This is a genomic window from Pseudogemmobacter sp. TB195, assembly GCF_058313095.1.
In genome coordinates this window covers 57,672-115,342 of record NZ_JBZEGG010000008.1, presented here as the reverse complement: position 1 = coordinate 115,342, position 57,671 = coordinate 57,672, and the positions used below count along the sequence as shown (strand labels likewise).

The 57,671-nt window shown below is 62.5% G+C and carries 44 protein-coding genes (2 of these 44 cut by a window edge); 26 read left to right on the top strand and 18 right to left on the bottom strand.

Annotated elements, in window-relative coordinates; all coding sequences use genetic code 11:
* The 12 genes from AC4FS3_RS10150 to AC4FS3_RS10095 all read left to right on the top strand — a co-directional run.
* A protein-coding gene (locus AC4FS3_RS10150; RefSeq protein ID WP_491020469.1) for an FAD-binding oxidoreductase crosses the window boundary here: on the top strand, nt 1-245 show its end. It extends 1,159 nt beyond the left edge of the window; only the last 245 of its 1,404 coding nucleotides appear in the window; its start codon lies off the left edge, out of view; the stop codon is at nt 243-245.
* A 3-nt stretch (nt 246-248) separates the two neighbouring features.
* Entirely contained in the window at nt 249-1,847 is a 1,599-nt protein-coding gene (locus AC4FS3_RS10145; protein WP_491020468.1) for a GMC family oxidoreductase, read from the top strand.
* 608 nt (nt 1,848-2,455) lie between these two features.
* Entirely contained in the window at nt 2,456-3,442 is a 987-nt protein-coding gene (gene galE / locus AC4FS3_RS10140) for a UDP-glucose 4-epimerase GalE (protein WP_491020537.1), read from the top strand.
* Nucleotides 3,443-4,103: 661 nt separating this feature from the next.
* On the top strand, nt 4,104-5,465 hold the full coding sequence (locus AC4FS3_RS10135) for a malonyl-CoA decarboxylase (protein ID WP_491020467.1): 1,362 nt from the start codon (nt 4,104-4,106) through the stop codon (nt 5,463-5,465).
* 25 nt (nt 5,466-5,490) lie between these two features.
* Nucleotides 5,491-7,059, top strand: a complete 1,569-nt coding sequence (locus AC4FS3_RS10130) for a malonate--CoA ligase (protein WP_491020466.1) — start codon at nt 5,491-5,493, stop codon at nt 7,057-7,059.
* Nucleotides 7,056-8,465, top strand: coding sequence for a M20 family metallopeptidase (locus tag AC4FS3_RS10125; protein ID WP_491020465.1), 1,410 nt, complete (start codon nt 7,056-7,058; stop codon nt 8,463-8,465). The genes AC4FS3_RS10130 and AC4FS3_RS10125 overlap by 4 nt, the downstream gene beginning before the upstream one ends.
* 43 nt (nt 8,466-8,508) lie before the next feature.
* Entirely contained in the window at nt 8,509-9,282 is a 774-nt protein-coding gene (locus AC4FS3_RS10120) for an ABC transporter ATP-binding protein (RefSeq protein WP_283180160.1), read from the top strand.
* A gap of 10 nt (nt 9,283-9,292) precedes the next feature.
* Nucleotides 9,293-10,018 (top strand): ABC transporter permease, encoded by a 726-nt coding sequence (locus AC4FS3_RS10115; RefSeq protein WP_491020464.1) that lies wholly within the window; start codon nt 9,293-9,295, stop codon nt 10,016-10,018.
* Entirely contained in the window at nt 10,015-10,818 is an 804-nt protein-coding gene (locus AC4FS3_RS10110; RefSeq protein ID WP_491020463.1) for an ABC transporter permease, read from the top strand. Before AC4FS3_RS10115 ends, AC4FS3_RS10110 begins: the two co-directional genes overlap by 4 nt.
* A gap of 82 nt (nt 10,819-10,900) precedes the next feature.
* Nucleotides 10,901-11,671 carry a transporter substrate-binding domain-containing protein gene (locus AC4FS3_RS10105; RefSeq protein WP_283180157.1) on the top strand — a complete coding sequence of 257 codons (771 nt, stop codon included), beginning with the start codon at nt 10,901-10,903 and terminating at the stop codon, nt 11,669-11,671.
* Nucleotides 11,672-11,805: 134 nt separating this feature from the next.
* Nucleotides 11,806-11,952, top strand: coding sequence for a hypothetical protein (locus AC4FS3_RS10100; protein ID WP_491020462.1), 147 nt, complete (start codon nt 11,806-11,808; stop codon nt 11,950-11,952).
* A 46-nt stretch (nt 11,953-11,998) separates the two neighbouring features.
* A protein-coding gene (locus AC4FS3_RS10095; RefSeq protein ID WP_491020461.1) for an IS5 family transposase occupies nt 11,999-12,792 on the top strand; the annotation gives its coding sequence in 2 pieces (ribosomal slippage) (nt 11,999-12,356 and nt 12,356-12,792; 795 coding nt in all).
* 89 nt (nt 12,793-12,881) lie between these two features.
* Here the strand turns inward: AC4FS3_RS10095 and AC4FS3_RS10090 are convergent.
* Nucleotides 12,882-14,954 carry a sensor histidine kinase gene (locus AC4FS3_RS10090; RefSeq protein WP_491020460.1) on the bottom strand — a complete coding sequence of 691 codons (2,073 nt, stop codon included), beginning with the start codon at nt 14,952-14,954 and terminating at the stop codon, nt 12,882-12,884.
* 100 nt (nt 14,955-15,054) lie between these two features.
* Here AC4FS3_RS10090 and AC4FS3_RS10085 point away from each other — a divergent pair, with 100 nt between their 5' ends.
* On the top strand, nt 15,055-15,837 hold the full coding sequence (locus tag AC4FS3_RS10085) for a response regulator transcription factor (protein WP_491020459.1): 783 nt from the start codon (nt 15,055-15,057) through the stop codon (nt 15,835-15,837).
* Between the two features lie 294 nt (nt 15,838-16,131).
* Here the strand turns inward: AC4FS3_RS10085 and AC4FS3_RS10080 are convergent, their stop codons facing one another.
* From AC4FS3_RS10080 to AC4FS3_RS10040, 9 genes are all read right to left on the bottom strand, one after another.
* On the bottom strand, nt 16,132-16,350 hold the full coding sequence (locus AC4FS3_RS10080; protein WP_491020458.1) for a hypothetical protein: 219 nt from the start codon (nt 16,348-16,350) through the stop codon (nt 16,132-16,134).
* Nucleotides 16,351-16,612: 262 nt separating this feature from the next.
* Nucleotides 16,613-17,713 carry a BamA/TamA family outer membrane protein gene (locus tag AC4FS3_RS10075; protein WP_491020457.1) on the bottom strand — a complete coding sequence of 367 codons (1,101 nt, stop codon included), beginning with the start codon at nt 17,711-17,713 and terminating at the stop codon, nt 16,613-16,615.
* Nucleotides 17,710-18,558 carry an efflux RND transporter periplasmic adaptor subunit gene (locus AC4FS3_RS10070; RefSeq protein ID WP_491020456.1) on the bottom strand — a complete coding sequence of 283 codons (849 nt, stop codon included), beginning with the start codon at nt 18,556-18,558 and terminating at the stop codon, nt 17,710-17,712. Before AC4FS3_RS10070 ends, AC4FS3_RS10075 begins: the two co-directional genes overlap by 4 nt.
* Entirely contained in the window at nt 18,545-20,029 is a 1,485-nt protein-coding gene (locus AC4FS3_RS10065; protein ID WP_491020455.1) for a TolC family protein, read from the bottom strand. The genes AC4FS3_RS10070 and AC4FS3_RS10065 overlap by 14 nt, the downstream gene beginning before the upstream one ends.
* A gap of 28 nt (nt 20,030-20,057) precedes the next feature.
* On the bottom strand, nt 20,058-22,061 hold the full coding sequence (locus tag AC4FS3_RS10060) for a site-2 protease family protein (protein ID WP_491020454.1): 2,004 nt from the start codon (nt 22,059-22,061) through the stop codon (nt 20,058-20,060).
* Complete coding sequence (locus AC4FS3_RS10055) at nt 22,034-23,530, bottom strand: efflux RND transporter periplasmic adaptor subunit (protein WP_491020453.1); 1,497 nt, start codon at nt 23,528-23,530, stop codon at nt 22,034-22,036. Before AC4FS3_RS10055 ends, AC4FS3_RS10060 begins: the two co-directional genes overlap by 28 nt.
* 122 nt (nt 23,531-23,652) lie before the next feature.
* Entirely contained in the window at nt 23,653-23,961 is a 309-nt protein-coding gene (locus AC4FS3_RS10050) for a DUF3467 domain-containing protein (protein WP_143040590.1), read from the bottom strand.
* 19 nt (nt 23,962-23,980) lie between these two features.
* Nucleotides 23,981-34,879 carry a hypothetical protein gene (locus AC4FS3_RS10045; protein ID WP_491020452.1) on the bottom strand — a complete coding sequence of 3,633 codons (10,899 nt, stop codon included), beginning with the start codon at nt 34,877-34,879 and terminating at the stop codon, nt 23,981-23,983.
* Nucleotides 34,880-35,224: 345 nt separating this feature from the next.
* Nucleotides 35,225-37,516, bottom strand: a complete 2,292-nt coding sequence (locus AC4FS3_RS10040) for a putative Ig domain-containing protein (RefSeq protein ID WP_491020451.1) — start codon at nt 37,514-37,516, stop codon at nt 35,225-35,227.
* Nucleotides 37,517-37,973: 457 nt separating this feature from the next.
* Between AC4FS3_RS10040 and AC4FS3_RS10035 the strand changes: the two genes are divergently transcribed.
* The 4 genes from AC4FS3_RS10035 to AC4FS3_RS10020 all read left to right on the top strand — a co-directional run bounded on the left by AC4FS3_RS10035 (nt 37,974) and on the right by AC4FS3_RS10020 (nt 41,412).
* On the top strand, nt 37,974-38,906 hold the full coding sequence (locus AC4FS3_RS10035; protein WP_491020450.1) for an IS5 family transposase: 933 nt from the start codon (nt 37,974-37,976) through the stop codon (nt 38,904-38,906).
* Entirely contained in the window at nt 38,875-39,753 is an 879-nt protein-coding gene (locus AC4FS3_RS10030) for an Ldh family oxidoreductase (protein WP_491020449.1), read from the top strand. The genes AC4FS3_RS10035 and AC4FS3_RS10030 overlap by 32 nt, the downstream gene beginning before the upstream one ends.
* A gap of 30 nt (nt 39,754-39,783) precedes the next feature.
* Nucleotides 39,784-39,972 (top strand): tautomerase family protein, encoded by a 189-nt coding sequence (locus AC4FS3_RS10025; RefSeq protein WP_491020448.1) that lies wholly within the window; start codon nt 39,784-39,786, stop codon nt 39,970-39,972.
* A gap of 474 nt (nt 39,973-40,446) precedes the next feature.
* The gene (locus AC4FS3_RS10020) at nt 40,447-41,412 is read left to right on the top strand and encodes a GntR family transcriptional regulator (RefSeq protein WP_491020447.1); all 966 of its coding nucleotides are present in this window, start codon (nt 40,447-40,449) and stop codon (nt 41,410-41,412) included.
* 42 nt (nt 41,413-41,454) lie between these two features.
* On the opposite strand, the gene AC4FS3_RS10015 is transcribed toward AC4FS3_RS10020, so the two are convergent.
* The 8 genes from AC4FS3_RS10015 to AC4FS3_RS09980 all read right to left on the bottom strand — a co-directional run bounded on the left by AC4FS3_RS10015 (nt 41,455) and on the right by AC4FS3_RS09980 (nt 50,478).
* The gene (locus tag AC4FS3_RS10015; RefSeq protein WP_491020446.1) at nt 41,455-42,981 is read right to left on the bottom strand and encodes a UxaA family hydrolase; all 1,527 of its coding nucleotides are present in this window, start codon (nt 42,979-42,981) and stop codon (nt 41,455-41,457) included.
* 138 nt (nt 42,982-43,119) lie between these two features.
* Nucleotides 43,120-44,856: an FAD-binding protein gene (locus AC4FS3_RS10010; RefSeq protein ID WP_491020445.1), complete on the bottom strand. Its 1,737-nt coding sequence runs from the start codon at nt 44,854-44,856 to the stop codon at nt 43,120-43,122.
* Nucleotides 44,856-46,388, bottom strand: a complete 1,533-nt coding sequence (locus tag AC4FS3_RS10005) for a CoA-transferase (RefSeq protein WP_491020444.1) — start codon at nt 46,386-46,388, stop codon at nt 44,856-44,858. Before AC4FS3_RS10005 ends, AC4FS3_RS10010 begins: the two co-directional genes overlap by 1 nt.
* Nucleotides 46,389-46,400: 12 nt before the next feature.
* The gene (locus AC4FS3_RS10000) at nt 46,401-47,180 is read right to left on the bottom strand and encodes an IclR family transcriptional regulator (protein ID WP_491020443.1); all 780 of its coding nucleotides are present in this window, start codon (nt 47,178-47,180) and stop codon (nt 46,401-46,403) included.
* Complete coding sequence (locus AC4FS3_RS09995; RefSeq protein WP_491020442.1) at nt 47,177-47,632, bottom strand: MaoC family dehydratase; 456 nt, start codon at nt 47,630-47,632, stop codon at nt 47,177-47,179. Before AC4FS3_RS09995 ends, AC4FS3_RS10000 begins: the two co-directional genes overlap by 4 nt.
* A 1-nt stretch (nt 47,633) precedes the next feature.
* Nucleotides 47,634-48,926, bottom strand: coding sequence for a TRAP transporter large permease (locus tag AC4FS3_RS09990; protein WP_491020441.1), 1,293 nt, complete (start codon nt 48,924-48,926; stop codon nt 47,634-47,636).
* A complete protein-coding gene (locus AC4FS3_RS09985) occupies nt 48,923-49,429 on the bottom strand; it encodes a TRAP transporter small permease (protein WP_491020440.1) in 507 nt (168 codons plus the stop codon). The genes AC4FS3_RS09990 and AC4FS3_RS09985 overlap by 4 nt, the downstream gene beginning before the upstream one ends.
* Nucleotides 49,430-49,491: 62 nt before the next feature.
* Complete coding sequence (locus tag AC4FS3_RS09980) at nt 49,492-50,478, bottom strand: TRAP transporter substrate-binding protein (RefSeq protein WP_491020439.1); 987 nt, start codon at nt 50,476-50,478, stop codon at nt 49,492-49,494.
* A 500-nt stretch (nt 50,479-50,978) separates the two neighbouring features.
* Between AC4FS3_RS09980 and AC4FS3_RS09975 the strand changes: the two genes are divergently transcribed.
* From AC4FS3_RS09975 to AC4FS3_RS09935, 9 genes are all read left to right on the top strand, one after another.
* The gene (locus AC4FS3_RS09975; RefSeq protein ID WP_092903535.1) at nt 50,979-51,662 is read left to right on the top strand and encodes an amino acid ABC transporter permease; all 684 of its coding nucleotides are present in this window, start codon (nt 50,979-50,981) and stop codon (nt 51,660-51,662) included.
* A 13-nt stretch (nt 51,663-51,675) separates the two neighbouring features.
* Nucleotides 51,676-52,320 (top strand): amino acid ABC transporter permease, encoded by a 645-nt coding sequence (locus AC4FS3_RS09970; protein WP_491020438.1) that lies wholly within the window; start codon nt 51,676-51,678, stop codon nt 52,318-52,320.
* Nucleotides 52,304-53,038: an amino acid ABC transporter ATP-binding protein gene (locus AC4FS3_RS09965; RefSeq protein WP_491020437.1), complete on the top strand. Its 735-nt coding sequence runs from the start codon at nt 52,304-52,306 to the stop codon at nt 53,036-53,038. The genes AC4FS3_RS09970 and AC4FS3_RS09965 overlap by 17 nt, the downstream gene beginning before the upstream one ends.
* Before the next feature lie 32 nt (nt 53,039-53,070).
* Nucleotides 53,071-53,868 carry a transporter substrate-binding domain-containing protein gene (locus tag AC4FS3_RS09960; protein ID WP_491020436.1) on the top strand — a complete coding sequence of 266 codons (798 nt, stop codon included), beginning with the start codon at nt 53,071-53,073 and terminating at the stop codon, nt 53,866-53,868.
* Between the two features lie 95 nt (nt 53,869-53,963).
* Nucleotides 53,964-54,848, top strand: a complete 885-nt coding sequence (locus AC4FS3_RS09955) for an NAD(P)-dependent oxidoreductase (RefSeq protein ID WP_491020435.1) — start codon at nt 53,964-53,966, stop codon at nt 54,846-54,848.
* A gap of 126 nt (nt 54,849-54,974) precedes the next feature.
* On the top strand, nt 54,975-55,904 hold the full coding sequence (locus AC4FS3_RS09950) for a dihydrodipicolinate synthase family protein (RefSeq protein ID WP_491020434.1): 930 nt from the start codon (nt 54,975-54,977) through the stop codon (nt 55,902-55,904).
* A 129-nt stretch (nt 55,905-56,033) separates the two neighbouring features.
* Nucleotides 56,034-56,966 (top strand): LysR family transcriptional regulator, encoded by a 933-nt coding sequence (locus AC4FS3_RS09945; protein ID WP_491020433.1) that lies wholly within the window; start codon nt 56,034-56,036, stop codon nt 56,964-56,966.
* A gap of 71 nt (nt 56,967-57,037) precedes the next feature.
* Nucleotides 57,038-57,460: a MaoC family dehydratase gene (locus AC4FS3_RS09940; protein WP_491020432.1), complete on the top strand. Its 423-nt coding sequence runs from the start codon at nt 57,038-57,040 to the stop codon at nt 57,458-57,460.
* Nucleotides 57,461-57,555: 95 nt separating this feature from the next.
* On the top strand, nt 57,556-57,671 hold the start of the coding sequence (locus AC4FS3_RS09935) for an aldehyde dehydrogenase (NADP(+)) (RefSeq protein ID WP_491020431.1). It continues 1,396 nt past the right edge of the window; the window shows 116 of its 1,512 coding nt (coding positions 1-116); it begins with the start codon at nt 57,556-57,558; the stop codon falls past the right edge of the window.

Below are 57,671 nucleotides of genomic sequence, written 5' to 3'. Positions count from 1 at the left end.
GAAATCTGCATTTCAACATTCTCACCGACCGGCCTCGGGCCGCAGGCACCCTGAACCGCGCTGTGCATGATCTGGTGATTGCCTGCGGTGGTTCGGTGACGGCCGAACACGGTGTTGGCAGCTACCGCCTTACCGAGGTCGGGCGCCTGCTTCCGGCCGCGCAGCTGGCGTTGCAGCGCCGGATCAAAGCGGCGCTCGATCCGCTGAACCTCCTCAATCCCGGCAAACTCATTCCCGGAGCCTGATCCATGACAGAGCAATTCGACTATATCATTCTGGGTGGCGGCACGGCGGGCTGCGTGCTGGCGAACCGGCTGTCAGAGAATGGCCGCCACCGGGTGCTGCTGGTCGAAGGTGGCGGCGAGCCGAAAAGCATGTGGATCGATATCCCGGCGGGCTTTTCCAAATTGCTGGTCGATCCGGTTTACAACTGGCGTTTCACCTCGGAGCCCGAGCCGGCGACCTATGACCGCCAGATATCGATCCCGCGCGGCAAGGGCCTTGGTGGCTCGACCCTGATTAATGGAATGATCTGGGTCAGGGGCCAGGCGCGTGACTTCGACCAATGGGCGCAGAAAGGGGCAACAGGCTGGAGCTTCGCCGATGTGTTGCCCTGGTTTCGCAAAATCGAGGATTTCGCCGGAGATGAGGGCGAGACACGTCACAAGGGCGGTCCGGTTCCGGTGACAGAGGTGGGGTTGCGACCGGAACTTGCCGAGGCCTTCATCCGCGCGGCCCAGGAGGCCGGTTATCCGCGCAACCCGGATTACAATGACGGCAGCCAGGAAGGCTTCGGCTATTATCAGGTAAACCAGAAGAAGGGCCGCCGGATCTCTGCCGAAAAGGCCTATCTGGCCCCGGCCCGCAAGCGCCCCAATCTGCGGGTTGAAACCAATGCCCATATCCTGCGACTGGAAATCGAGGGCCGCAGGGTTACCGGCGCGACCTGGCGCAAGAACGGTCGTGACATCACCATGTCCGCAGGTCGTGAGGTTATTCTCTGCGCCGGCGCTGTGCAGACCCCACAGATCCTGGAACTCTCGGGCATCGGCAATCCGGATCTGCTGGCGCGATGCGGGATCGAAACGCGCCATGCGCTGCGCGGCGTTGGCGAGAATTATCAGGACCATTACTGCACGCGGATGAACTGGCGGGTGACAAAGCCGGTCACGCTGAACGAACAGACCCGTGGCCTGTCTCTGCCGCGCGCTGTGCTGCAATATTTCAGCACCCGCAAAGGGATCCTCACACTGGGCACCGGGATGGCGGCGGGCTTCGTCAAAACCCGCCCCGATCTGGAAGATGCCGACATTCAGTACTTCTTCATGCATGCAAGCTACGCCGATGCGGCAAAGCGGATCCTGGATCATCAGCCCGGTATGACGATCGGCGTCACCCAGCTGCGCCCGGAAAGCGTTGGTTCCATTCATATCCGTACCGCCGATCCATACGCGCAGCCGGCAATCGCTCCGAACTTCCTCTCGTCACCAGCGGATCTGATCGTCATGCGCCGCGGGATGCAGATCGCGCGTGACATTGTGGGGCAAAAGGCGCTTGCGCCCTATGTCGCGCATGAAATGAGCCCTGGCCCGGATTGCGCAAGCGAGGCCGATTGGGACGAGTTCACCCGCCGCAATGGCCAGACCATCTATCACAATGCCGGAACGGCAAAGATGGGCACCGACCCGATGGCTGTGGTTGACCCGTCGCTGAAGCTGCACGGGTTGGCAGGGTTGCGCATTGCCGACGCATCCGTGATGCCGACAGTGGTTGCCGGAAACACCCAGGCGGCCGTTTTCATGATCGCGGAAAAAGCCGCCGATCTGATCCTTGGATCTGCTGGCTGACTTAGACCCGGACATCTGTGCTTACGGCGCACAGGGCGCACGCTTTTATAGTGTGGCTGAACAGAGTTCCTCAGGTGTCTGAACTCAAGGCTCGATGGGGGGCGCTCCCTGGAGAGGAAGGCTGAACAGCTGGCCGGGATCGAGATCGCGCCCCAACAGGGTCTGACAGATCTGGAACGTTGAAATACGGCGCTGCCGAACTGTCGGCGGCCCCCTCCTGCTCTCGAAATCCGACCAGGGGACCGGGCACCGCCCCCGGGGCATGTTGCAAAGCCTGGTCATCGGCGAGTGTCTTCAGGTCAGGCGCATCGTCGTGAGACCGGGCGCCGCCCACAGGATCGAGAAACCCGGCAAGGGAGCGAGGATGACATCATCCGTTACGTGGAAGCCTATGCTGTCGGCCAGGGCGCAAGGGGCTGATATCGGACTGATTTTGCCCGAAGCGCTGGCCCGGCAATACCGGGCCGCCGCTTGCAGCGTACCCGGTACAGGCAGTCTGGATCTGAATTGACCAGCCTCGCATATCTGCTCCGCTTCCGGTCCGGACTTTCTGGCTTTTGCGTTCTCTGCGCGCTAGGCATCGGGCGGATGAGATTCGCAAAGGACATCTGATGGACCGCGTTCTTGTGACGGGTGGTGCCGGGTATATCGGGTCGCATGCCTGTAAGGCGCTGGCACGGGCCGGGTTTTTGCCGGTGGCTTTCGACAATCTCTCGACCGGCTGGGCCGAGGCGGTAAAATACGGGCCGCTGGCCAGGGGAGATCTCCTGGACCGCGCCTCGATCGATGCAGCGCTGGCCGAACACCGGCCCATTGCGGTGATGCATTTCGCGGCGCTGTCACTGGTGGGCGAGTCGATGAAGGATCCCGGCAAATACTGGCGGGTGAATGTTGAGGGCGCGCTGAACCTGATCGAGGCAACGGTGGCAGCCGGGATCGGCAATTTCGTCTTCTCCTCGACCTGCGCCACTTATGGCGATCAGGATGGGGTGGTGTTGACCGAGACCACGCCGCAATACCCGATCAATGCCTATGGCGGCTCGAAAAAGGCCATCGAGAATATCCTTGGCGATTTCGCGGCGGCCTATCCCCTGAACCATGTGATCTTCCGCTATTTCAATGTCGCGGGCGCCGATCCCGAAGGGCAGCTGGGCGAACAGCACCAGCCCGAGACACATCTGATCCCGCTCATGCTGGAGGCGGTGGCGGGCAAGCGCCCCGCGCTGACCGTCTTCGGCTCCGATTACGCCACCCGCGACGGCACCTGCGTGCGCGACTATGTCCATGTCTCGGATCTGGTCGATGCTCATGTGCTGGGGCTGAAATGGCTGCTGGACGGCAAGGGCACCCGGGCCTTCAACCTCGGCACCGGCAAAGGCTTTTCCGTGCGCGAGGTGATCGATGCCGCCCGCACCGTTACCAACAGAGAGGTGCCGATCATCCAGGGTGAGCGCCGCCCAGGCGATGCGGTGGCGCTGGTCTCGGGCTCGGCCCGGGCAGTTGAGGAACTGGGCTGGGAGCCGAAACGCTCGACCCTGCGGCAGATGATCGGTGATGCCTGGACATGGGCGCAGCAGCCGGAATACCGGGAATAGGAGGGGCGCTGCCCCCGTCCCTGTCCCGGGCTATCTGCGTGAGGTGCAAAGCCCCGTCTTTTCGGATCCGAATACCCCGCGGGAGGCGCCGGCCATCTGCCAGATGTGACGCGGCTGCGGCAGAAGCCACAGGACCCATGGCCCGAGATTCAGACCCGGTGGCCTGCGCGGCCTTGTGGTCGCGCCGACCATCGCCCGGACGGCGCAGGATCCGCAAAGGCCGTGGTCGATTGCGGCGCGGTGATGGTGGCCGGCAGCCAAATCCAGGCTGACGGGAACGGGCTGAAATTCTACAACACCACTTGCAAGGTCGCCAGGGCGGATGAGACCGCGATCCGGGCAGCGCCTGGTGCCGCGCGGATGCGCCCGTGTGCGATGAGTCTGACACGCTGCCGGGCAGACAGTTACTGGCTTTCGAGACCTGGGCGGTCGATGGCCATTCCCGCAAAAAAGCGCAGGGACAGGGGACAGTGGGAACCCCTGGTGCCATCGTCTCAACCGATGGCGATGCAAACTGTCTCTTCTTTTAGCCGTCGTTAATCCATCTTCAAGATTGTTATATACAACGCTTGTTATAATGCATATATCATGAAGGTGATCGCGGGCCTTTGCCGGCCTTGGGGTCAGCACTTTACCGGCGCATCAAACCGGAAACCATGTCATGTCCAGAACCGGATCTGCTTCATCCCGCCCTTCGCTGCTGGGCGATCTGTTTGAGAGCCTGAGCGAACGTGGCCGGCGCTTCATGGGCTGGCGCGCAGGGGTCCGGCGCGACAGGCTCCCGCCCCCTGATCTGACGGAGCTGGGCGCGCGCCTCCTGTCGCGGCGCGGAGAGGCCTCGGGCGTGGTGATTGCGCGTGCCCTGCTGGCAGCTTTTGAAGATGCGGGTCCTGAGGGGCGTCTGGCCTTCCTTCGGGCACTGGCCGATGATTTCGGCCCCGACCCAAAGGCGGTGCAGGCCGCGCTGGCCGCCCTGCAACAGGCTCCCGACGCAGCCGGGCCGATGGAGGCGCTGCACAGCGCCTCCGAGCCGCGCCGCCAGGAATTGCTGCGGCGCCTGAACCTTGCACCGGGCGGCACTGCGGCGCTGGTCAGGATGCGCGAGGAGCTCATCGGCCATCTGCGCGACCAGCCGGAGCTGCGGCGGGTCGATCAGGATTTCGCGCATCTCTTCGGCTCCTGGTTCAACCGGGGCTTCCTTGGCCTGCGCCGTATCGACTGGAACACCCCGGCCAGCATTCTGGAAAAGATCATCCGCTACGAGGCCGTGCATGCGATCCGCAACTGGGACGATCTGCGCAACCGCCTGCAGCCCGGCGACCGGCGCTGCTATGGGTTTTTTCACCCGCAGCTGACCGATGAGCCGCTGATTTTCGTCGAGGTCGCGCTGACCCGCGCCAGTCCCGACAATGTGGCAGAGCTTCTGGACCTCACGCGCCGGCCGATCCGCGCGGAAGAGGCCGATACCGCGGTCTTCTATTCCATTTCCAACACTCAGAAAGGGCTGGCGGGGGTTTCCTTCGGCAATTTCCTGATCAAACAGGTGGTCGAGGAATTGAAGGCCGAATGCCCGAATATTCGGACCTTCGTCACCCTGTCGCCGGTGCCGGGCTTTGCCGCCTGGCTTTATGCGCAGCGCAAGGACGAGACCTCCGACCTGATCACCCCGGAGCAACGTCTTGTTTTCACCGCTCTCGACCAGCCGGGCTGGCATGAGGATGGCGCCGAGATCCGCGCGCCGCTTCTGGCTGCCGCGGCCAGCTATTTCCTCAGCGCCCGCGACAAAGCAGGGCGTGTTATCGATCCTGTTGCGCGCTTCCATCTGGGCAACGGCGCCCGGCTGGAGCGGCTGAATTTTCTGGGCGATGTCTCGGAGAATGGATTGAAACAGTCGCATGGGCTGATGGTCAATTACCTCTATGACCTCAGCCAGATCGAAGTGAACCATGAGGGCTTTGCCGAGCGTGGTGACATCGTCGCCTCAGACGCGGTGAAGGCCGCGAAGCCCGTCCCCCGCCTCTGACAGCCCGCCTTTGCAGGAATATGCCATGTCCGCCAATCTTTTCGACATTCTGACCCGCTCCATCACAGATCCCGGGGCGACCGCCATCGAAACCCCGGGCGGCGAGCGGATCAGCTATACCGAACTGACCCGGCGCAGCGGGAAAATGGCGCATGCGCTGACCGGGCTTGGCGTGGTCCCCGGCGACCGGGTGGCGGTGCAGGTGGAAAAATCGCTTGAGGCGATCATCCTCTACCTTGCCACGCTGCGGGCGGGCGCGGTCTTCCTTCCGCTGAACACCGGCTATACCTCGGCCGAGATCGCCTATTTCATCGGCGATGCAGAGCCCGCGCTCTTTGTCTGCGATCCGGCCCGCGCCGGCGATCTGGCGGCGACCGCCGAAAAGGCCGGGGCGCGGATGCTGACGCTGGATGCAGAAGGCCAGGGCAGCCTGACCGAAGCGGCAAAGGCCGCGCCCGGTGATTTCGCCACCCTGCCGCGTGAGGCCGATGATCTGGCGGCGCTCCTTTACACCTCGGGGACGACGGGGCGGTCAAAGGGGGCGATGCTGACCCATGGCAACCTGGTCTCGAACGCGCTGAGCCTGCGCGAGGCATGGCACTTTACGGCAAGCGATCTGCTGATCCATGCGCTGCCGATCTTTCACACCCATGGCTTGTTCGTCGCGACCAATGTGACGCTTTTCTCGGGCGCATCGATGATCCTGCTGCCGAAATTTGACCCTGACCGCATCCTCGGTCTGATGGACCGCGCCACGGTGCTGATGGGGGTGCCGACCTTCTATACAAGGCTGCTGGCCGAGGCGCGGCTGAACACGGCAACCACCGCGCATATGCGCCTCTTCATCTCCGGCTCGGCGCCGCTGCTGGCGGAAACCCACCGCGAATGGCGCGCACGCACCGGCCACGCCATTCTGGAACGCTATGGCATGACCGAAACGAATATGAACACCTCGAACCCCTATGCCGGAGACAGGGTGGCAGGCACGGTTGGACTGCCGCTGCCGGGAACCGAGGTGATCGTAACCGATCCGGAGACCGGCGCGGAGCTGCCGCAGGGCGAGATCGGCATGATCGAGGTGCGCGGCGCCAATGTCTTCAGGGGCTACTGGCGGATGGCGGAGAAAACGGCGGCAGAGCTGCGTGCCAATGGCTTCTTCATCACGGGCGACCTGGGCCGCATCGATGACCGGGGCTATGTCCATATCGTCGGACGCGGCAAAGACCTGATCATCACCGGCGGCTACAATGTCTACCCCAAAGAAGTGGAAGCCGCGATCGACGAGATCCCTGGGGTGCTGGAATCCGCCGTCATCGGCGTGCCGCACCCGGATTTTGGCGAGGCGGTGACGGCAATCGTGGTGCCCACCGGCACTCCGGCCCTGACCGGAGACGCGATCATCGCCGCGCTGGCAACGCAGCTCGCACGTTTCAAACAGCCAAAACGGGTGATCTTCATCGCAGAGCTTCCGCGCAACACGATGGGAAAGGTGCAAAAAAACCTGCTGCGAGAGCAATATTCCGCGGTCGCACCCGATCCGGACGGATCCAGCGCCTCCGGGCAAACCCAGAGCCAACTCCATGAGGCACCATGACATTGCCCACCCGTAACGCCGCGCTGCGCAATGCCGTCGCATATTTCGACAACGGGGCTTTTCTCGCGGACCTTGCCGCCCTTGTGTCCCGCCCCAGTGAAAGCCAGAACCCCGCAGCCGCGCCCGAGCTGCTGGCCTATCTGACCCTGGATCTGCAGCCAAGGCTGCAGGCGCTTGGCTTCGGATCCGTCCTTCATGACAACCCCGAACAGGGCGGGCCGCCTTTTCTGCTGGCGAGTCGCATCGAAGATCCGGGCCTGCCGACAGTGCTGATCTATGGCCATGGGGATGTCGTTCATGGCCAGGCCGAAGACTGGCGTGAAGGGCTCTCTCCCTTCCGGTTGCAGCAGGAAGATGACCGGGTCTATGGCCGGGGAACGGCAGATAACAAGGGCCAGCATCTGGTCAACCTGACCGCGCTTCAGCAGGTGATCGCATCGCGCGGCCGGCTGGGCTTCAACGCGAAACTCCTGATAGAGATGGGGGAAGAGGCGGGCTCCCCCGGGTTGCAGGAGTTTTGCCGCAGCGAGGCCGCGCTTCTGGAGGCCGATGTGCTGATCGCCTCGGACGGACCACGCATTGACCCCGCCAGGCCGATGATTTTCACCGGATCGCGCAGTTCACTGACCTTCCGGCTGAGCGTTGATTTGCGCCAGGGCGCGCATCATTCGGGTAATTTTGGCGGGTTGATCGCAGATCCTGCGATCATTCTGGCCCATGCTCTGGCGGTGATTACTGACCAGCGGGGCCAGCTCCAGGTGCCGGAATGGCGTCCCGACACGCTGACCCCGCGCATTCGCGAGGTGCTGGCGGTTCTGCCCGTACCGGAGGCCGGCTTTGCCCTCGACCCCGACTGGGGAGAGGAAAGCCTGAGCCAGACAGAGCGGGTCTTTGGGTGGAACAGTTTTGCGGTGCTGGCGATGAAATCGGGGCGGCCCGAAGCGCCGGTGAATGCCATCGCAGGTGAAGCCCATGCCACCTGTCAGCTGCGCTATGTGGTCGGGACCGATCCGGAGGAAATCCTTCCGGCCCTGCGACGCCACCTGGATCAGGCGGGCTTCGGAATGGTGCAGATCACCATGACAGACACCGGCTATTTCCCCGCGACGCGGCTGGATCCTGATCACCCCTGGGTGCAGTTTACGGCGGGTTCGCTGGAGGAAAGCACCGGCCTTGCGCCGCATATCCTGCCCAATCTGGGCGGCTCGCTGCCCAATGATTGCTTTGCCGATATTCTGGGTCTGCCAACAATCTGGATCCCGCACAGCTATGCGGGCTGCAACCAGCACGCGCCGGATGAACATGCTCTGATGCCAGTACTGCGTCAGGGGCTGATCGGGATGACGGGTCTTTTCTGGGATATCGGAACGCCCGGGCTGTCCCCGCAGCCGAAAAACAGCGCGTGAAGGCTATGAGACAACCGACGACCACCACAGGAGAGGCGAGTTGATGGCGGAAAGAAAGGTGGCGGTTCAGCTGACCGGGCTGCGCAAGCGTTTTGGCGACCTGGAGGTGCTGAAAGGGGTTTCTCTGACGGCCCATTCCGGTGACGTGATTGCGATCATTGGCGGCTCGGGTTCGGGCAAATCGACCATGTTGCGCTGCATCAACTTTCTGGAAACCCCGACCGCGGGCGAGGTGCGGCTGCATGGCGAGCTGGTTGAAACCAGGTCTGACGGAAAGGGGGGCCTGCGCGCAGCTAACGCGGCGCAGCTTAACCGCCTGCGGGCGCGGCTCGGGATGGTGTTCCAAGCCTTCAACCTCTGGCCGCATCGCACCGTGCTTGAAAATGTGATCGAGGCGCCGGTCCAGGTGCTGGGCCAGAACCGTGATGCGGCGATTGCCAATGCCGAACGGCTGCTCGACCGCGTCGGATTGCTGGCCAAGCGCGACACCTTTCCCGAGATGCTCTCGGGCGGGCAAAAGCAACGCGCCGCGATTGCCCGCGCCCTGGCGGTTGACCCACATGCCATGTTGTTTGACGAGCCGACCTCTGCCCTGGATCCGGAACTGGTGGGCGAGGTGCTTTCGGTCATTGCTGATCTCGCCCGCGAAGGCCGGACCATGATCCTGGTGACCCATGAGATGCAGTTTGCCCGCAATGTTGCCAGCGAAATCATCTTCCTGCGCAATGGGGTGATCGAAGAGCAGGGCCATCCGGCGGAAGTTTTCGACGCGCCGAAATCCGAGGCACTGCGCGCCTTCCTCGCACCGAAATACTGAGGCGGGGCTGATGGATCTTCTGAATATCACCGATTGGAGCCTTCTCGCCTGGGACTCCCCCGGCTGGGGCGGCGCGCTGCTCTGGGGTGCGCTCAAGACCGTGCAGATCGCCCTGGGGGGGTATCTTTTGGGCCAGCTGATCGGCATTGGCGGCGCAATGGGCAAGGTTTACGGACCTCCCTGGCTGAAAGAATTGCTGGCTATCTACACAACGCTGATCAGGGCCGTGCCGGAGCTGATCCTGATCCTGATCCTCTTTTATGCGGGGACGGCGGGTCTGAACGCCCTGGCTGGCCACTTTGGCCTTGGCCCGATCAACGTCAATGGCGCCATGGCAGGCGTGATGGTGATCGCAACCGTGCAAGGCGCCTATAGCACCGAGGTGATCAGGGGAGCGATCCAGGCCATTCCGACCGGCTGTCACGAGGCCGCCTCAGCCTATGGCATGGCGAAATGGACGGCCTTCCGTCGCGTGACGCTGCCCCTTCTGGTGCCACGTGCCCTGCCAGGCCTTTCAAACCTTTGGGTCATTGCCACCAAAGAGACCGCACTCCTGTCGGTGGTCGGTTTTTCGGAACTTGCTCTGGTGGCCAAACAGGCGGCGGGCAGCACCAAACATTACATGACCTTCTTTCTTGCGGCCTCGGCCCTCTATCTGACGATAACGCTGATTTCGCGGGTCGTCTTCAATCAGCTTGAGGCGCGCTACAGCCGCGGCACGGTGAAACACAGATGAGCGAGCTTGCCTTTTCATCCAGACGCGGGTTGCGCGCCGCTTTGCCCCTTTACCGCGTCATCTATATCGCGATCGGGCTGGCCATTCTTTACGCGATTGTGACGGGACTCCAGTGGGACTGGCTGCCCCAATATCTGCCAAAGTTCTGGAACGGCTTTAAAATCACCATCGCGATCTGGGCCGCATCGGTTGTGTTCGGCTTCCTGCTGGCGCTGCCACTGGGGCTGGCGCAGGTGGTGTCGCGCGGGCCACTGCGCTGGCTTTCCGTCGCCTATTGCACGACGTTCCGGGGGACGCCGCTCCTGATGCAGCTCTGGCTGTTCTATTTCGGCGTTGGAGCGATGATCACCCAAATTCCGGGCATCCGTGAAACCATTTTCTGGCCCCATGTGCGCGAGGCCTGGCCTTTTGCGGTTCTGGCCCTGTCGCTGAACTACGCTGCCTATTCGGGCGAGATCATGCGCGGTGCTTTCGCCGGAGTCGGCCGCGGTGAAATCGAGGCGGGCCAGGCCTTCGGCATGTCAAAGGCCAGGATCTTTCGCCGTATCTGGCTGCCGCTGGCCCTGCGCCAGGCCCTGCCCACCCTCGCGGGCGAAACGGTTTTGCAGCTGAAGGCAATTCCCCTGATCGCCACAGTCACGGTGCCCGAGATGTATGCGATTGTTGTCCAGGCGCGCCACGACACTTTGCTGACCTATGAGCCTTTGTTGTTCATCGCCGGCATCTATCTGGTTCTGACCTTCCTGGTCGTGCAGGCGCTTGGCCTCGTCGAGAGGCGTTTCAACCTGGCGAAAAGGTAAGGGCGGGCATGTTCCTCTGCGCAATTTCAGGGGCTTAAACGGTTTTAACAAGAAACGAACGACCAACATGGAGAAAACACCAATGAAAAAAACGGCACTTACCCTTGCCGCGATGCTGGCCTTTGCCGCGCCGGCTATGGCCCAGCAGCTGAAAGTCGGGATGGATTCCGCCCCCTATAAACCCATGAGCTGGCAGGAAGCGGACGGCTCCTTTCATGGGTTTGAGGTTGAGTTGGTAACAGCGGTCTGTGCCGCTGCCGCACTGGATTGCGTCATTGAGCCGGTGGCCTGGAATGGCATCATTCCCGCGCTGGAAACCAAAAAGATCGATATGATCATCGCCTCGATGAGCATCACGCCGAAGCGGCTGGAAGTGGTTGACTTCTCAGACCCCTATTATTCCTCCAACGCGATCTATATCGGCCAGAAGGATATGAAGTTTGATCCGAATGATGCCGATATCATGAAAAGCACCCTGCTGGGCGTGCAGACTGGCAGCGCTCATGAGGAATATCTGAATCGCAAATTTGATGGCCAGGCTGAGATCAAGGTCTATCAGGCGCAGGATGAATTGCTGGCCGATCTGGTCGCCGGGCGTGTCGATGTCGTCCTCGCGGGCCGGATGGGCTCGCTCGCCTTTCTCGGCTCAGCTGATGGGGCCGGTTTCAAAGCTCTCGCAGTGGTTGAAGATGAGACCTATCCGCCGCTGAGCATCGGTGCTGCCTTCCGTAAAGGCGACGAGAATATCGAAAAATTCAACACCGGGCTCAAAGCCATTCTCGACAATGGCACCTATGATGAGATTGCCGACAAATATTTCGATTTCGACATCTACGGCAAACCGCGCGGCTGAACGACGGATGCAGGACAGAAAGGCAAAAGGCTCGCAGAAATGCGGGCTTTTTCATGGATGTGCTGCAACACTCACGGCTCCTGTGATCGGGTTGAAGGCTACCAGCCAAGGCACGCGACGAGGCGCGCAGCTGCATGTTCCATCCAAAGCAGAGTTCGGAAAGGCTGGAGGACGGGTCGTTGACCGTGCGGTTCCGCGCCGGAGGGCGGGAGGAGATGGAATGGTATCTCGACCGCTGGCGTGACCGGGTCGATGAGGTTGCCAGGGTCAGGACCCATTGAATATCGCCTTGTTCGATGATTCAGGAGGCGCCAGGAGGCCCTTCTGATGAGCAATCTTTTCTGGCTGACAGACGCGCAGATGGCGCGGCTTGAGCCGTTCTTTCCCAAGAGCCATGGTAAGCCGCGCGTCGATGATCGCCGTGTGCTGAGTGGCATAATCTTTATCAATCGCAATGGCTTGCGCTGGTGTGACGCAGCCCGTGAATACGGCCCGCCCAAGACCCTCTACAACCGATGGAATCGCTGGAGCCGGATGGGTGTGTTCACCCGTTTCATGACCGGCCTGGCCGCCGAGGCTGCTGACGAGAAGACGATTATGATCGAAGTGAGCAGGCGAACGCCATGCGTTCGAGTGAGCCTGCGCAAGTATCTGAAAGCGCATCGCAAGGCCTCCAGCCTGCGGTTAAAAAAGCTGGGCGCGGCAGGCTGATCGGGCGCACGAAGGGTGGGATGAACACGAAGCTTCATGCCTTCGCCGATGCTCAGGGCCGCCCGATCAGCATGTTCATCACCGCAGGCCCCGTCAGCGACTCTACCGGAGCCGCTGCCATGCTGCGCAGCCTGCCGCAGGCAGAGTGGATGCTGGCCGACCGGGGATACGATGCTGACTGGTTCAGAGATGCGTTAAAAGTCAAAGGGATAAAGGCATGCATCCCCGGCAGGAAGGGCAGAAAGAAAGCCATCGGGCACGACAAACGCCGCTATAAACGCCGCAACCGCATTGAGATCATGTTCGGCAGGCTCAAGGATTGGCGGCGGGTTGCGACAAGAGAAGCCAGGTGCCCCATCGTCTTTCCCTCGGCCATAGCACTCGCCGCAACCGTCCTCTTCTGGCTCTAAAGTCAATGAGTCTGGAGCCTGGATGGGAAGCCGGCCGAATACCTCATCTGAACACCTACATTGCGCAAGAAATTCCCCAAAGCTCCGGCTCAGACTGACGGCGCCTGTGGCAGGCGGAAGCTTAAGGTCGTGCCGGTTCCCACCTTACTCTCTGCCGTGACTGTGCCGGAGTGGGATGCGATGATCCGGTCGACCAGGAACAGTCCAAGGCCGGAGCCGTCGATATTTATCGTGCTGCGGCCACGATAGCCGTTTCCAAATATTCTGGGAATCTCGTCTTCGGGTATTCCGACGCCGTTGTCTTTGATGCTGATGACGATTTCATCGCCCTCCAGTCCAGCCGTCAGCGCTATTTCAGAGCTGCGTTCATCTGAGGCATATTTGGTGGAATTTTCAATCACGCTGACGAGGGCGATTTCGAACATTTCCAGATCGGCCATAATAAGGGCATCTTCTGTATCTGGCTCTATAATCAGTTCCAACTGCGCATTTGGCATCAGTTCCATTGCGCGGCCGGTACCGGCGGCGATCAGATTTCTGACAGAATGTGCTTCGAGCTCTGCCTGGAAAGACGCGCCCTGGACGCGACTTCGGACAAGGTTCACCTCAAGAATATCGACAAGCCGGGATATGGCGCGACGCACGCGGGTTATACGTTCTTTGTTGATATCATCCTCAGTGGGAAGCGAGATACCGATCGCGTCTACTGTTGCACGGATGACTGCCAGAGGGGTACGATACTGATGCGATACCGCCTCAAAAAAACTGATCTTCTGGCGCTGGCTTTCCAGTTCGGCCTGCAGAGCCTCCTCCGCCACTTGCTTTGCGGAGGCAAGCTCTTCTGTCCGTTCCTCGACCAGATCTGCCGCCTTCTTCTCGGCCGTTTTCGCGCTTTCCAGCTCGCGCTGTCGGATCATGCGGTTGCGGGATTCCATATCGCGCATCCGCACCGCCATTGCGCCGGTCAACAGCAGCATCTGGCCGAGAACGGCAATTCCATAGGCGTGCATAACGAAATTCGGCAGCAAAGGCGCGCCTAATCTTTGCATCAGCGCCATTGAAACGCCTATCCCGGTCAAAGAATAGGCGGTGGCCCGCATCTTGCCGGCAAAACCATCTTCGTTACGATAGTAGATTGCCACGCACATATTCAGGATGGCGATTGCCAAGGCAGCGAGCGATCCGATCGGACCAAAGACGAGGTTCATACCGAGCGCAGAGAATAAACCTCCGACCAGACCAAGCATCGCCGGAATGGCATAGGCGATGCGCAGAAAAATATTCTTCCGCATAATATCCATAATACTTATGCAGGACACCACGCTGATCGTCATCCCGATCCAGGCATTGAATCCGATGAAGAAATCATTGGCACGGCCGTCCCCCGGGAAGAGATAGACCCGGCTGATCCCGAGATTGCCGAAATATATCATCGAGACGCCGAATGTCGCCATCGCCAGCCAGAAATATTGCGGCTTGCGATCATAATAAAGAAATACGAACTGGATCATCACCATGATCGCCATGCCGCCAAACCACAGCCCGTAGATCAGGGCCGATGTGGTGACGAAAATGAGATGATTCTGCTCAGGGTGAAGTCGCAGATCGACCTGGGTGGAGGAATTGCGGTTTTCAATGCGGATCAGTACGACCGTCGCGCGATCCGGCTTCAGATCAAGTCGGACCGCATCCATCAGGCCGGAAATCCCGTCCTCCTGAAACGGCCGGTGATCGCCGCCTTTCCACAGCGCAAAATCGGTGGCGCGCAGGCCGCCGCGCTCTTCGGCAATGTAGAAATCCACCAGATCGAGATAGTTCGGCTGCAGGCTCAGCACCGCACGTTTGCGCTCTTTCGCAGTGATCTCCAGCCTGAGCCAGATCGCGTCGCTGGTATAGCCGAAGCTTGCGGTGGGCTTTGTCGGGACGAAGCTGTCCTGGCGCTCCAGCACGTCGGTCAGGCTCATCTGACCGGTGCTGTCGCGCAGCATGGCGACGCGGCCCTCCAGCGAGAGCGGCGCGCCCGGAACCATGTCGGCACCGGCGGTGCCTGCAGATACAAAGATTAAAAAGATCACCAGAACGGTGCCTAACCACCTACCGGCACAGGCCCGGAATGTGTTAACAGACCCAGACCATTCCATGTGCTTCAGTGCGGCTGCCATTCTGCGGCCAGGTGCTTTCCTTTTCCCCACGCCCCGAACCGCACGTTTCCCGCCCCGTCCCGCAGACGGGTCTGAGACATATGAATGAGGCCTGCTCCTGATGCCAAGAAACCCTGACTCTCCGCGGCAGAGGGTAGTTCTCGTAGAGGACAATGAGGATCTCCGGCGTGGCCTGGCAGAGTATCTGAGCCTCTGCAATTTCGTGGTGGATGAGGCGGCAACGGGGGCGGCCTTCTTCGCGGCCCTGCAGCAAAATCGTTATGACGTGGTCATTCTGGACGTCAACCTGCCTGATGTCAGCGGCTTTGATCTGGCGCGGTTCATGGCCGCAAAAGGCGATGCCGGCATTATCGTGCTGACTGCGCGGGGCAGCCGGCAGGACCGCGTCAGGGGCTATGAGACCGGGGCCGATCTTTATCTGACGAAGCCGGTCGACAGTGAGGAACTGGCGCTCGCGGCGTGGAATCTGGGGCTGCGGGTGCGCCGGATGCGCGGAGTGACGAGCCAGCCACAGGACAGGTCTGAGACGGTTCTTCCGCTGCCCGATACCGCCCCGGAGCCGGACTTGCCTGCGGCGAAGACCGGCGGCTGGGTACTGGACCGGGCGCGTCAGGCGCTGCATTGCCCAAATGGCGCGACGCTGGCGGTCTCCGGCAAGGAGTCACTCCTGCTGGAGCAGATGGCGGGCCAGGTCGGCAAGATTATCAGCCGCAACAGCCTGCAAAGCATCTATGAGGAAGATTTTGTGCCGGTCGAAAGCCGCAAACTTGATGTGGCGATCAGCCGGCTGCGGATCAAAATCAGATCGGCGGGCACGGAACTGCCGGTCCAGATCATTCGCGGCGGGGGTATTCGTCTGCTTGAACCTATCATCATCACCTGAGCCGGATTTCCGGTGTCATGCCCTCGCTTCTGGAAGGGCCTGACACAGGGATGCCTCAGACCACCAGAGACATCAGTAACCCCAGCAGGGCGGCCGTCACCAGAAGCCCGCTGCCGATCCAGACCCAGCCTCTGTTGCGCAACGGCGTCGGGGCCCAGCAGAGGCCGCAATGCACGGACAAAAAGCGGACTTTATGCCCGCAATGACATGTGAAAAATCGCCTGGTCATTCTTGTATCCATGATAAGGCCGCCGCCTGAAGCGCTTCCCCTGCTTCAGGCGAAGCCCGATTTCGTCAGCGTGATACAGCCAAAGGCGAAAAGCCCGGTCGCCGACGCGAGGGCGGCGGCGGCTTTGCCATGTTGCTGACATATTGCAGATCGCTTTTCAGCGTCGCCAATAGCAAAAACAAAGCGTCATCGCCCGGACCAGAAGCCGGGCCCGGAGTGCTGGCGTAATGCTCCAGCCAGTCCAGGATCCGCTCTGCCAGCTCTGACGATGATTCAGTTTTCATGATGGCTCTCCGCGTGCTCGGATCAGACCGTGCAGGCAGTGGCTGCATCTGTTCCTGTTTTCTGTCGGAACCCGACACCACTCACAAAAGCTGCAATGATTTATTTTATAGAGTTTCAGGGAAAACCGGGCAATTGTCATAAAGTAACATAATGAAACACCGGGCAACAGCGCGTGTTTGAAAGTGATGCGGGCGGGTAACAGTCGGACCGCCTCGGCAGTGCCGCCCGGAACCGGTGGCTCCGGGCGGCCGGATGCGCCGGTCAGAAGCTGGAGATCAGGTTCAGTGAGACCCGGTTCAGGCTATCATGTTCCCGGTGCGACAGCGGCGCGGCGAAGCTGACATTCACAATGCCAAGCCCCGTCTTCCAGTAAAGCGACAGGCCGGCGGCGCTGCGCAGGTCATAGCTGTCATCCACCGGGCCACCGGCACCGACCGGTGCACCGTCGAGCTTCCAGACACTGCCGGCATCGACAAAGGCCCCCATCATAAAGCGCTCGGAGATATCACGACGCAGCTCGACACTGGCGAGGACATAGCGGCTGCCGCCAAGTGCGGTGTCGGTCACATCCGCAAGGTAATCGCGCGGGCCGACGCCGCCGATACCAAAGCCGCGTGGTGCCTTGCCGCCGAGGAAGGCGCGGTCATGGATCGAGAGGCTCTGGCCGTCCCGGGCCTCGATGGCACCCCCGCCCAGTCGCAGACTCAGCGCCCAGTCGGGGGCCGGCCTGCGGGCGATCACCGCATTCATCTCCAGCGAGTCGAAATGCCGGTCGCCCGCGAAAGCATTGGTCCAGGTCAGGTCGAGCATCTGGCCATGACCGGGCAACTGGCGGTGGTCGATCTCACCGAAGCTCAGCGTCAGCTCGATCCCGGCAGTGTCGGAATGGCCCTGTTCGGCAAGGATCAGCGGCGAGGTGTCGATCTCGATATCGTCGATGGCATCTTCCTGCCAGAACACGCCGCCCTGCACCCGGACCCGAGGCGCAACCCGCGCCGAGAGCGCCAGCCCAAGGCGTGAGCGCGCGGTGGCATAGCCATCATCATCCCAGTTGCTGCGGCTGTGCAGCCCCGACAGGATCAGCCGCGTGTCAGTGCCCAGGCTTGTATTGCCCATCTCATGCACATAGCGCAGCCGCAGCCGGCCATCCTGGCCCTTCTCGCCTTCGCGATATTCGAGGCCCAGATCGATGCCGCTCTGAAGGATATTCTCCCCCTCCAGCCCGATGCTGACAATCGCGCCCCTGGTCGAGGACCAGGCCGCCCCGGCGGACACTTCTGCCCCGCCGCCGGTCTGCTGCGCCGCCGCCGGCGCGGCCAGCGCAAGAAGGGCCGCGAGAGATGAAAGGATGTGGCGGCTCATAGCTTCGCTCCTTCACCGCCGTGCGGCGGAGTGATGATCTGACAATCCAGCCCCGGCAGCAGATCCGGGGCCGTCAGCGTGAAAAAGACCGAGATGGTGCCCGAGGAAACATCGGCCATCGGCGCGGCATAATCGAAATCGAGCGGGCGTTCGGTGCCGCCGATCCGGGCGCGGAAGCTGGTCATGGCAAGAAACGCCGGCACCTCGGACGATGGTACCCAGGCCTCGACCCGGAGCGGATCGGTGACCGTGATCACCGCAATTGGCTGCTGGCTGTCGGGCGCCTCCCCGGCATCGATCAGCATCTCACCCACGGTGCCGGCAACCGGGCTGCGGATCACGGCTTTCTCGACGCCAACCCGTACCCGCGCGGCTTCCAGCCCGGCGAAACGCAGCTCCGCCTCGGCGCGCAGCAGCTCGCCTTTCGCCAGATCAAGGTCGAGGCGCGCAGTTTCCACCTCCGCCTCCGAGACCGCCCGGCTGCGCAGCGCCTTTTCCAGCCGCGCAAGGCGTGAGGTCAGCGCCGCGATCCGCGCCGTTGCACTGTCGCGCGCCGCAGTATCGCTGGCCCGCGCCTCGGCCAGTGCGAGTTCCGCCTCGGCCAGCTGGGAATCGAAGCGTGCAAGCACCTCGCCCTCAGCCACTTTCTGGCCGGGCCGCACCGCCACGCTGGCGATCACGCCCGAGACCGGCGCCGCCACCCTGACCTCGCGCAAGGCGCGAACCGCGCAGGAGACCGGCATTGACGCAAGGCCGGGTGCCAGGTCCTGTGCCTGCGCCGGGGCAAGACCCGGCAGCAGCGCGCAGACGATGCCGAGCGGCAGCAGAGGTTTAGCGCAGAACATTCTTATTCATCGCTCCGGTCAGGTGCTGCAGCTTCACCCAGGCGCGCAGATATTCGATGCGCTGCACTTCCAGTTCCATCTTCATCTCGCTGGACTGACGCTCACGCGCCGCCAGGATCAGCTCATTCGACTCGCCGGTCGCCACGCGGTCACGTTCGGTCTTCGCATTGGCATTGGCGTTGGAGGCCGCCTGCGCCAGCCGCCCGATCGAGGCCGAAAGCTGTTTCATCCGCTCCAGCACCATCACCGTCTCGGTATCGACCTGGCGACGCGAGGCGTGGAAATCGACGATGGCGGCGCGCAGATCGACATTGGCATCCAGCGTGCGCAGCCCGTCGCCGCGCGCGTTGAAGATCGGCAGCGTGACACGGACGCCGGTGGTGGTTTCCTCGGTTTCCGAACCGCCGCCAAAGCGGCTGCCCTCGCGCGTCTCGGTCTCCATCGTCATGAACAGATCGACCACCGGGCCGAAATCGGCGGCAATCGCCTGTTTGCGCGCCAGATCCGCCTGCACCACACCAATCGCGATGCTCAGAAGCTCCGGGTTGTTCTTGCGCGCAGCTTCTTTAGCGGCTTCGGCGGTGACATTGCGCTCGCTGCCCATGATCGAGCCCGGCACATCGACTTTCTGCACATCCGAAATCGCAGTGCCGGTCAGCCAGGACAGGCGGCTCAGCGCCTCGGCATAGCGGGTGGTCTCTATGGCGAGATCGCTTTCGGCGCGGGCCTGTTCGGTCAGGATCGCCCGGCGCGAGGTGTCATTGGCCAGACCCGCATCGGTCAGCACGCTTTCCGCACTCGACTGCCGCCGCAGGCTTTCGGCGCGCGCCTTCAGCTCGGTGATCTTGGCCTTGCTCTGGCTGGCGACCAGATAGGCGTCGAAGGTCTCGAACAGCACCTTTTGCGCGGTGGCGATATAGCGGACCTCGGCGGCGGTGCGGGCGGTGGAGCCCAGTTTGATGCCATAGATCCGGCTCATATCGATCAGCGGCTGGCGCATTTCGACATACAGAGTGGTCACCGGGTAATTCGCGGTGCCAAGCTCAAACACCTGGTTATCCGAAGACACCACCGTCGTATCGACGGTCGTGGAGGTGTAGTTCAGGCTCAGCTGCGGGAGATAGCCGAAGATCGCCCGCATCCGCTGCGCATCGGCGCGGTTGATGTCCTGGGCGGCACGACCAAGGTCAGAGTTATGCTCCAGCGCCGCCTCAAGCAGCGTGTTCAGCGGCACGGCACCCGCGTTCATGGTGGCGTCGCCGCCAAGCGCCTCATTCAGACCGGCGATGGAATTGGCGCGGGCCATAGCCTTGTCAAAGGCGCCCTCGGCCTTTTCGCGCTTTTTTCCATCGACGCCATTGGTGACCAGCCCGTCCAGCCGCTCCGGCGTGGCCTTGTTCGACATGCCATCGCAGGCCGCAAGCCCGAAGCCTGCCACCAGTGCCAGCAGCGAAATCGCTCCCTTGTTCATGATCTTACCCTCTGATCCTTTCGGGGGTCTACTGCCCGCCATTGTTCTCAAGCCGTTGTCGCCGCTCGGCAATTTCGGCATTCCTGAATTGTGTGATCTTGTCCGCGACCCAAAGCGCGCCGTGGCGCCAGACCGGGATCGTCTCGAACGAAAGCCGCAGTTGCGCCGCGCCCGCCTCAAGGCCCGACGCCATGACAGGTGCGGTCAGGCGCAGGGTGAAGCTGCGGCCATCCTGCTGGCCGGGCTGCCCCTCCTGGCGCGGTTCTTCGGCCAGATGCAGCATGGCCGGGTCCAGCGGCAGATAGTGGCCATCCAGACGTAGCGTCGCGCGGCTCAGGCCCCGCTCAAAATGCTGGACCAGCCGCTCGGGCACCGCGCCGACCATCACGACCTCTGCCGTATCGGGCAAAAGCCGTCCGATCACGGTGCCGGCGGGCAGGAACTCGCCCGGCCGCAGCCTGCGTGTCACGGTGAAGCGGCCGGCCAGGGTCGCGGTCAGGGTCAGTGCGGCGCGGTCGGCCTCGACCAGGTGATACTGCGCCTCGGCGGCGATCACCTGATCCTCGCCCCGCCGCAGTCCAGCAGCCCCGCTGGCGGTGCCGATCTGGCGGGCAAGCCCGGCCTCGGCCACGCCAAGTGCGGCGAGTGAAACCCGCGCCTCACTCGCCGGGTTTGAAAGCGTCAGCAGCACCGCGCCTGCCGCGACATGGCCATCCTCGGCCACGGTTTCACGCACGAAACCCGGCTGTTTCACGGTGACCGCATAGCGCCCCAATGCATCCGGCGCGACCTCAATCACCGCCACCGGGGCCACCGGGATGAACAGCGCGCCGGTCAGCAAAAGCCCCGCGCCCGCCGCCAGCATCCGGCGGTGCCGCCCGCCCGCCTGCGGTGCGACATTGGCCGGGGGCGGCGTGTTCAGCCGGTTCAGCGTTGGCGCCGCCAGCATCAGCCAGCCGCCCCACGCGCCGACCAGCAGGCCAAGCCCCAGATAACGCGGCAACAAATTCCACACGAGTGTCAGCAGGATCACCCAGCGATAGATCATCGAGGCGAGGCCATACCCCGCCAGCGCCAGCTCATGGCGCATGGGGAAGCGTTGCGGCGTCGCCGCCAGCCCCAGGCCCGACCGCCAGAGCCGCCGCAGCGCCGTGGTGGCATCGGTGCCAAGGTTCCGGTGGTTCAGGAGATCCGCCAGAATGAAATAGCCATCCATCCGCATCAGCGGATTGGCGTTGAACAGAAGCGAGCTGAACACCGAGAAGACGAAGGCGCGGCCCAGCACCTGGTGCAGTTCATCGCTCCAGACCAGGTGCCAGGCGATGAACAGCAAGAGGCCCACGCAAAGATCCGTGAGGATCCCCGCGCCCGAGATCAGGATGCGCTGGCGGCGGCTGGCGGTCAGATCCGCCTCGGAACAATCGACATAGGGAATCGGGTAAAGCCCGATCACATTCACCCCGGCCTTGCGCAAGCGTACACCGCAGGCGGTGGCAGCAAGGATATGGCCGAATTCATGGATCAGCTTCAGAAAGGGCGCGATAAGGCCGAAGGTCAGCAGCGCCTCGATCGAAAACACCTCGCGGAACTCGACCATGATCTTCCAGTCGTTCCGGCTGCCCAGCATCAGAACGATCAGCGCCAGCACGGCCAGCATCAGGATGCCCGGCAGGCCAAAGGCCAGCCGCGACAGGTGGAGAAGGCGTGGTTGCAGCGGTGCGGCCTCGAATAAAGGCAGCTGCATCTGCATCGGGTTGAAGGGTTTGCGCTGGAACCGCGCGCCCTCGCGCATCTGTCTGAGCCAGGACAAGGCGGTGAAGCCGTGCTTTGCCTCCTCCTGCCCGAGCCCTTCGCGCGCCGCCGCATCGCCGAGCGCAGCATTGGCAAAACGGCGATAGCCTGCCGCTGCCGCCCGGCTCAGGCGCAGGATCTGACCGCTGACACGGTCCACCAGCAGATAGCTGAACCCCCGCCCCTCGGCCGAGAGATGCAACTCCACCTGCTTCACAAGCGCAGGCCGAGGTAGGTCCATAGCGTGGTCCTTGCATATTCGGTCAGGTAATGGGTCAGGCCCAGGATGCGGGGTGTGGTCTCTCCTTCAAGGCGGGCATAGCCGGTCAGGCCGGCAAGCAGGCGGTCATCGCCCGGGTCAATGCGGGCGATCAGTTCCAGATGATCGGTGCCGGTCTGGCTGTTCCTGACCAGCGCCGGGGGCGAGATCACCGTCACGCGGTATTCCGCATCGCTGAGGCCGCGAAACATCGCGCTGCCCTTCATGCCGGTTGTCAGTCGGCGCGCATCGCCGGTTGAGGGCGTCAGCACCATCACGAAATCAGACCCGGTCTGGATCTGCGCCACCTCACGCCCCGTGGTGAAGCTGCCGCCGGTCGCATGGGGCGGCAAAGCCGAGATCACCCGCCCCGCCGCCGGCGCCAGGATCACCAGCTGATCAATCCGCCGCTGCACCTCGGCCAGCCGCGCCTCGGCGATCTGGCGGCGGCTTTCATGCAACCGCACCGCGCCGTAATCATTCTTCGCCATCGCGGCCTGGGCGTTCAGCTCCTCGACCGAGATGTTCAGCCGCTCCTGCGCCGCCTGTTCCGAGAGGATGGTGGAGCGGAAGCGGGCCATCGGCTGGCCTTCGCCCACCTGATCGCCCACGCGGACAAGCATCTCCTCCAGCACGGCATCGCTCGACAGCGCGGCGATCACCGAATGCTCGGGCGTGGCGACCCCGGTCAGGGTGATCCTCTCCGGCACCGGCCAGGCGAGGAACAGCGCCAGCATTGCCGCCGCCGCCCAGCCGAGCGGCTTCATCCAGCGCCAGCGCGCCGCCTTTTCCTGCAGCCGCAGCGGGTGGATCAGCTGCATCAGCGCCGGTATCGCGGGCGCCATGCCCTGATCGGCGCTTTCCGTATCAAACAGCACCGCGCCATATCCACCAGACTGCGCCGGGGGCAGCAGGGTCAGGCTTTTACGGCCCAGCCGTTCCAGGATCAGCCCGGCCTCAAGCGCCCCCTGCGCGTCCGTCCCCAGATCGAAGTGCAGGGGGTTGTTGACCGCGACGCCGATGGCCCGGGGCAAAAGGTTTCGGATCAGATCCGAGGCCGCCGCAATGCCGCTGTCCGAGGCCCAGATCTTCGCGACCCGCTCGCCTTTCAGGGTGAAGATCGCAAGGCCAGAGCCTTCACCCGCCTCGACCAGCCGCTCACCAAGGAACTGCACCACACTCTCGGCGCGCCTCACCGGCGCCTTCAGCGCCAGCGCGAGCGCCGCCAGTTCCGGCCCCTTTTGAGCGACGGGGCGCGCCTGCGACGCGCCATACCCCGCCAGCCCGCCCGAAATCGCCTGGGCGCGCGCCAGCATCGGCCCGATCCCGGCCAGCGCCGGCACGCTCTCCAGCACCCAGATGCACCAATGCGCGCCCGGCAGCGGCACAGAGATCACCATGCCGCGCCCGTGTTTGCGCGCCGCAGGGCGCTCCTGAAGCAGATCATCCATAAGCGCGCGCTCCTCCGGCGAGGGGGGCTCGCCGAAGATGCGCAGGACATGGCGTCCCGCACCGGTCACGAAGACAGATGTGGCCTGATCAAGCAAAACTGCGGTCTTTCAGGAAGTTATGGTCAGATGTCGATCTTGCCGAACTGATCTTCATAGGCCTTGATCGAGCCGGTCAGGATCGCGGCGAAGCGCTTGGCCGCATAGGGGTTCAGCACGACGCGGGTCGACAGGTTCACGTCGATTTCCTTGTTGTCGCCGGCATTGCCGCGCCAGTTCTGATGCGTGCCGAGCAGCAGATAGAACTCTTCGCGATTGGCGGTGGCGGTGCCGATATTGGCGTAGACGCTTTCCATTTTGTCGTCATGCCAATGGATGGTCATGCCGTTCATCGAGGTGGTGTGTTTGCCTTTGGTGGCCGGGGTATCGGTCATTTTTCTTTCCTTTTTTGTCTTATTCAGCGGCCAGCGGTCGATCACCCGTCACGGCCTCGGCATTGGTGGCGCGCATTTGCAGCACCTGGGCAAGACGCCCGATCAGGATCTCCAGCATCACCGGATCAGTATCGCCCGACAGCAGCCCCGCCTCGATCAGCGTGGCCAGCATGCTTTCGGCCAAGAGGTCGGACCCCGCCCCCATTGCGATCAGCTGCGCCAGGGCGCGCAGCACGTCGGGATCGTCCAGCATGTCGATGCTGCGCCGCCAGAGATCGGGGTCCAGCGCATGGCGCGACAGACCCGGGAAGGGCACGACCTTACCCAGCGGGCTTTCCAGCACCGCCTCCAGCGGGTTGCCGATCGCCGCATTCTGCTGTGCGTTCGACACCACATCCACCGCACCCCGCCCCGCGAAGTTCGAGGTGTAGAGGTAGCGCTGATCCTTCTCGGCCCGGTCGACAAAGCCCGAGGGCAGCCAGGCGCGGAACAGGCCCGCATAGCCATCCGAGAAGATCGCATCCTCGGCGGTGTTGCCGTAGAACATATCCGGGCCAAGGCCACCGATCATCACATCATGACCGCCCTCGCCGTAGATATGGTCGTAACCGCCGGTCTCGAAGGCGAAATTGGTGTCGATGGTCAGCCATTCCATCAGCCCGCCCGCAGCCGCGTCTTCCCAGCGGCGGGTGATGATCGCGGTGTCGCCGATCAGCAGATCCTGGCCATCGCCGCCGTAAAGCGTATCGGCCCCGAAACCCGCGACGACAATGTCATTGCCGGTGCCGCCATAGATCAGATCATCGCCGCCCACGTCGATCCGGGTTGATTCCAGCCGGATCATCCGGTCCGCCGCCGACTGGCCCGGCAGGCGCAGATCGGGATGCGAGAACAGGAAGGTGGCGATATCGCCAAGGATCAGATCATCGCCGCCGCCAGCCTCAATCGTGTCATTCCCGGCCTGACCCAGCAGGATGTCATCGCCCTTGTCGGAGGCATCGGTATGGATGAAATCATTGCCGCCCCGGGTGACATCGGTCATCTCAAGGGTGACGATATCGGTCGCATTGGTGAAGGTGACCTCACCGCTGTCGCCGAAGATCACATCCTCGCCTGTGCCGCCATACAGGCTGTCATCGCCCTGGCCGCCGATCAGGATGTCATTACCCGCGCCGCCATAGATCAGGTCGCGGCCTTCCTCTTCACCGACCAGCGAGGTGATGCGGCCAGCTTTGCCGTTCAGCGGCGCCGCATAGCGCCCGTTGTCACCAAGGATGACATCATTGCCTGCCCCGCCGTAAAGCGTGTCGTTGCCGAAGCCGCCCATGATCACATCCGCGCCCGAGCCAGTGGTGATGACGTCATTGCCACCACGATTGGCATAGGTGGTCTCCATCACGTCGCCCCCGAAATCGGAAAGCCCGATCCAGGACAGGGTGCCGGCATCGCCGATCACCCGGTTGCCGCCATTGCCCAGAGTGGCGCGGTCATCGCCGCCGCCCAGCACCGCCCTGTTGCGGCCATTGCCGCCGAACAGCGTGTCGGCACCATCGGTTGCGGTCCAGATCCCCTCGGCCGAGGTCGCGTCGATGCGGCCCAGATCGCCGATGATCACATTATGGCCTTCGCCCACGGTGATACGGTCATCGCCCAGACCCGCGATCACCCGGCTGTTGCCATTGCCGGTGACGATCACATCATTGCCGGTCGAGGTGCCGGTATCGACCAGCGTGGCCGTAACCGTGCCATCCTTGTCGCGCAGCAGATACATCACCCCGTCATCGGCCAGGATCGCATCATTGCCATCGCCCGAATAGATCGTGTCATTGCCGATCCCGGCGAGGATATAGTCATTGCCCGCGCCGGTGGTGATCAGATCGGCCCCGCCCATCGCATCGGTGCGGGTCTCGACCGAGGAGACCGCCTCATTCAGACGGGTGCCGCGCACCACGCCGAAATCGCCGAGGATGATATTGTCGCCCAGCGTGTCGGTGATGATGTCACCGCGCCCGCCGCCGATCAGGATGTCATTGCCCTCATTGCCGTTCAGATGGTCCACCCCGGCATTGGCCGAGCTGTCGAACTGCGTCTCGATATCCTCGGCCACGAGGTTCGCCGACAGCCGGATCTTCGCGAAATCGCCGATCAGCACATCGGCGCCGCGCCCGCCCGAAAGCGTGTCGTCGCCGCCCCCGCCCAGCAGGATGTCATCGCCATCGCCGCCATAGATTGCGTCATTTCCATCGGCCAGATCCTGGGTCGAGAGGTAGACGCTTTGGCCAAAGCCGGTGTTCTTGTTGTAGCTTTCGACCGAGATCGACGCGCCGGTTTTGGCCGAGGTGATCTCGAACCGCCCGCCGGTGATCAGATCGGTGCCGCGCCCGCCATAGAGCACGTCATTGCCGCCGCCGCCTTCGATCACGTCATTGCCAAGCTGGCCATAGATCGTGTCGCTGCCGGCGCCGCCGAGGATGATATCGGCGCCGTCGCGGCTGGCGAGCTGGTTGATCTTGGCCGCCTGCGGATTGCCGGTGGTGTCCAGCAGCCCGCTCTCGCCCGCCGCCTTGCCCCAGCCCCAGATCTCGGAGGCCGCCGCATCGGTGCGGATGATATCGGCGCCCGCCCCGCCCTCGACATAAGCCTGGGCACCGGCGACGGTGACATCGTCATCGCCCGCCCCGGAATAGACCTTGACCACACCGCTGCTGCCCGCGCCTGCCTTGATCTTGTCGGCCCCTGCGCCGGTCATGATCAGCGCATTGCCGGCCCCGGTGGTGACGGTATCGGCAGCGGTGCTGGCCCTGGTCTGGGTGTAACGGGTGTAATCATCAAGGAAGGCCGCAAGCGTCACCTTCTTCGCCACCCCGTCCACATCGGTGATCGCGTAATTCGCCTCGGCCCGGACCGAGGTGTCGACCTGACCATCCGCCGTGATGCCAAGGATCGCGGTCATCTCGGCCACCGACAGATCGGTGCTGGCAAACCGCGCGAGGAAAATGTCGCGCAGTCCGTAATCGCCATCACCGAAGAAGACGACATTGCCGCCGGGAATGTCGATCACATCATTGCCCGAGCCGCCGAAGATCACATAGGTGCCCGTCGCGCCCGGATTGGCGGTGACCTTGTTCTGACCATCGCCGAGGAAGACCACGATCAGCCCCTCATCGGGCAGCATCACCGTGTCATTGCCGCCATCGGCATAGATCACGATAGGAATATCGGTCTCCAGCTGCGACAGGTTGATGGTGTTGTTGCCCTCACCCGCCGGAATGATGATGCCGCCGACATTCTGGTTCATTGAACCGCCGAGGCTGCCCTGCTCGTTCGAGAGGCCGATCTGGATCGGCGAATGCGGCCCGGTCAGGGTGATGACGTCATTGCCATCCTTGTCCATCGTCGACATCGAATTGCCGATGTTCGAGCCGACGGCCAGCACAGCTGTGCCGCCATCCGCCACGGCGGGCGTCAGGCGCGGCGGCAGCTGGAAGCCACCGAAGGGAATGGTCACATCGAAATCGACCACATCAATGTCGAAGGTCAGATTGATGAAGCCCAGTTTGATCCCCGCCCAGACCGAGAGGTAGAAATTGACGTTGAAGCCACCCTCAAACAGATAGCCAAGGAACTTCGACGGGTTCTCGATCCCGGCATCGATGATCGCCAGCAGCTCAGGGAAGCGCAGCTTGCCATCGTCATTCGGGTCGTTGAAGCCCAGCCAGACGCTGGCGCCGCCGCCAACCTTGATCCCCGCAATGCCAAGGTTCAGCGAAGCCGCGACCTGGAAGCCCACATCAATGAAGGGTCTGGTGTCGAGGAAGACGCCGTCCAGCAGCCGGACCGGATCGAGCGTATTGACGAAATTGACGATGCCCGAGAGGTCATAGCCCGCCGAAAGACCGGCATAGGCATGCGCGCCGATCTCGAATTTCAGCGCGCCCGAGATGATCGATTTCACCCAGCCCGGCGCGCCGATCTCACCCAGGATCAGCTGCACGAAATCGGTCTTCGGCAGGTTCAGGTTGAAGAGCGTGAAGTGGACTTTCACCAGATCAACCTGGTCGTATTTGCCCAGGAGGATGTTGATCGCGGAATAGGGGTCGCTCAGCAGCGGCAGTTCCAGCGCGAAACCGCTGGAAAGGCTGCCGAAAACGCCAAGCGCATTGCCACTGGTGCTGCCCGCCAGAACCGCGGTCGAGGAAGACGAGGCATCCATCACCATCGACGAGCTGTCGATCTTGCCCGTTGCGTCGTCACCCACGAAGCTGCCGGTGAAATCGAAGGTGCCGAAGACGAATTCGCCACCGGAGGCATGCAGCGCTTCCACAAAATTCGCGATGTCCGAGATAGTCTTCAGAACCGAGTTCACCACGCCGAAGATCGGGAAATACTGCGACAGCGCGTCGACGACGAAGCTGAACGGCACCTCCTGCATCCAGCTGAAAGCAGCGGCCAGCGGCTCGATAAAGGCCATCAGCGGGTCAAGGATCGGGCGGATCACCGCGTCGTAAAGCACGCTGGCGTCGATGCGGACATTCTCGAAGGCCACCGTCTCGAAGGTGAAGCCAGCGCCGCTGGTGGAATCATAGCCGCCCAGCACGATCAGCTCGGTCTTGACCGAGGGGATCACCTGATAGCCGCCGATCAGCAGCGGCTGGTTGCCGGATTTGGTGGGGTCGATGATGTTCGCGGTCAGGCCCAGCTGGATATCGACCGAGGCGTTAAAGACGAAATTCACCAGATTGGTGGTGGAAAGCCGGGTCAGATAGACCAGCTTTTCATAGCTGAGTTCCGCCCCGGTGCCGGTCAGCGGGGTGATGCCGCTCAGATCAATCGCAATCTCGCCCGCGCCTTCGGTGGCGTCACGGTCGATGATCGTCAGGCCCTGATCGCCGTAAAGATCGACGCCGAGCGTGCCGGTGACAATCGCGGTGCCCTCGCCCGTGCCCTCACCGATATAGCTGCCATCCACTTTGGTGATCGCATCGACATCAAGGCCGAGAATGCCCATCAACTTGGCCGAACCCTGGAAGGTGCCGGCATCCGCCGTCACGCCGATGCGGATCTCCTGTTGATCGGTGTCGTTCAGCAGGAAGAAGCCGGTCTTGTTCAGGCCAAAGCCAAGGTTCACGCTGTAATCCAGCGTGATGCGGATGCCCGAGCCTTCCTTCACCGCCAGATCAAAGCCCGGCAGGCCAAGATCGAAGGCGATGTCGAGGAACTCGTCGAAGATCACCGCCGCGAAATTGATCGCGCCGTAAAGGTAGCTGTCGGTCATGCCGCCTTCGGTATCAAGGGCGGCCTGGATGAACTGAATCTTCTCGCCATTCGGGTTGAAGACCGCGTTCAGCTGATCGTTGAACCAGCCGGTCAGCAGGTCGATGGTGGTCGGCAGGCTGCCATCTTCCATCGGCGTATGGGCGATCTCGCGTGCCTCGGCCAGAATGCCATAGCGGAAATCGCTGAAGAAGGTGACGGCCGAGCCAATGGCATTGCCGACCACCGGCAGATCAATTCCCTTCAGATAGTCATCGAACAGTTGCTGCATGCGGTCGAGGATCATGTCCAGACCATCCAGCACCGCCGCCGGATCGTTCAGGAAGGCCAGGATGTTGAAATCCGACAGGAAGCTGGTGATGTCATCGATGGAGGGCAGGCGCAGATCGAATTCGCCCTCCAGATCATCGCCATTCCACAGATTGATCAGATCGCCGGAGAAGGCGTCCAGCACCTGGCCCGACAGCGAGACCGGGCCATTGGTCGTGACCAGATCGGCGCGGTAGGTCAGCCCATGTTCGTTGCTGTTGAGGAAACCAAGGCTGTCCTCGAATGCCAGATCGACCACGATCCCGATGGCCACGTCGATGTTGAACAGATCCAGCAGCGAGCGCCCGCCATCCATCACCAGCGCGGCCAGGTCGCCGAGGTTGTATTGCCCAACGTGTTCGTCGCCATCGATATCGTTGAAGCCAAGCGACAGATGCGCCGGGTCGGTGCTGCCCGCGCCCGCCGTCAGCAGCGCGGTCCCGTTGACGACGCCGATGGAGATCGGGCCGAAGCCGAGTTTCAGGTTCAGCCCATCCTCGGCACCAGCGGTGAATTCCAGCTTCAGCCCCGAGGCCTCGGTATCGAGATAGACGCGGGGCGCGCCGATTTCCTGCGATTGCAGCAGGGTTTTCGAGGTGACACCGCCCGAGATCACCTTGCCGATGCTGTCGAAGCCCAGCAGGCGGGCGGCGTTGGAGCCGCCCAACTCGAAAATCTCGAAGGTGATGGCATGGCCGCCATCGGTGCCAGACACGCCGAAGGTGATCGGACCGGCGCCGATGCTCTCGGCGAAATTGGTGCCGGTCAGGCGGATTTCGCCATCGACCAGTTCGGCCCGGACCAGCTGGCTGACCGCGATGGCCCAGCCGGAAACCGCGCGGCCGGAAACCTCGCTGCGCGCCACATCGGCGGCGGCAAGGGCAGCGTTCAGGGCCGCGGCGAATTCCTCCGCCGTGCGGCCTTCTTCGGCGGCGATGGTGATATCCACGCCCGCGCCAAGTTTGCCGGCATCGGCGCCAAAGGCGATGTGGAAGCTGTAGCCGGCGGCGTAATCCTCAAACCCTTCGGCCAACGCCAGAACGGTCGCGCCGTCGACCACTTCCGCGACAGCCGTCTCGGCCCCGAACAGCGCCTCGACATCATCGGCGAGGATGATGCCGGAATTGGCATCGGCCAGCGTGATCTGCCCGGTTTCAGCGTCAAAGGTGAAGCTGACATTGGCGCCTATCGCGCCCTGCAGCTGCGTGTTGATCTTCGCGACCAGCTCTTCCAGCGTGGCGGCACCGGCAATGTCGATATTGACGGTTTTTGCCGCGCCCGTGGTCACATCCTTCCAGCGGATGCGCAGATCATTCGCCCCTTCGGCGGATTCAACCAGCGCGCCGACCGTCGCCAGATCGGTCAGCAGCGTCTCGCCGCTTGCAGTGGGCGCGTCATTCAGCAACACCTGCGACAGGTCGATCCCGAAGGCGAAATTCATCGTCAGATCGGGGTCGAAGACCAGACGGCCATCGCCCTTCACATCGGCCAGATTGGTCAGGATCTTCGCGGCATCAGCGCCGACGATCGAGGCCAGCTGATCGCCGATCAGCGATTGCAGATCGAAGTTGAACGGCAGCGACTGCGCATAATCCTGCAGGAACGAGAAGCTGAGCCCGAAGCGCAGCGTTTTCGCATCCGCATCCCAGACGAGGCTGACGGTGTCCTGGCCGAAGACGCCTTCCAGCATGGTCTCCAGTTTTGCCAGACCCGATTGCGGGTTGTCGCGCAACTCCTGCATCTCGGCGGCGAGATCTTTGGCGAAATCCACCGCATCCAGCACCGAGAAATTCAGCAGCGGGATATTCTGGTTCAGGAAGGGCAGCTTTTCCTTCAGTGTCTCGCCGGCAAGGCTGACGAGGTTCAGGATGGTGCTGAAACTGTCGAGAATGTCGCCATCGCCCAGCGTCGCCAGCGAATTGATCGCCTCGGTCCCGTCGCCGAGCAGGCGGTAGTTCAGGCTGTTAAGCGGGCTGGCGAGATCGTCGATGGTCAGCGCGATGCCATCGATCAGGCCCTCATTCAGCCCCTCGATGCCGATCACATTCAGCTTCACATCGCCAAGCTGCAGGTAGAATTGCGACAGGATCTCGCCTTCCGACAGCGTATAGCCATCGGCATCCACATGGCGCAGATCGGCGCGGTCAGTGGTGGCCGCACCATCCGCGTCCAGCGCGGCGCCCTTGCCATCGGTGACGATACCGCCCTGCAGATCGGCGCGGCCAATCAGCGTGTTCAGCCCGCGCGTGACGTTCAGATTGCCGTCGGCATCCTCATAAAGGAAGGCGTCGAGGATGTTCTGCAGCGTCACCCGGCTGGAGAAGCCGTCACCCCCCTGCCCCACGATGCTGAAATCGAACTGGGTGTCGATTTCCAGGAAGTTCAGCGCCGAGTTTTGCGACCCGAAGGTCAGCGACATCAGCCCGAGATCGGCGCTGCCGGTGATATTGCTGGCGCTTCCGGTGATCTGCGCCTCAAGCGCCAGGTCGGCAAAGAAGATATTGTCGAGAAGCGCCGAACCGATGGAGGCCTCGCCCCCGTCGGCCTTGTCCAGCGCATGGCGCGCCTCGATGGCATTCGCACCCTCTCCCGCTGCCGCCACCATGGCCGAGGCAAAGCCGATCAGGTCAATCCCGACCGATGCGTCAAAGCTCGCCGACAGCGCCGCCTGCACGCGTGCGGCAAGCGACAGGTTCGACAGTCCGTCGAGGCCGAGATTTGCCAGCGAGAAATTGCCCTCGATCTCGGCATGCACCGTCACCTCGGGGAAGGTGAACATCAGAGCGCCGTCGGCGGTCAGCCGCAGCTCGGCACCGGCCAGTGTCTCGGTCTGCGCCAGTTGCAGATTGACCCATTCCATCAGCGAGGCGAGGTCAAAGGCCCGCGTCATCTGTTCGGGATCAGCGCCGAAGGTGATCGAGGTGCCCGAAGGCCCCACAGCGGCGAAGCTGAAGCCGCCATCCTCCAGCGTGACCTCCAGCGGCAGCGCGTTCAGCGCCAGCGCGGCCTCAAACGCCGCCAGCATACCGGTCAGGTTCGGCGTACCATCCGCATCATACCAGCCATCCGCCGGTTTCAGCACCTGGACCGGGATCGTCTTGCCATCGACCACGGCGGTGAAGATCAGCTTCTCCACACCGATCATGGTTTCGGCAAAATCTGCGCCAGGGGTGAAGGTCAGCCCCTGGGCATCCACCAGGCGCAGACCGAGGATTTCCTCCTCGCCATCGGCATAGACCCCGGCTGCACCGGCCAGCTGATCTTCGGCAAAACCGAGATCGGTGAAATCGAACTCCGTCGCCTGACCATTGGTGCGCCGCGCGCCCAGCAGCGCCAGCGCATTGGCGGCGGGCTGACCATTCGCGGTGGCAATGCGCAGGTCCTGGCCGCTGGCGGTGACGGCAAAGCCATAGGCGGCCAGCGCGGTGTTCATCTGCGAGGCCAGAGCTGCGGTCTTCGCCGCAGCCGTTGCCGTGGGATCGGCGAGGACAGCATTGCCGGTCAGGCTGACATTCACCGTTTCACGCCCGGTCTCGGTCACCACAACAAAGGTGATCTGATCAAGGCCGCTGAGGACCGAGGGGTCGAAACCAGCGGTCAGCTCGGTCACCGCCGTCGCAATCACCGCGACCGAGCTGGCCTTCGGATCAAAGCCCAGCCCCGCCGGATCAATATGGAACAGATCGCTGATCGAGGTGAAGGCATCGGCGATCTCAGCCAGCACCGAGGACAACTCGATACTGGTAAAGGGGATTTCGACATTCAGGAGCGAGTTCTGCAAAAGGCCGGCAATTACATCGCCGATATCGGAGAGGAAGGAGGAAATCTGCGCCATCCCCATCGCGGCCAGTCCCTCGATCGCGCCTTCCAGCGTCTCGCGCAGGCCCTCATCTGCCACAGATCCCGACAGATCGACATCAAAGCCGATCCGGGCATCCGACAGGAAGCGCGACAGCCGGTCGGCAATCCCCGCATCTCCCATGCCCGCTCCAAGAAGCGCCGAGGACAAGGTCATGTTGATTGCGAAAGGCATCCCCGCGCCATCCGGCCCGTCAACCAGCCCGAAGAGATCAAGCCCGCCCTTCAGCTGCAGGGCGGCGAGGGTGTACATCTCCCCCTCGGTTACTTCGGTGTAATCCGCAGCCCCGATCTCGCGGATTTCGGTGGTGATGCCGAGCCCGGTATCGGTATCAAGCCGCTCAACCGTGATCCCCGCCGCGCCGATGGTCAGGCCCCAGCCGAGATCGGCATCCACATCATAGCTGACCGAGACGCGGAACTCAGCCAGTGCAATCGCGTCGATCCCCAGCGACAGGAGGCCAAGGCTGACCGTCTCATTCCAGCCCGAAACATCCAGCAGCCCGCCGAACTGTGCCAGCGGGTCAAAGTCGAGATTGTCGACATGCAGGCGGATCTGGGTGCCGCCCTCGACCGCCGCAATCTCGCCGCCCAGCTGGAAGCGGAACTGCGTCGCATCGCTTTCAATCGCCAGATCGAAGGGCAGCGCGGCAGAACCGAACGCCCATTCGGCAAGTGCGTCAAAGTTGAAATCGAACTGCGGCAGGTTGATCGCCACATCGACGCGGGTCGGGTCCAGCACGTTTTGCGTAAAGCTGACAAGGGTCTGGCCGCCGATGGTGATATCGTACAGCTCAATGCTGAAAAGCCCGTTCAGCGCGGCGGCGTAATAGTCATCGGTGACCGAGGTGATGGTGGCATGCAGCCCCTCGGCGGTGAAACCGGCGCCAGGATTGCGCGACAGCAGGCTCTCGACCAGCGTGACGATATTGGCGCCGACCGTATTGCCGGTGAAGGCTGCAAGATCAAAGGTCGCGCGGATGTCGTCCCCTGTGACAACCGATGCGCCCAGCTCAGCATTCAGCAGTCCGACCAGATCGGCAGCCGTATCGCCACCTGCCGTATCCGCGCCAAGCAGCCGCAGCGCAAGGGCAGAGCTGTCGCGCAACTCGGCCATCGTCGCACGCAGCCGGTCGGCAATGTCCTGGATCTGATCGGCACCGCCGACGCCGGCCTGGCTGCCGGCACCGCCCAGCACATCCAGCACGCCAAGCGCGGCACTGGCGAGGGTGTCGAATTGCGACAGAATATCATCAATGCCGGACAGCTGGTTTTCCAGCAGGTGGTGCACGCCCGACAGCAGTTCCGCCAGGTCATCGGCGCCCGAAATATCCCAGCCCAGCGTCGCATCCATCAGAACACGCGGCTCCAGCGGCACGAAATCCGGTGTCACCAGCCCGGACGTTGCCAGCTCTGGCCCAACTGGCCCGGCTGTTGCGGAAAGCTCATGAAACGAGGAAATCAGCTCACGGGTCATCAGCGTCTCCGAACCGGAAATTTGGGGGAATTTGGCACTGGAACCCGCTGGCAGAAGCCGCGTTAACGACTGCGCGAAGGCAGCAGGTATCTTTCGCAGGGAGCGGGCCACGCGATCAAGCGGGCAGAGGCAACCGTCCGAAACAGAATGTAACGCCCCGGAACATAATGCGTGTCACTGGCGACCCATTTGTTGCAGAAACGTTTCCGGGTTTGCTCCGGAGGTGCCACTGGTACCCCCGTTGACGCGGCTGGGTCCCTGAGCCCGGACCTCGCTGAGAGTCTGGCCGGGTACCGGTCTGCGGCGATGGGGCCACAGCCGGAAACCCGGTCAAAGCACGGCAGATCAGAAGCTGCGATTGAGGTTGAGCCGCACCGCGACCGCCTCCCGGTCGTCAGCCCCGATCCCCTCATAGCGCAGCGCGACAAGGCTCTGCCAGGCGCTGGCCGCGTCCGAGCGCAGGCCCAGCTCCAGCGCGCCGATCAGATCGTCGCTTTCCTCAGTGCCGCTGCCCGCGAAGTCCCAGGCGAGCGACGGCTCAACAAAGGCGCGCAGGTTCTGTCCCGCCGGCCCCTCGAAGCGAGAGGACAGCGTCAGGCGCCAGACTTCAACGGCCAGCCCGTCAACGGCGACGCTGCTGACGCCATCGCTCACTGTGTAATCCTGCTGGCTTTCGCGCATCCAGGCGAGGTCGAGCTTCGGCGAAACCGTGACGCCGGACGACAGATCGCGGATGCCATAGACGCTGGCACGGGCAAGGCTGCGCTCGGTGTCGAAGCCGCCCCGGAACCACTCCGCACCGCCGCCGAACACGTCGAGCGCCGCGTCGTTGTCAGAGCGGCCATAGGCGATGCGGGCGGTATAATAGAGATCGGTGCTGAAGCGGCCGGCGATATAAGGCCCGACCATCCAGCCATTGCCGGAAATGTCGCTGGCATCCTTTGCCGTCTCGGACATGCGGTCGACCTGGACCATCATCCCGAGCGTCAGATCAGGGTTCAGCAGATAGTCGAACCCTGCCGAGACCAGTCCGAAATCGCCCTTGCGCGTCGCTTCGCCGCTGTGGCTGTAGCGGTATTCGGCATATTCGCCCTCAATCCAGAGGAACCACAGCCCGTCCGCGCTGAGCCGGCCGGCGGCAAAGCTGAGATCGGTGCCGTCCTGGGTCGAGCGCGAGGTGATGCCATTGCCCGAGGTATCGCCCCGGTTTTCCAGCCGGTAGCCGCGCGGCTCGGAGGCCAGCATGCGCTCGATCCGCGCCGCCATAAAGCGGGTGGTGGCCTGCTCAAACGCCTCGGCGACGCGCTCATCATCATTCTCGACGCTGATTGTCAGGATCGCGCTGAGCGAGGGGCCGGTCTGGTCGGTGGCGGTAACAGTGTAGGCGGTGGCGGAAAGGATGGCGCCCGGCGTGCCGCTGATCGTGCCTGTCACCGGGTCAAGCTCGATCCCCGCAGGCAGCATCGGGCTGACCGAGAAGCTGACCGTGCCCGAGCCGCCGGTGATCGTTGCGGTGACCACCGGATCAATCGCCACACCACGGGTCAGGCGCAGATAGCTTTGCGACAGGCTGAGGCCCAGCGGCGGGTGTTCGACCCCGATGCTGATAGCGGCGGTCTCGGTATAGCCGTTGCCATCGGTCAGGGTGACCGTGTAGCCAGTGACCGGGCTGGCAACCGTCGGCGTGCCGCTGATCGTGCCCGTGACTGCGTCAATCGACAGACCTGAGGGCAGGGCGGGCGTGATGGAGAAGCTGAAATTCTCATCCCCGCCGCTCGCGCTGGCAGTGACGGGGGTAATCGCGGTGCCCCGGATCGCCGAGATGCTGCTATCCGACAGGGTCAGGACCAGCGACCGGTCCTCCACCGTCAGGGTCAGCGTCGCCTCATCGCCCAGGTTGCGGCTGTCGACGGCAGTGATGGTATAGGTGGTCTCCGGGCTGCCTGCTTCCGGCGTGCCGGTCAGCGCGCCGGTGCTTGCGTTCAGCGTCAGACCTGCCGGCAGAGCCGGGCTGATGGAATAGGTGTAAGGCGCGACGCCACCGGTAGCGCTGGCCTGGATCGGGTCAATGGCGGTTCCCATCACCAGAACGGCTGACGAGCCTGAAAGGCTCAGCTCGGGGTTGGGCAGGTCGTAGAGGACGATACCGGAATTGCTGTCGGTGATGTAATCCGGGTTGGCGCGATCGTCGTATGTATCACTCAGCTCGACAGTCCAGGTGCCGCCGGCATTCAGCACCGGCGGGTTGACCTGCAACCTGCTGGTGGCGCGATAGTAGCCGGGCTGCGATGCGAAATTCATCTCGGGCCCGGTAAATTCAAAGCGCTGCCCGCCCGGCGCGATCAGCGCCAGCACGGTTTCGGAGCCATAGCTGCTGCCGCGATGCGAAACACCGATTGCCGTCTCGATTTCGGTCACACGGCTCCCGGCCGGAACCGTAAATGTGCGGCTGCTGGGCGCATTGCCCATGACAGAGATGTTCGACAGATCGACGGCGGCGATCTGCTGGCGCTCCTGCGCGAGGGCCGGCGAGACCAGCGCGATGCACAGAGCCGCGATCAGACCGACAAGCCAGACCAGAGGTCGGAAGGCGCGAAAATCTGGAGATGGAGTTATGCCGGCACTGCTCAGCCGCATCGGTCTTCCCTTCGGATTGGGCCGGACCGCTGCACCTGACAGATCCCAAAAGGCACCTGATATCAGGTTGAATCGCGACGACCTGGTTACACTTTAAAGGCGATACCCATCACGAAGGCATGCAGCAATTCATCAGATGAAACCGCAAGAAATGCAGCGTAACGCCCCGAAACATCAGGCGTGTCATGATTAACGCAATCTCCGGAAAACCCGCGTTGCACCTGCGGCAATCAGGGATCCGAACGGTAACTGTCACGCCGGCAAGGCTCGTTTCAGGTCGGATCTGCGCTTTACATGCAGGCGATTTCTGAAGGAGGGGACGCCGCGCTGACGTCAGCCGTTTATCATCTCCTGAAAGCCGAAGTCGCTGAGGACCGCAGTGTGGTTCTCATCCGGCTTTGTTGCGCAAATGAAGCGTAGGATTCACCTCACGAATCCAGTCTGTTAGTCAGGCGGTATGAGCAGACCGAAGCCGCCGACTTACCGCACCACGAACTGGCATGACTACAATGCTGCGCTTGCGCGGCGTGGGTCGCTGTCGATCTGGTTTGACCCCAGGACGCAGTGGCTTGCCGCGCCAACCGGCAAGCGTGGTCGTCAGCCCGTCTTCACTGATGCCGCGATCCAGACCTGCCTGACGCTGAAGACCCTGTTCGGACTACCGCTACGGCAGACGACTGGCATGATCGCCAGTCTGCTTGAGCTTGCCGGGCTGGATTGGCCGGTGCCGGACTTCAGCACCCTATGCCGTCGCCAAAAGACCTTGATCGTCCACATCCCCTACCGCCCCAGCTCAGGCGCTCTGCACCTGCTGATCGACAGCACTGGCGTGAAAGCCGAGGGCGATGGCGAGTGGCTGGCCAAGAAACACGGCCCGTCGAAGCCGCGGGACTGGCGCAAGGTTCACCTCGGGATTGATGCTGAGACGCTGGAAATCCGGGCTATCGAGATCACAGGCAGCCGGATCGGCGATGCGCCCGTTATGCCCGACCTGCTGAACCAGATCCCTGGCGATCAGCCCTTGGGCATGGTCACCGCCGATGGGGCCTATGACACGCGGGCCTGTCACGCCGCCATTGCGGCGCGCGGGGCAGCGGCAGTCATCCCGCCCCGCAGGAACGGCAAGCCGTGGAAGGAACACACGGCAGGGGCGGTCGCGCGCAACAACGCCCTGCGCAGTTGCCGCCGTCTTGGCCGAGCGATCTGGAAACGCTGGGCCGGCTATCACCGACGAAGCCTGGTCAAGGCAAAGATGCGCTGCTTCAAACTCTTGGGAGAGCGCGTCATGTCGCGCGACTTCGACAGACAGGTGGCCGAGCTTCAGATCAGGGCGGCCATCCTGAACCGCTTCACCGCCCTTGGAACGCCCCTCACGCTGCGCGCGGGATAGGTCTGTCAGGGGAAAGGGGAACTCCGGACATAACCGGATTTGCGCAACAAAGCCGCGCCTGACCAGAACCGCGCCTGCGGTTCTGCGCTGTGACGGTGATCGCGGTTTCGCGCCCTTTGCCTTTGCCCATGCGCGCGAGGCGCTGATCGGTGCAGCACGCAGCCAGGGCATCGCCACGCTGGCTGTGCAGAACAGTCACCACTTCTCGGCGCTCTGGGCGGAGATCGAGCCTCTGACCGCCGCCGGACTGGTCGCCTGGGCCTTCGTGATCGGGCAATGTGCGGTGGCGCCGCATGGCGGGACAAAGCGGCTCTTCGGCCCCAATCCGATGGCCTTCGGTTGGCCTCGACCCGGGCGCGAGCCGATGATATTCGACTTCGCCACCAGTGCGGCTGCGAGAGGTGAGGTGGAGCTGTGCCGCCTCGCCGGTGAGGATTTACCGGAGGGCTGGGGGATCGACCCGGCGGGCCAGTCCAGCACTGATCCGACCTCCGTCCTGCAGGGGGCGCTTTTGCCCTTTGGCGGCCATAAAGGCTCGGCCATGTCGCTGATGGTGGAACTGATCGCCGGGCCGCTGATCGGCGAGATGACCAGCCGGCAGATCGTCGCCACCGGCATTGCGGACATTGGCCCGCCGCCAGGCGGTGAGCTGATCCTGGCGCTAGACCCGACCGCTTTCGGCCATGATGCCGGCGCGCTCGGTGAAAGGCTTCTGGCGGATTTCGCGGCGGAGCCCGGTCTGCGCATGCCCTCGGCACGCCGTTACGCGGCCCGGGCGCAACATCAGGGTCAGCTGATCGAGGTTCCCGCCGCTTTGCTTGCCGAAATCGAGGCCCTTTGCGGCTGACCCGATCCCTTCAGATCAGAAAGAAGACCCATGCCGATTATCCGTGTCGAGCTGTTCCCCGGCCGCAGCTATGAAGTGAAGATGGAGCTGGCCGAGGGTATCACCCGCCTGTTCGAGGAAAAGGCCGGCAGCGCACCCGAGGCGACCACAATCGTCTTCACTGAGGTCTCGCCGTCGGACTGGGTGGTGGCGGGCAAACCTTACGCCGCCGATAAATAGACCCGGCGCTCAAGGCTAGGTTGGCGCGAAATTCTGCTGGAAAACTAGACTCTCGGAGCGGCAGATCCGGTCGCTGTAGTTATTTTAAATAACTGTTTTAACATATTTTTTCGATACTGAATTGCTCAGTCGTCTCCTTTGCCTGCCGTGTACCGCCCGACTCAGGATACCCCCGAACACGCAGGCAGAAGATCTGAGTTACTCCCCGATCCCCGGACAGATTTCCGGCTTGTCTAAGCTCCTCTCAGAAGGAACCACGCCTTTCGTGCTATACGAAAACTGCTGCCTGGCACGGCATTTGGTCCGGGCGGCAGCTCTGGCGGGCCGCGCGCCGGTCACCCGGCAGTCAGACAAGTTGCAGGGGCTATGAGCATATCCAGGGCAAACGGGGCGGTATGTGAAAGTCTCTCTGCATGGCACTGCGGCTTCCGGCCTGATAAGATACGCGGAGGAAACGATGGCAAAATGCACCACATGCCGAAACAATCTCTTCATGATTTCGCCTCAGGCTGTCTGGAAGCAGCCATTGATGCTGGCATTCTTCCGGTCGGCACCGTGATGCTCGAAGGGCCGATCGCGCAGCATTTCGGCATAAGCCGTGTGCCTGTGCGTCAGGCCATCGCCCGACTGGAGGGGAAGGGCAAGGCGTATCGCTTCGATGGCAGGGGCCTGGTGGTTGGGCCGCCCGGAACGCCACCAAGACGCGAGCTATTGGAGAAAGTCCTGCCCAGCCTGATCCTTGAAGAACGACCGCCCGCGCTCGCCTGGCAGACATTCGGCAATGAGCTGGAAGCGATTATCGTCCATCAGGCTTTCTTCGGGGCTGTGCGGCTGAGCGAGGCGGAACTGGCGCGCCACTTCAATGTCGGGCGCAGCGTTGCACGAGATGCGCTTCAGCATCTTGAACCGCTCGGGTTGATCGGCAAGGATTCCAGCCAGCGCTGGCTGGTGGTCCCGCTGGACGATCAAAGGATTCATGAGCTCTATCAACTGCGCCTGCAGCTGGAGCCACGCACCCTTGCAGAGGCGACCCCCTTTATTCCCCTGGATCTGCTCACCGACATGATCACGCGCCATGAGGGCGCGCTACGACGCTATGTTTCGCTCAGCGCTGAAGATCTGTATGCGCTTGAACTTGATCTGCATGTGACCTGTCTGGGCTTTTGTCCGAATGCGACTTTCGTTTCCGTGCTCCGTCGAACACAGTGCCTCCTTTTGCTCAGTCGCCAGGTTCTGGGTCGCAGACTGGAAATGCCGCAGACAGAACCATTCCTGGCCGAGCATCTGACCGTGCTCCGCGCTATGGCAGCAGGGGATGCGACGGCGGTCAAAGAAGCCATGGCACTGCATCTGTCGAATTCGGTGGCGAAGGTCGCAGCGCGCGCCGCCGCCATGCGCGACCGCTATCAGCCGACGCCGCAGCCCTTCTTCCGGCCCTGAAACTGCGGGCGCCCCGGCGGGATCCGGGGCGAAGTCTCAGGATCAGGTTACCGCCCCGACCTGCCAGGGCACGAATTCATTATTGCCATAGTCGAACTGCTCGGAAAGCGTCCGCTCGCCCGAGGCGACGGCAAGGACCAGATCATAGATCCGCCTGCCCGCCGCCTCGATCGTATCAGTGCCACGGGCAATATCACCGCAATTGATATCCATATCTTCCTTCATATGGTCATACATCACGGTATTGGTGGCGATCTTGATGGTCGGGCTGGGCTTCCAGCCCGAAACCGAGCCGCGCCCGGTGGTGAAGCAGACCATATTGCAGCCGCCCGCCACCTGGCCGGTCACCGCCACCGGGTCATATCCGGGCGTGTCCATGAAAACGAACCCTTGCTCGGTAATCTTTTCGGCATAGTGATAGACCGCGTTCAGCGGCATCGAACCGCCCTTCGCCACCGCGCCCAGCGACTTTTCAAGAATGGTGGTCAGCCCGCCTTCCTTATTGCCATGCGAGGGGTTGTTGTTCAGCTCTGCCCCGTTGCGGCTGGTATAACCGCGCCACCATTCAATCCGCTCCAGCAACCGTTCCGCCACTTCCGGGCTGCGGGCACGCCGGGTCAGCAAATGCTCGGCACCGTAGATTTCCGGGGTCTCTGCCAGCACCGTCGTAGCCCCGTTGCGCACCAGAAGGTCCGAGGCGTAGCCGAGCGCCGGATTGGCGGTGATCCCGGAATAGCCATCCGATCCGCCGCATTCCAGCGCCACTTTCAGATGTGAAAGCGGCTGGCGGCTGCGTTTCACCGCATTCACCTCGGGCAGCATTTCGCGGATCATCCCGCAGGCGGCTTCGATGGTTTTGCGGGTGCCGCCAAGCTGCTGGATCGTCATGGTGCGGAAGCGGTTGCCCTCTTCCAGCTTGTAATGCTCCAGGATCGGGCGGATCTGATTGGTCTCACAGCCCAGGCCGATCATCAGGATGCCGCCGAAATTCGGATGCGTGGCATAGCCGCTGATGACGCGGGTCAGATATTCATAGCCCTCGCCATTGGTGTTGATCGCACAACCGCCGCCATGGGTCAGCGGCACGACGCCATGGATATTGTCATAGCCATCCAGCCCGCCGGAGCGGTTGAAATGCTCGGCGATGTAATGCGACACCGTGGCCGAGCAATTCACCGTCGAGACAATGCCGATATAGTTGCGGGTGCCGACGCCGCCATAGCCACGATCATAGCCCATGAATGTCGCGCGCTCAGCCTCGGGCAGCAGCCCCGGCCATTGCGTCTCGGTGCAGAACTGATGGCGCACCGCGCTGTCGGTCATCGAAAGATTGTGCAGATGGACATGCTGGCCGGCCGCAATGCCGGTGCTGGCAATGCCGATGACCTGGCCGAATTTGCGCACCTCTGTCCCGGCCGGAATGTCCTGAAGCGCGACCTTATGGCCGCGCGGCAGCAGATCCGTGGCGCTCAGACCGGCAATCCCGAGCGGCTCACCGATCTTCAGCATCCGGCGCAGCACACCGACACTGTCGGCCGGGTTAAGCTGGATAACAGGGGCCTGCTGCATCATTCGCTCCATTAATGGCTAATGCTGGCAATATACATTAATAGGGCAGTGCAGGGTCAAGAGGCAGAATGCACCCGATAAGAAAAAGCCGGCCACCCGGAAGCCCGGGGGCCGGCTTTGCCGTTCCGCGAGATCAGATCAGAGCGAGCCGAGCGCGGCGCGGAAGAAGCCTTCCGGCCGATTGCGGTCAAAGATGATGCTGGTTTCCTGGCCCGGATCGGCGGCGGGGAAATCCTCACGGTAATGGCCGCCCCGGCTTTCTGTGCGCTCCTGCGCCGCCCGCGCCATCAGACAGCCGGTTTCCAGCAGGTTCTCGGTTTCCAGCACGAAGCGCAGCGCCGCAGGATTGTCGACCGGCACCCGCGCCAGCCTGTCGCGCAGCGCCGCTGCCCCCGACAGGAAGGCCGCAAGCCCCGCACCGTCGCGCACGACCAGCAGATGCCGGGTTGCCAGCGCCTGAAGATCAAGCCGGACCGCCTCGGCGCTTTCCTCACCCTTGCGGGCCATGACCGCGCTGAGCCTCGCCTGTTCCGCCGCGCAGCGATCCGGCAAAGGCCGCCGCCCCTCGGCCAGCGCAAGCGCGGCCGCTGCCCGCCCGGCCCTTGCACCAAACACCTGGCATGTCATCGCCATATTGCCGCCCAGCCGGTCGGCGCCATGCGGGCCGGCGGCGGTTTCGCCGGCAGCGAAAAGCCCCCGGATGTTCGAGCCGGCCCCGGCATCGATGCGCAGCCCCCCGTTGATCGCATGGCCGGAACAGGTGATCTGCACCCGGTCCTTGTAAAGATCGACACCCTTGGCCAGGTACCAGTCATAGGTCAACGGCCACATATGCGCGATCGAGCGGCTGCTGTCGCCCAGCACCTTGTCGAAATCGGTATCGCGGAAATCCATCCAGACCCCGCCCTCGGGCGTGCCTTTGCCGCTGTTGATGGTCTTCTGGATCGAAATCTCGACATAGCGCGAGACGCCGCGCGCGCTGAAGGGGAAGTGGTTCTCCTTGGCATCCAGCACCGCATCGCGGGTCACACCTTCCGGCAGGAAAGGCTGGATCACCGGCTGACCCTCGGCATCGGTCAGGTTGGGACGCGCATCCCAGAGGTAATTGCCGAAGAGATTCACGAAAGGCGACAGGATGCTGACCCCGGCCTGCATGAATTCCATATTGGTCAGATGCGCTCCGGCCCGCCAGGCCATGGCATAGCCATCACCGGTGATATCGGCCGGATAGAGGTTTTTCGAGAAGAGCTGGCTCGCACCACCCGTCGTCATGATCGTCGCACCGGCACGTAACAGGACCGGCGCGCCCTCGCGGTCAATCGCAAGCGCGCCAAGACAGATACCGTCGCGCACGACCAGATCGACCACCATCAGCTGATCGAGCCCCCGGATGCCTTTCGCCGTCACCTCACTGCCAAGGGCGCGCATGATCGGCTTGAAATGGTCGCGGATCACATGCGAGCGCGGCCGGCTGGAAAAGCAGGCCCGAAAGGTCAGATAGCCGCCCTGTTCGGTCTTCTCGAACGGCACGCCCTTGCCTTCCAGGTAATGCAGCGCCTCTTCCGCCTCTTCGGTCAGGATCTCAACCAGCCGCGGATCGGCCATGCCCTGGGCGGCATACAGAATATCGCCGGCATGGACGCCCGGATTGTCGGAACTGTCCCCTGCCCCGTCCGGCACGTTGAAGGCGCCCACTTCGGCGACGCTGTAGAAGGTGGCGCCGCTGCCGCGCAGATTGCCTTTGACGGCGATCAGCACGTCGGCTCCGGCCTCGCGGGCCTCAAGCGCGGCGCGCAAGGCCGCACCGCCGCCGCCGATCACCAGGACATCGGTTTCCACCTCGCGCAGAGGTTTTTCATTCCAGTCGCGCTGCATCACTGATCTCCGAAATGGCGGGCATCCATCGGCTTCAGCGCCGGGCTGACCTCGATGGCAAAGGGAACCAGATCGAGGATCTGGCTTTTCACGTCGATCCCCGGGGCGACCTCATCAAGGCGCAGGCCGTTTTCCTGCAAGGAGAAGACGGCACGTTCGGTGATATAAAGCACCTGCTGCCCCTTGCGCCGTGCCGAGGCCGCATTGAAGGTGACCTGCTCGACTGCCGGGATGAGTTTCGGGAACCGCCCCTCAGACGCCACGACCAGACGCCCGTCCTGCCAGCGAATATCGACGCCGCCGGCATTGAAAGAGCCGCAGAACACCACCCGTTTCGTCTGATGGGTGATGTCGACAAAGCCGCCGCAGCCGGGCACGATGCCGTTGAAACGGCTGACATTCACATTTCCCTGCGCATCGAGCTGGCCAAAGCCAAGGAAGGTGATGTCGAGCCCGCCGCCAAGGAAAAAGTCAAAAACATTGGTGGAATCGATTATCGCATCGGGGTTCACATTGGTGCCGAAGATCGCACGATCCCCCGGCACCCCCCCGATGGAACCATGTTCGGGAAAGAAAGTGGTGCCGCCGCTTTCGCTGCGCTCATTCAGGATGCGCGGGATCTCGATCGGCATGCCGACGCCCAGATTGACCACCTCTCCGTCGCGGATTTCCTGGGCGGCGCGGCTCGCGATGATGCGCGAGGGCCCGGGCTCGACGCGGCTCTGGCCCTGGTAGGGAATGCGCACCTCGCCCGTCAGGGCCGGGTTCAGAGCGCCGCCCGAGACCAATTGCTCCGGCTCGACCACCACCGCGTCAACGAAAATACCGGGGATCTCGACCATGCGCGGATGCAGCGAGCCGCCTTTCACCAGACGGCGCACCTGCACGATGACCTTGCCGCCGGAATTCTTCGCGGCCATGGCCATGGTGCGGATGCCCAGCGAGACCGGCTCATCCTCAAGCGAGATATTGCCGAACTCATCAGCCGAGGTGCCGCGCAGGAAGGCAATATCTATGCGCGGATTGTCGTAGACGAGGCGCGCTTTGCCATCGGCCATCTCTTTGCGCACAATCGGCTCTTTCGCGGCGGCATTCATCCGGCCGCCGCCAAGATCCGGGTCGACAAAGGTGTCGAGACCCACTTCGGTCACGGTCTTTTCCTGCTTCGCCGCAATGCCGCGCAGCATCTGAAAGACGGTGCCCATCGGCAGGCAATGCGCCTCGAACGCATTGGCATTGAGCAGTGTCGTGTAACGCGATTCCTTGAGGAAAGAGTAGCCGCTGCCAATGGCGCGCGCGACCATGCCGGGGCGGGCGAGGTTTTCAAGCCCGCGCCCCGCGCCCATACCGACGATAATGGGGTGGATCTCGGTCAGGTTCTTCGGCGCGCCGGTCTCATCATGGCGGCGGCCAAGCGCGCCCAGCAGCGCATCGGGCGTCAGCACATTCTCGCAGCCGCAGATCACCAGCGTATCGCCATCCTTGACAAGGCCTGCGGCCTCGTCGGCGGTCACCACAGAGATAGTCTTCATGAGTTTTTCCTGTCAGGCCCCCAGCCCGCGCGTGATAAGCGCGGCGGTTTCACGCAACCTGCCCAACAGTCGGGGGATCGACTCCTCGGGCATCCGAACGGAAGGGATGGCGAAATTGATCGCAGCGACCAGAGTGCCGCCGCCACTGTACAAGGGCACGCCGATCGACGACACGCCCTCTTCGAATTCACCGATATTGAAAGAGCACTCCTCGCGCAGGATCCGGCGGCGCTCGGCTTCCAGCGCCAATGGATCGGTGATCGTGCGCTCGGTAAAGCGCTCACGCGGTTCCTTGAGGAAGGCGGAAAAGTCCTCATCGCTCATATGCGCCATGAAGATCTTGCCCATGCTGGTGCAATGCAGCGGCGACGGTGCGCCCACCCGCGAATGCAGGTTCAGCATATGGCTGACGCGCCGGCTGCTGGCCCTGAGCAGATAGAAGGCGTAAAATCCCTCGCGCCGGCCAAGGTGGGTCACCTCGCCGACCTCATCGGTCAGCGCCTGAAGATGCGGGCGCGCCAGCTCGACTATATCAAGCCTAGCAAGCCGGTCAGCCCCGAGCCGCAGCAGATTTCCGCCAAGCCGGTAAGCCTGGGTCTGCGGGTCCTGGCTGAGGAAATTGCGCGATTCCAGGGTGCGGACGATATCATAGACCGTCCCCTTGGAGACCGAGAGGTCCTTGGCGATCTCGCTGATGCCCTTGCCATGCGAACCGATGCTTTCCAGCACATCGACAGCCCGCAACAACGAGCGCAACAACTTGCGGTCAGTGCCTTCCGGCGCGTTTGTCATGGGCTGGGCTCCTTGCTGTCGGGACGCGGACGCAAAACCTTGACCACTTTTTCACCGGTTGCGCAAAGCTCGCTACGCTGGTTGCGCACCTCTGCCGCGAAGAAGATCTTGCGCCGCTCAACGTCAACCGCATCGACCGTGACCGTGCACTGCACGGTGTCGCCGATCATCACCGGCGCAAGGCATTTCACCGAAAAGATCTGCGCCGCATAGCCGACCGGCTCAAGCCGCTCGCCCAGCAGGTTCACCGCACAGGCCGAGATATAGCCCGGCAGCAAAGCGCCATGCACGACGCGCCCGCCAAAGCGCCCCTCGGCATATTCGCGGTTCACATGGTTCGGATGCATATCCCCGCTGATGCCAGCAAAGAGATAGACATCCGATTCCGAGACCGTTCGACGCAGCGTCGCGCTCTCTCCGATGCTGATTTCATGGATCGGGTTCATGGTCATATCAGGCGGCTCCCATGATAAGGTCGGGCAGGAAGAGAACGATTTGCGGGAAGAGGATCAGCGCCAGGATCAGCAGGAGCATGGCGAGGACGAAAGGCATGGTCTCGCGGATCACCACCGGCATCGGCACCTTGGCGATAGAGCCCGCGATCAGGATGCACAGGCCAAAAGGCGGCGTGATCAGGCCAAGGGCTGCTGTCATCACGATCACCATCGCCATTTGCAGCGGGTCTATCCCGACCGAGGCCGCAATCTGCTGCGCAATCGGCAGGAAGATGATCATCGCGGGAACCCCGTCGATGAAGAGGCCGACCGTGAAGAAGATCGCCACGATCAGCAAAAGGCCGGTGGTCGGGCAAATGTCACGCCCCTCGATGAGGCCGGCGACCATTTCCGGCACCTGGAGATAGGCCACCATCCAGCCGAAAGCCACGGCAGCGGCAATGGCGAAAGTTGGCAAAGACACCATAAGCGCAGCATCCCTTGCGATCTGCGGCAGCTGGTTCAGCCGGATGCTGCGCAGCAGCACGATCACCACCAATGTATAGGCAACCGCGACAACGCCGGCCTCGGTCGGGGTGAAAACCGCCGAGAGAATGCCGCCAAAAATAATGACCGGCACCCCAAGCGGCAAAAGGCAGCGGCGGAAAGCCTGGATGACTTCAGGGGCCCGGGCGCGCGGCGTCGACTCGACCCCCATTCGCTTTGCCATGAACCAGGCCATTGCCATCTGAGAGATCCCGACCAAGGCGCCGGGGATGAAGCCGGCCAGGAAAAGCCGCGACATCGAGATATTGGTCAGCGAGCCATAGACGATCATCAGCACGCTGGGAGGGATGATCGCGCCCATGGTCGAGGAGGCCGCCGTGATCGCTGCCGAAAAGCCCGGCGAATAGCCGCGCCTGACCATGGCCGGGATCATCATCGATCCCATCCCGGCCGTATCGGCGGTGGCGGTGCCGGAAACGGTGGCGAACATCATCGAGCAGAACACATTGACCTGGGCAATGCCGCCCCGGATATGGCCGACCAGAACCTGAGCAAGGTCAATGAAGCGGTCGGTGATATTGCCCTGGTTCATCAGGTATCCGGCCAGGATGAAGAAGGGAATCGCCAGCAGCGGAAAGTAATTCAGCGCCGCATACATCCGCTCGACCAGCAGCATCGGCGGCATACCGGTGCACAGAATGGTCAGCATGGTTGCGGTGGCGAGGCCAACGGCCAACGGAACCCGCAGCAAGAGCAATGTGCAAAGGCTGCCAAAGAGCAGCACGACAAGCCAGGCCTCACTCATGCGTTTTCTCCGCGCTCGCCGGAAACCACGCCGAAAAGATTCCAGAGCCCTGAAATCGTGAACAAAGCCCCGCTGAGCGGCATGATCAGCATTGTGTAGCCTTGTGGGATTCCCAGCGAGAAGGAGTGCCGCATCATGCCTGCCATCGCGAATTTCCAGCCATAGACCAGGAAAAGAAGACCGAGGCCGGTGAAGAGCGCATGGCCAAGGACCTCCAGCCCGCGCGCAACCGGACTGCCAGGCGCCACGAAGCCGGAAAGGAGGTCAACCGCGAAATGCTCTTTGCGCAGCGCCGCCACCGAACCGCCAAGAAAAGCGATCCAGACAAAGCAGATCGTCGCCGTCTCCATCGACCAGATAAAGGAATGTCGAAACAGATTTCGTGCCACCAGCTCCAGCAGAAGCGCGCCGCACATCACCACCAGCAAGATGGTGCAGAAATTGAGGATCAGGCTGTCGGCCGCAGCAAAAAGCCGCGCCACCCGCCCGGGACGATGGGTCATCGGAACTGTCCTTGAGGGGCCCGATCGCCGCAACATGGGCGCCCGGGTCGGGTTGTCTGCGTTCAGAGACCGCGAATCGCGGTGAGAAGATCAATCGCGTCGGCTTCGGTTGCCACCCGCTCGTAAAGCGTGGCCAGCGGCGCGCGGAAAGCCGGAATATCGACTTCAGAGATCACCGCACCGCCCTTGGTCAGACCCTCGATCGCTCGCTCCTGGAATTCCAGCGACAGATCAAGCAGGCGCTGACCGGCCGCATCGAAAGCCCCCTCGACCTCGTCGCGCAGATCTTCCGGTATCTTAGCCAGCGACGGATCCGACGCGATCACAAGCGCAACATAGAAGGAGTGATCGGTCCTGGAGATGTATTTGGCCACTTCGTGAAGCTTGTAGGTGAAAAGCACGTCAGGTGCGTTTTCCACCGCCTGGACCACGCCCTGGCGCATTGCCGCAACCACTTCAGGCATCGGGAGATTCACCGGGCTGGCGCCATAGGTCGACCAAACTTCTGATTCGATGGGATTGGCCTGCACACGCATCCGTGGCGCAAGCTTCGCCATATCGGCGGGGCTGGTGATTTCACCCTTGCTGTTGGCGACCCAGCGGCTGCCGACGGTCGAGGGCGCCTTCAGGGAAATGCCCAGACCGGCAGCGGCGACCTGATCTTCCAACAGGGTCCAGACCGGGCTGTCCGGCGCCATCGCGGCGCGGTAAATCTGATAATCTGCAAAGATATAAGGCACGCTGAAAAGCTGAAGCTGCGGCACATAGGTTGCGAAATTCGCCCCGCCCACCACCGCGATATCAAGCGATCCGCTGCGCAGCCCTTCGATCATGCTCAGTTCATCGCCAAGCTGCTGGTTCGGGTAGATACGCAGCCCGACCCGGCCCTCGGTACGGGCCCGAAGCTCTTCATCCAGCAGGGTCAGCGTTGCGTAATAGAGCCCGTCCTGGTTGCCCTCGGTACCGGCGGAAAGCGTTATTTCCTGCGCCGTTGCAGCACCGCCGAAGAACAGCGCGGTGACCGCGGCTGCGATGGTAGATCTGAACATTTTTCTCCTCCCAGAGATCGTACGATTATACCGTACGATGTACGACAATTCTGAAGGAATATTTCTGCCGCTGTCAACTGCCCTCAGAGCGAAAGCGCAAAACAGCAGGGCAGTTCGAAATTATGATATTGATATTGGCTTATAATTTTCACATGCCCGGCCAAAAACCGGGCCGAAACCCGACCCTGCGGCTGAGTCGCGCCGGACCGGCGTCGCCTTTTTCCTGCCTTCGGTCATGGTGAGCCGCCCTTGTCGGTCGGGCCTTCTTTCCTGTGCCTCCCCTGCCCTTTTCGCGCGGCTGCCTGTCGGGGGGGGGTAGTCGCAAAAGTGAACGCACTATGGAAATATTTCGTTTGCCAATCCTGCGGCGGCAGGGCTACCCCAAGAACAGGGAGCGGAGCAATCCGCCGGAGTAATCTGGAGAAATCAGTCAGAACGCTCGCGGCCTGCAAAGGCCGGCGATGCCGAATGCTGTGCGGTGGGAGGAGCTCAACACAGGTATGACTTATGTTTTCGTATTCGATGCCGTCCTGAGGGCCTGGCCGAGACTGCTGGAAGGTGCGATCTATACGATCCAGCTTTCGGTGATCTCTATCGCGCTCGGCTTTGTCCTCGGAACGCTTTGCGCCATCGTGCGCCACCAGAACCTGCGCATCCTGAACCCGCTGGTCTCGGTCTATGTGGATGTGATCCGCAACACGCCGTTTCTGGTCCAGGCCTTCCTGGTGTTCTTCGGCCTTTCCACCGCAGGGATCCAGCTTTCCGCCCAGACCGCCGCCATCCTCGCGATCACGCTCAATGTCGGGGCCTATAGCTGCGAGATCATGCGCGCCGGCCTCGAATCGATCCATCGCAGCCAGATCGAGGCCGCGGAATCGCTGGGCATGTCAAAAAGCGCGATCTACTGGCACGTGATCTTGCTGCCCGCGACCGAGCGCGTCTATCCGGCACTGACCAGCCAGTTCATCCTGATGATGCTGGCCACCTCGGTCACGTCGCAAATCTCGGCCGAGGAACTGACCGGCATCGCCAATATCATCCAGTCGGAAACCTTCCGCAGCTTTGAGACCTATATCGTGGTCGGTGTGATCTATATCGGTCTGTCTTTGCTGTTCCGGCTCGGCTTCTGGCTGATCGGCCAGGTGCTCTTCCGCCGCAAGCGCCTGCTTGGCACCAGCGTGTGAAGGGGACCGGATCATGATGTCATTCACGCAATTCAACTACATTCTCACCGGCGCAATGTGGACAGTCGGGCTGTCGCTGATCGCCTTTATCGGGGGCGGCCTGCTCGGCTTCATCATTGCCCTGATGCGGGTCTCGCCAAATCGCTGGGTCAGGGGGGCAACCTGGGTCTATATCCAGCTTATCCAGGGCACACCGCTGCTGATCCTGCTGTTTCTCAGCTATTTCGGCATGAGCCTGCTCGGCTATCGGCCCAGCCCGTTTTTTGCGGTAGCGCTTGGCTTCTCGATCTATGCCTCGGCCTTTCTGGGCGAGATCTGGCGCAGCGCCATTGAATCGGTGAACCGCTCGCAATGGGAGGCCTCGGCCTGCCTTGGCTTCGACCGCTTTCAACAGCTGTCCCGGATCATCATTCCGCAGGCCGTTCGCATCGCCACGCCCCCGACAGTGGGCTTCATGGTGCAGGTCGTGAAGCACACTTCGCTAGCCTCGATTGTCGGCTTTGTCGAACTGACCCGGGCCGCGCAGGTTATCAACAACGCGATCTTCCAGCCCTTCATGATCTACCTGCTTATCGCGGCGATCTATTTCGCGATCTGCTACCCGCTTTCCCAACTCAGCAAGAAACTGGAAGGAGCCCTGAATGTCTCCGGTCGTTAGTGTCAAGGATGTCCACAAAAGCTTTGGCGCTTTTGAGGTTCTTAAAGGGGTCTCCCTCGATGTCGCGCGCGGCCAGATGGTAGCGATCATCGGGAAAAGCGGCTCGGGCAAAAGCACGTTGCTGCGCTGCCTCAACGGGCTTGAAAGCATCAGCTCCGGTAAAATCTCCATCTGCGACGTGCCGGTGAATGAGATCGGGGGGCAAGAGCTGCGCCGGCTGCGGATGCGGGTCGGGATCGTGTTCCAGGGCTATAACCTGTTTCCGCATCTGACCGTGCGAAGGAATATCACCCTCGCCCTGACCACCATCAAAAAGATGGCGCGGGCCGCAGCGGATGCCATTGCAGACCGTGTGCTGGACCAGGTCGGCATGACCGAAAAGGCAGAATCCTATCCCGAACAGCTCTCGGGCGGGCAACAGCAGCGGGTGGCAATTGCGCGCTCACTGGCGATGGAACCCGAACTGATTCTGTTTGACGAGGTGACATCGGCGCTGGACCCGGAACTGACGGGTGAGGTGCTGAAGGTCATGGAAAGCCTCGCCAAAGGCGGCATGACCATGGTGCTGGTCACCCATGAGATGGGTTTCGCCAAAAAGGCGGCGGATGTCGTCGTCTACATGCATGAAGGCAAGGTGTGGGAAGCCGGCCCGCCCAGCGAGATCTTTGCCAATCCGAAGACCCAGGAGCTCGCCAGGTTCCTGAGCAGCGAGCTCTGAAAGAAATAAACCAACAGGAGGAGGAGAGAACCATGTTGAGAAGAACACTGCTTGCCGCATTGGTCGGCGCAACCACCCTGGCAGGCGCCGGCTTTGCCGCTGCCGATACGCTGGATGACATCAAGGCACGCGGCAAGATCCTTGTCGGAATCGACCTGAACTTCCCGCCCTTCGGCACTCTGGACGCAAATCTGAAGCCAGTAGGCTCTGATGTGGCGGCGGCAAAACTGCTGGCCGAACATCTGGGCGTTGACCTTGAGATCGTCGAGCTGAACGGCCCGAACCGGGTTCCCTACCTGCTGACCAGCAACGTGGACGTGGTGATTTCGAGCTTCTCGATCACGCCCGAACGTCAGGAAGTCATCGACTTCTCCTACCCCTATTCGGCGTCGGAAAGCTCGATCATGGCGCCCGCCGACGTGGACATCTCTGCCCTTGAGGATCTGGCCGGCAAGCGCATCGGTGTGGTGCGCGGCAATCTGCAGGACACGCTGCTGGTGCCGATCGTCCCCGAAGGCACCCAGCTGGTGCGCTTTGACGATGACGCCTCGAACGTGGTGGCGCTGCTTTCCGGCCAGGTCGTCGCCATCGGCGCCTCGGCTGAACTACTGCCCTCGATCACGCAGCGCGCACCCGACAGAAACATCGAGCGCAAACTGGCGATCAAGATCGTTCCCCACGGCATCGGCGTCCGCAAGGAAGAACCTGCGCTGCTGGCTGCCCTGAACGAGTTCGTACAGACCAATCTCGAAAACGGTCGCCTGAAAGAGACCTTTGCCGAGAATGTCGGGATGCCGCTCGCCGATCTCAGCGAATACCTGCCGAAGTAACAGAACTGCCGCCGATCACCGTCCCCGGCGGTTCGGCTTCAGAACAATCCGGCCGGCCCCCAGGGGGCCGGTCGACATCAGTAACAGGATTGCAGATGACTTATCCCAGCCTGACACATGCCCGCATCGGTCTTATCGGCCTTGGCCTTATGGGCCATGGCATCGGTCGCAGTCTGCTGCGCAAAGGGTTTGCACTTGCGGTGCTTGGCCATCGCAACCGACAGCCCGTCGAAAGCCTTGTCGGGCTTGGCGCGCAGGAGGCAACCGACCCGGCAGCGCTTGCCCGTGCCTCGGATGTGATCCTGATCTGCGTCACCGGCTCGCCGCAGGTCGAGGCGCTGATCTATGGCGAGAATGGCGTGCTTTCGGCCCTGCAGCCCGGTCAGGTGGTGATTGACTGCTCGACCAGCGATCCCCGCTCCAGCGCGCGGATCCTTGCAGATATTGAGGCAAAGGGCGGCTGGTTCGTCGATGCCCCGCTTGGCCGCACCCCGGTCGAGGCCGAGGAAGGCCGGCTGAACACCATGGTGGGCGCAACCCCGGACCTGCTGGAAGTGGTGCGCCCGGTGCTGGCCGCCTATTGCGAGAATATCGTTCATGCCGGCCCGGCTCTTTCGGCCCAGAAGCTGAAGCTGATCAACAATTTCGTCGTCGTCAGCACCACCTGCATCCTTTCCGAGGCGATCGAGGCCGGCCAGCTTAACGGTGTCGATGCCGCGACCCTTTATGCCCTGATGAGCAAGGGCCCGCTGGGCGGAGGCCTTCTGGACATGATCCTCGGCGGCGCGGCCGAGGGGCGTTATGACGCGATGAAATTCTCGGTCGGCAATGCCGCCAAGGACATTGGCTATTTCAACAATATGATGTCCGGCCAGGCCCGCGTGACACGCCTGTCGCAGGATATTTTCCAGGTCATGGAGGAGGCGGTCTCGCGCGGGCAGGCCGCCGCGTATCTGCCCGAAATTGCCCGCCGCGGCTGAACAGAGCCGCCCACCCCCTCATCCATCTTCCACCGGCCCGCCCGCTTTCTCCTGGACAGCGGCCCGGCCCTTTCATGCGAATTTCCGGCCGGCCACAGGTCGCCACACTGACCAAAGGATCCCGACATGACCCAGAGCACCGCACCGCGCTACAGCGGCATCTTCCCCGTTGTCCCCACCATCTTCGCCGAAGACGGCAGCATTGATCTGCCCGGCCAATTGCGTGCCGTCGACTTCATGATCGATTCCGGTGTCGATGGCCTGTCGATCCTGGCAAACTATTCTGAACAGTTCCTGCTCTCGGATGACGAACGCGCGATCCTGACCAGGGCTATTTTGGAACATGTTGCGGGCCGGGTGCCGGTCATTGTCACCACCAGCCATTACAGCACCCGGATCTGCATCGAGCGCAGCATGGCCGCCGAAGCGATGGGTGCGGCCATGGTGATGGTGCTGCCGCCCTATCACGGCGCGACCCTGCGGGTGGCCGAGCCGCTGATCTATGATTATTTCGCCCGGCTCTCGGATGCGATCAATATTCCGATCATGTATCAGGATGCGCCGATCAGCGGCACCAGCCTGTCTGCCGCAAGCCTTGCCAATATGGCGCGCGAGATCGAGCAGCTCAGCTATTTCAAGATCGAAGTGCCCGGCACCGCCGCCAAGCTGCGCGAACTGATCCGCCTTGGCGGCGATGCGGTCGAAGGCCCTTGGGATGGCGAAGAGGCAATTACACTGATGCCCGATCTTGATGCCGGCGCCACCGGCTCGATGACCGGCGGGGCCTATGCAGACGGGTTGCGCCCGATCATCGTCGCCCATCGTGAGGGGCGCCGCGACGAGGCGCTGGACGGCTATCGCACCTGGCTGCCTCTGATCAATTATGAGAACAGGCAAAGCGGGCTTCTGGCCTGCAAGACCCTGATGGAAGAGGGTGGCGTGATCAAATGCGCCGCGCCGCGGCATCCGTTCGCACCGATGACACCGGAAATCCGCGCAGGGCTGCTGGATCTGGCCCGCCGCCTCGACCCGCTGGTTCTGCACTGGGGTCGCTGAAGCCAAACTGACGCCCCGATGTTGCGCTCTGGCAGTGCATGTCACAGGGGCGCTTGTCCTTCCCCGCCTTCCGGGGGGATGGTTGTGCGACGGGGGGTGTCCCCTGTCGCCGCCATGACGGAGAGAAAGATGGTCGTTTCGGTAAGCCGGATCCTCAGTCGCCTGAGAATGCGTCAGTTCAGCCTGCTGGTTGCACTTGATCAGCACCGATCGCTGCGCCGCGCGGCGGCAGAGCTGGCGATCACCCAATCGGCCGCCAGCAAGGCGCTTGCCGAAATCGAGGACATCATCGGCTCGGCGCTGTTCGAGCGTTCTCCCTCCGGCCTCAGCCCGACCGAACTCGGGCAATGTCTGATCCGCTATGCCTGGCTGATGCGGGCCGATGTCGAATCCATGTGTATCGAGATCGGCACCATCCAGCTTGGCCATGCCCGCAGGCTCTCGGTCGGAACCATCATGGGGGCGATCCCCGATGTTTTCGCGCAATCCATCTGCACCTTGCGCGAGGAATTCCCCGATCTGTCGCTCCAGATCATCGAGGATACCAGCGCCGGACTTCTGGAAGCGCTGGATCAGAACCGGATTGATCTGGCCATCGGCCGCGTGATGGTCAGCCCCAATCCCGGCCTTTACAATTATGAACCGCTCTGGACCGAGCCGCTGCATATCGCCGTCGGCAGCCGCCACCCGCTGGCACATATCGACAAGCCCGGCCTTGCCGATCTCGCCCGCTATTCCTGGATCGTCTATCCCAGTCTGATGCCGCTGCGCGCCATGCTGGAGCGGACGTTGTCAAATGCAGGCATTCAATTGCCGGCCAATGTGATCGAGACCTCCTCGACCTTCGCGACCGTCGCACTGCTGGTCCGCGATCCAGGCCTTGTCGCCCTGTTGCCGGCAGCGGTCTGCCGCTTCTTTGAGGCGGAACATGCGCTCAAGATCCTGCCGCTCGACATTCAGGGGAGCAATCCCGATTACGGCATCATCACCCGGTCAGGCGGCGCGCTGAGCGGGCCGGCCCAGTCGCTTCTCCGCATCCTGCGCGGGGCGCAGGACAGATAAACCGCCCGCGTGGCCAGGCTTAGGGCCCCCGGGTTTCCGACACACAGATCCGTCAAAGGAAGAGAAAAGCCATGCAGGCCGAAACACTGGAAGCGTTGGTTGGCACCAGCGTGACGTTCGAGAAAGCGATCAGCGAGGCCGATGTGCTGGACTTCGCCCGGATCACGCTTGACGATCACCCGAACCATACCGATGAGGCCTATGCCCTTGAAAACGGGCTTGGTGGCCGCATAGTGCAGGGCGCGCTGCTGGTCGGGCTGATGGCCGGGGCCTCCACCCGCTACCTGCTGAAGGCAGGCCATCCGGGCGTCACCTATGGGTATGAAAAGATCCGTTTTCTGCGCAGCATCCCGCTCGGAAAGACGCTGAGCGTGGTCTACACAGTGCGCAAAGCTGTTCCCGAAAAATCGAATACCGAAGCCGAGGTCAGGATCAGTCAGGGCGGGGATCTGGTCTGTATCGGCACTCATATCGCCCATTTCCCCACATTCTGACCGCAAGGCCTTGCCGCGCGTCACACATCGCCGCCGCTTCCGCAACCAGGGCCGCAGCCCCGGGCTGCTTCTCTCTGATCCGTAAGGAATATGACATGACCTTCACGCCACATGGCCATCACCTCATCGCCGGGGACTGGGTCGAAACCGAAGCCAAATTCAGCAATGAGCCGGTTTCCGGCCCGGCGCAGAGCTTCTCGGTCGGAACCGT

Excerpts from the sequence above, each read along its gene's own strand:
- AC4FS3_RS10145 (WP_491020468.1), top strand. The coding sequence starts at position 249 with ATGACAGAGCAATTCGACTATATCATTCTGGGTGGCGGCACGGCGGGC.
- AC4FS3_RS10135 (WP_491020467.1), top strand. The coding sequence starts at position 4,104 with ATGTCCAGAACCGGATCTGCTTCATCCCGCCCTTCGCTGCTGGGCGAT.
- AC4FS3_RS10130 (WP_491020466.1), top strand. The coding sequence starts at position 5,491 with ATGTCCGCCAATCTTTTCGACATTCTGACCCGCTCCATCACAGATCCC.
- AC4FS3_RS10125 (WP_491020465.1), top strand. The coding sequence starts at position 7,056 with ATGACATTGCCCACCCGTAACGCCGCGCTGCGCAATGCCGTCGCATAT.
- AC4FS3_RS10120 (WP_283180160.1), top strand. The coding sequence starts at position 8,509 with ATGGCGGAAAGAAAGGTGGCGGTTCAGCTGACCGGGCTGCGCAAGCGT.
- AC4FS3_RS10115 (WP_491020464.1), top strand. The coding sequence starts at position 9,293 with ATGGATCTTCTGAATATCACCGATTGGAGCCTTCTCGCCTGGGACTCC.
- AC4FS3_RS10110 (WP_491020463.1), top strand. The coding sequence starts at position 10,015 with ATGAGCGAGCTTGCCTTTTCATCCAGACGCGGGTTGCGCGCCGCTTTG.
- AC4FS3_RS10105 (WP_283180157.1), top strand. The coding sequence starts at position 10,901 with ATGAAAAAAACGGCACTTACCCTTGCCGCGATGCTGGCCTTTGCCGCG.
- AC4FS3_RS10100 (WP_491020462.1), top strand. The coding sequence starts at position 11,806 with ATGTTCCATCCAAAGCAGAGTTCGGAAAGGCTGGAGGACGGGTCGTTG.
- AC4FS3_RS10090 (WP_491020460.1), bottom strand. The coding sequence starts at position 14,954 with ATGGCAGCCGCACTGAAGCACATGGAATGGTCTGGGTCTGTTAACACA.
- AC4FS3_RS10085 (WP_491020459.1), top strand. The coding sequence starts at position 15,055 with ATGCCAAGAAACCCTGACTCTCCGCGGCAGAGGGTAGTTCTCGTAGAG.
- AC4FS3_RS10080 (WP_491020458.1), bottom strand. The coding sequence starts at position 16,350 with ATGAAAACTGAATCATCGTCAGAGCTGGCAGAGCGGATCCTGGACTGG.
- AC4FS3_RS10075 (WP_491020457.1), bottom strand. The coding sequence starts at position 17,713 with ATGAGCCGCCACATCCTTTCATCTCTCGCGGCCCTTCTTGCGCTGGCC.
- AC4FS3_RS10070 (WP_491020456.1), bottom strand. The coding sequence starts at position 18,558 with ATGTTCTGCGCTAAACCTCTGCTGCCGCTCGGCATCGTCTGCGCGCTG.
- AC4FS3_RS10065 (WP_491020455.1), bottom strand. The coding sequence starts at position 20,029 with ATGAACAAGGGAGCGATTTCGCTGCTGGCACTGGTGGCAGGCTTCGGG.
- AC4FS3_RS10060 (WP_491020454.1), bottom strand. The coding sequence starts at position 22,061 with ATGGACCTACCTCGGCCTGCGCTTGTGAAGCAGGTGGAGTTGCATCTC.
- AC4FS3_RS10055 (WP_491020453.1), bottom strand. The coding sequence starts at position 23,530 with ATGGATGATCTGCTTCAGGAGCGCCCTGCGGCGCGCAAACACGGGCGC.
- AC4FS3_RS10050 (WP_143040590.1), bottom strand. The coding sequence starts at position 23,961 with ATGACCGATACCCCGGCCACCAAAGGCAAACACACCACCTCGATGAAC.
- AC4FS3_RS10045 (WP_491020452.1), bottom strand. The coding sequence starts at position 34,879 with ATGACCCGTGAGCTGATTTCCTCGTTTCATGAGCTTTCCGCAACAGCC.
- AC4FS3_RS10040 (WP_491020451.1), bottom strand. The coding sequence starts at position 37,516 with ATGCGGCTGAGCAGTGCCGGCATAACTCCATCTCCAGATTTTCGCGCC.
- AC4FS3_RS10035 (WP_491020450.1), top strand. The coding sequence starts at position 37,974 with ATGAGCAGACCGAAGCCGCCGACTTACCGCACCACGAACTGGCATGAC.
- AC4FS3_RS10025 (WP_491020448.1), top strand. The coding sequence starts at position 39,784 with ATGCCGATTATCCGTGTCGAGCTGTTCCCCGGCCGCAGCTATGAAGTG.
- AC4FS3_RS10020 (WP_491020447.1), top strand. The coding sequence starts at position 40,447 with ATGCCGAAACAATCTCTTCATGATTTCGCCTCAGGCTGTCTGGAAGCA.
- AC4FS3_RS10015 (WP_491020446.1), bottom strand. The coding sequence starts at position 42,981 with ATGCAGCAGGCCCCTGTTATCCAGCTTAACCCGGCCGACAGTGTCGGT.
- AC4FS3_RS10010 (WP_491020445.1), bottom strand. The coding sequence starts at position 44,856 with ATGCAGCGCGACTGGAATGAAAAACCTCTGCGCGAGGTGGAAACCGAT.
- AC4FS3_RS10005 (WP_491020444.1), bottom strand. The coding sequence starts at position 46,388 with ATGAAGACTATCTCTGTGGTGACCGCCGACGAGGCCGCAGGCCTTGTC.
- AC4FS3_RS10000 (WP_491020443.1), bottom strand. The coding sequence starts at position 47,180 with ATGACAAACGCGCCGGAAGGCACTGACCGCAAGTTGTTGCGCTCGTTG.
- AC4FS3_RS09995 (WP_491020442.1), bottom strand. The coding sequence starts at position 47,632 with ATGACCATGAACCCGATCCATGAAATCAGCATCGGAGAGAGCGCGACG.
- AC4FS3_RS09990 (WP_491020441.1), bottom strand. The coding sequence starts at position 48,926 with ATGAGTGAGGCCTGGCTTGTCGTGCTGCTCTTTGGCAGCCTTTGCACA.
- AC4FS3_RS09985 (WP_491020440.1), bottom strand. The coding sequence starts at position 49,429 with ATGACCCATCGTCCCGGGCGGGTGGCGCGGCTTTTTGCTGCGGCCGAC.
- AC4FS3_RS09980 (WP_491020439.1), bottom strand. The coding sequence starts at position 50,478 with ATGTTCAGATCTACCATCGCAGCCGCGGTCACCGCGCTGTTCTTCGGC.
- AC4FS3_RS09975 (WP_092903535.1), top strand. The coding sequence starts at position 50,979 with ATGACTTATGTTTTCGTATTCGATGCCGTCCTGAGGGCCTGGCCGAGA.
- AC4FS3_RS09970 (WP_491020438.1), top strand. The coding sequence starts at position 51,676 with ATGATGTCATTCACGCAATTCAACTACATTCTCACCGGCGCAATGTGG.
- AC4FS3_RS09965 (WP_491020437.1), top strand. The coding sequence starts at position 52,304 with ATGTCTCCGGTCGTTAGTGTCAAGGATGTCCACAAAAGCTTTGGCGCT.
- AC4FS3_RS09960 (WP_491020436.1), top strand. The coding sequence starts at position 53,071 with ATGTTGAGAAGAACACTGCTTGCCGCATTGGTCGGCGCAACCACCCTG.
- AC4FS3_RS09955 (WP_491020435.1), top strand. The coding sequence starts at position 53,964 with ATGACTTATCCCAGCCTGACACATGCCCGCATCGGTCTTATCGGCCTT.
- AC4FS3_RS09950 (WP_491020434.1), top strand. The coding sequence starts at position 54,975 with ATGACCCAGAGCACCGCACCGCGCTACAGCGGCATCTTCCCCGTTGTC.
- AC4FS3_RS09945 (WP_491020433.1), top strand. The coding sequence starts at position 56,034 with ATGGTCGTTTCGGTAAGCCGGATCCTCAGTCGCCTGAGAATGCGTCAG.
- AC4FS3_RS09940 (WP_491020432.1), top strand. The coding sequence starts at position 57,038 with ATGCAGGCCGAAACACTGGAAGCGTTGGTTGGCACCAGCGTGACGTTC.